Origin of the sequence: Mesorhizobium sp. M0802, assembly GCF_040320115.1 — a bacterium.
GTDB lineage: Bacteria > Pseudomonadota > Alphaproteobacteria > Rhizobiales > Rhizobiaceae > Mesorhizobium.
Map to the genome: position 1 here is coordinate 227,585 of NZ_JAMYOY010000003.1, position 56,951 is coordinate 284,535.

The following is a 56,951-nucleotide window of genomic DNA, read 5'->3' on the forward strand; positions in this document are numbered from 1 at the left end:
AAGGCCTGATCGCGCCCGAGCGGCTGCAGCTGGTCGGCCTGGTCTCGCTCGACAACCGGCCGTTCAATGGCGGCGCCCACCTCGTCGAGGAACTGGACGAAGCCAATCCGCACGATTCCATCGGCCATATCACCGCCTGCTGCTATTCGCCGGCGCTGGGCAAGCACATCGCGCTGGCCCTGGTCGAAGGCGGCAAGGCGCGCCATGGCACCCGCGCGTTTGTCTCCGATCCGCTGCGCAACCGGTTCGGGCCGGTCGAAATCGTCTCCAACCATTTCTACGACCCGGACGGGAGCCGCATGCATGGCTGAGCGCCAATCAACCGAACGCCAATCACCCGAGCGCCTCTCGCCGCTCGAGCCGGTGTTCCATCCGGGTTCGCACGGCAATTTCGAGCATGGCGTCGATGTCATCCTGACCGAAATCAGGCCAGGCTCGATCCTGCAACTGGCCGCATGGCCGGGCGCGGAAAAGCAGCTGATCGAGGCGATCGGCAAAGTCACCGGCCTCGCTTTGCCCGACGGTGCCGGCGGCGGTCTCGCCAAGTTCGGCAAGGCCGTGTTCGGTTTCGCGCCTGGAAAATTCACGGTCGTCGACGATGCCGAGGGCCTGGCGGCGCGTTTTGCCGGGGACGTAACCCCGGCAATCGGCACGATCACCGACCTGTCGCATGGCCGCACCGCAATCCGCATCGCCGGCCCTAAGGCCGAATGGGTGCTGGCGAAATTCTTCGCCATCGACTTTGCGCTGCCCGCCTTCCCCATAGGCTCCGGCCGTTCGACCACCCATCACGACGTCTTTGCGCAGATCCAGCGCACCGGCGCCGACCAGTTCGACATCTATGTCTTCCGCTCCTTCGCCCGCTCGTTCTGGAAGGCGCTCTGCCATGCCAGCGAGGAGGTCGGCTACGAGGTTCAGTAGGGCCGACAGCCGTTCTGGCCTCAAGGCCAGCAGGTTCTGCCGCTAGAGAATGCTCCAATGGAAGCCCATGGTGGGGAACGTGGCCCAACCGGCCCAGGGGATTAAAAAGCTCCCGTCTCAGAGTCGGCATCCTCGTTTGGTTCGAACATCCCCATGACCGCAGAACTATCCGCCGGCGCCACGGATCGCGCCGATGTGTCGGCCAGAGCCTTGCTCCTGCTGCCGCTGACGGTCGCCTGCGGCGTGTTCATGACCAGCCTCGACCAGAATGTCGTGGTCACCGCCCTGCCCGGTATCAGCGACAGCCTCGGCCGGCCGCCGAGCCAGCTCGGCCTGTTGATCACCGTCTATGTCGCCAGCCTGATCATCTCGATGCCGCTCGGCGGCTGGGCGGCCGACCGCTTCGGCTTGCGCAGCGTCTACTGCTTCGCCTTGCTGGTGTTCGCCGCGTCATCGGCGCTGTGCGGCCTGTCCAACGACATCTGGACGCTGGTCGGCGCCCGCGCGCTGCAAGGCTTCGGCGGCGCCTTGATGGGGACGCTCGGCCAGGTCGTCATCCTGTCGACCTTCCCGCGCAGCCGCACGCTGAAGATCAACATGTATATTTCGCTGGCCGGCCAGTCCGGACCGCTGGTCGGCCCGCTCGTCGGCGGCGCGCTGACGACTTATATCTCCTGGCGCTGGATCTTCTTCATCAACGTGCCGTTCGCGCTGGCGGCGGCCGTGCTTGCCGCCTCGCTGTTTCCGACCGTTACCAAACCGGTGCGCACGCCGTTCGATTTCCCGGGCTTCCTGCTGGTCGGCAGCGGCATGGTCCTGCTGGTCTTCGGCATGGATTCGCTTGCGGCCAAAGACGCCGCCGGCAGCACGATCGCGGCCGAGCTGACGCTGGCGATCGTCATCCTGACGCTTGCCTCCTTCCACTGCCTGCGCGCCCGCAACCCTTTGCTTGACCTGAAACTCCTGCACATCCGCACCTTTCGCATCTCCTTCCTCACCGGTGGTGGGCTGGACACGATCGGCCTGAGCTCGGTCGTTTTCCTTTTGCCGCTGATGTTCCAGCTCGGCTTCGGCATGAGCGCGGTGCAGGCGGGATCGCTGACTTTCGTTGCCGCAATCGGCTCGCTGATCATGCGTGTCTTCATGCCGCGCCTGCTCAACCGTTTCGGCTTTCGCCGCGTACTGGTCGTCAACACGCCGATCGTTGCTGCCATGGTAGCGGGCTTCGCCTTGATTGAGGCGACCACGCCGGTCTGGATTGTGCTAGCCTATATCTTCGCCTTCGGCGTTCTGCGCTCGGCGCAGTGGGCTTCGACCGGCAACCTCGCCTATTCCGACATCGCGCCCGACCAGCTCGCCCGCTTCAGCGCACTCTACTACATACTGTGGCAGTTGGGGGTGGCGATCAGCGTCGGCCTGGCGGCGGCGCTGTTGTCGTTCCTGGCTGGCGGCGGGCCGGCGGTGACCAACGATTTCCGCATCCTGTTCGTGGTCGAGGGCGTCATCACGCTGTGCGCGCTGATCGCCTATCTCAGACTGACACCGCAGGACGGCGCCCATGTCAGCGGCCATGGCGCGCAGATGAACGTGGAATAAGGCGCCGTTAGCCGAGCCCTATTCGCTGAACGTCACCCACTCTTCCAGCGGCACGCGGTCGGTGCGGAAGTCGTTTTCGGGCTTGGAGGTGTCCTCGAGGCCTAGCGCCATGCCGCAGACGACGATCTCCTCGTCGGGAATGTTGAGCACCGGCCGGATCTGCCGGTGATAGGGCGCGAAGGCGGCCTGCGGGCAGGTGTGCAGGCCCCTGCCTCGCGCCGCCACCATGATGTTCTGCAGGAACATTCCGTAGTCGATCCACGAGCCTTGGTTCAGCCGCCGGTCTATGGTGAAGATCATGCCGACCGGCGCGTCGAAGAAGACGAAGTTGCGGTCGTGCTGGGCGCGCATCTTGTCGACCTCGCGGCGACCGATGCCGAGTGCCCCGTAGAGCCCGAAACCGTTGGCGCGGCGGCGGGTGAGATACGGCTCGAAGAACTGGGTGGGGTAATAGCGATACTCGTCCCAATCGGCCTTTTCGGCGCGGATACCGGAATTCAGGATGGCATCGGTGATCTGCTGCTTGACCTCGCCCTTGACGACATAGACCCGCCAGGGCTGCATATTGGTGCCCGAAGGCGCGCGCGCGGCGACGCCAAGAATGGCTCGGATCGTCTCGTCATCGACCATGTCGGGCAGGAAGGCGCGCACTGAACGGCGCGAGATGATCGCCTCGTCGACAACAGCCGCGTTATGCGCTGCCAGGCCGTTTTTTTCCAGCATGGGCCGTCCCTTTGCGCACACTTCGAAAGCCGAACCGGCTATCGGAGAAGACCTTGCGCAGATTTCAATCCTTGGTCGCCGACCCGCATTCCCACACCCGCCGCTCGTGGCAGAGCCTTTGCATGAACCGCCAAAATGGCGCAAGCAAATCTTGTGTGTTCATGAAAATTCGCTTGATTTTTTCACGGACATGAGCTCTCATGAAATTCATTTCCAGATTTTCATCAAGTGAGCGTTTTGCCGCCAGCTATCCCCAAAACATTGCAGGGACCCGACGAGCGCCTGCTGGCGAGCGACATCCGTGCGCTGCGCAAGGCGCGCGGGCTGACGCTGGCTGAGATAGCGCTGAAGCTTGGTCGCTCCGTCGGCTGGGTCAGCCAGGTCGAGCGCGGCCTGTCTATCCCTTCGCTTGGCGACCTCAGGGCCTTCGCAGACCTGTTCGGCGTGCCACTCAGCCTGTTCTTCAGCCACGACGTGCCGATCGAAAAGGAGCGCGGCTTTGTCGTGCGCGCCGGCAGCCGGCGCACGCTTGGCACAAGCGAATCCGGCCTGGTGGAGGAGCTTCTGTCGCCCGATCTCGGCGGTAGTTTCGAGATGGTGCGTTCGATCTTCGCGCCGGGCGCCGAGATGAAGAGCGAGCAGCTGCGGCCGACCGAGGAAGCCGGCTACATCGCCTCTGGCATTTTCGAGATCGAGATCGCGGGCGTCTGGCACCGTCTTGTCGAAGGCGATTCCTTCCGCTTCGAGCGCAAGCCATACCGCTGGCGCAATCCCGGCAGCGAGCCGGCCGTGGTCATCTGGGTGGTTTCGCCGCCTGTTTATTGAATGCATCTCGCCCAAAGTGTGCAGCGGTTTTGGGACAACGACATGCATCAAGCAAAAAATAGAAGCGCAGCGCGCTTCAGGTTTGGGAGAAGAATATGGCCGGTTTGCCGACGACGGCACGCGTGGTGATCATCGGAGGCGGTGTCGTCGGCACCTCCTCGCTCTACCACCTTTGCAAGGCGGGCTGCACCGATTGCGTGCTGCTCGAAAAGAACGAGCTGACATCGGGCTCGACCTGGCATGCCGCCGGCAATGTGCCGACCTTCTCGTCGTCCTGGTCGCTGATGAACATGCAGCGCTATTCGACCGAGCTCTATCGCGGCTTGGCTGATGCCGTCGACTATCCCATGAACTACCACATTACCGGCTCGCTGCGGCTCGCCCACACCAAGGAGCGCATGCAGGAGTTCCAGCGCGCCAAGGGCATGGGCCGCTACCAGGGCATGGACATCGACATTGTCGGCCCCGATGAGATCAAGCGCCGCTATCCCTTCATCGAGACGCATGAATTGAAAGGCGCGCTCTATGATCCAAACGACGGCGACATCGACCCCGCGCAGCTGACGCAGGCACTTGCCAAGGGTGCGCGCGACATGGGGGCAAAGATCATCCGCTTCTGCCCGACCACGGGCGTGCGCCGTGAGAACGACGAATGGGTGGTTGTCACCCCGCAAGGCGAAATCCGCTGCGAGATCGTCGTCAATGCCGCCGGCTACCGTGCCGCCGAAGTCGGCAAAATGTTCGGCCGCGACGTCCCGATGATGGTGATGAGCCATCAGTACATCTTGTTCGAGGAGATACCCGAACTGGTGGCGTGGTCGAAGGAGCAGGGCAAGAAGCTGCCGCTGCTGCGCGACGTCGACACCTCCTACTATCTGCGCCAGGAAAAGAACGGCATGAATCTCGGCCCCTATGAGCGCAATTGCCGCGCGCATTGGGCGACCCACAACGACCCGATGCCGGAGGATTTTTCCTTCCAGCTCTTCCCCGACGATCTCGACCGTCTCGAGCACTACCTTGCCGATGCCGTAGCCCGCGTGCCGATTCTCGGCACTGCCGGCCTGTCCAAGGTGATCAACGGGCCGATCCCTTACGCGCCGGACGGCAATCCGCTGATCGGTCCGATGCCCGGCGTTCCCAACGCGTTCGAGGCCTGTGTCTTCACCTTCGGCATCGCCCAGGGCGGCGGCGCCGGCAAGGTGCTGGCCGAATGGGTTACGCAGGGCCAGACCGAATGGGACATGTGGTCTTGCGATCCGCGCCGTTTCACCAGCTTTGCGGCCGCCCCCGACTATAGCGTCGCCAAGGGCATGGAGATCTACGGCAACGAATACGCCATCCAGTTCCCGCGCCATGCCTGGCCGGCCGGGCGCGACCGCAAGCTGTCGCCGATCCACGATCGCATCAAGGCGCTCGGCGCCCAGTTCGACGCCTATAATGGCTGGGAGCGTGCCACCTGGTATGCGCAACCCGGTGACGACACGTCGGAAGAAGCAACACTCACCTTCCGCCGCGACGGGCCGTGGCAGCACCGCGTGCGCGAAGAATGCCTGGCGGTGCGCGACGCCGCCGGCATTCTGGACCTGCCCGGCTTCTCGCGCTTCAACCTCGAAGGTCCTGGCGCAGCCGAATGGCTGGCGCTGCAGGTCACCGGCCTGGTGCCCAAGCCCGGCCGCATCGGCCTCGCCTATTTCGCCGACGACAAGGGCCGCATCGTCACCGAGATGTCGGTGGTGCGCCATGGCGAAGAGCAGATGACGCTGATCACCGCGGCGGTAGCGCAGTGGCACGATTTCGAACGGCTGAAGTCGCGCCTGCCGAAGGACGCAGCTTTCACCCTCACTGACAGAACCGAAGACTATTCGACGCAAATCCTCGCCGGCCCCAGTTCGCGCAAGATCCTGGCCGAGGTCTGTGGCGCGGATCTCTCGCTGCCCTGGCTGACGCATCAGGAAACCACCATCGCCGGCCGCTGGGCGAAGCTGGTGCGGGTATCCTTCGCCGGCGAACTCGGCTGGGAAATCCACACCAAGGTGGGAGACACCGCCGCCATCTTCGACGCCGTCTGGACGGCGGGACAAAAACACGGTCTGAAACCGTTCGGCATGTACGCGCTGGATTCGCTGCGCCTCGAAAAGGGCTACCGGACCTGGAAGGGCGACCTGTCGACCGACTATACGGTCCTGCAGGGCGGGCTCGAGCGCTTCGTCAAATGGGACAAGCCCGACTTCCGCGGCAAGGCAGCCCTGCAGAACGAAAAGCAGCAAGGCGTGAAGAAGCGCTTCGTCACGCTGGTGGTCGAAAACCCAGGCGATTGCGACGCGCCGTCCGTGTCGACGCTCTGGCATGACGGCAAGATCGTCGGCGAGACGACGTCCGGCGGCTGGGGGCATCGCATCGACAAATCGATCGCGCTCGGCATGCTGCGCGCCGACCTGGCTGAACCCGATACCGCGATCGAGATTGAAATTTTTGGCGATCGTTTCAAGGCAGTCGTGCAGAAAGACGAGCCGCTGTGGGATCCGAAAAACGAAAGACTGAGAGCATGAAGAAAGTCATTCTCACCGATGGCGGCATGGGCCAGGAACTGGTCCGCAGCAGCAGCTCCGAGCCGACGCCGCTCTGGTCGGCCAGGGTGCTGATCGACGAGCCGGATCTGGTGCGTGACCTGCATGCCGAATTCATCCGGGCCGGCGCTCGCGTCATCACTATCAACACCTATTCGGCAACGCCGGAGCGGCTCGCGCGGGAAGGAGCAGAAGACCTCTTCAAGCCCTTGCAGAAGCGCGGCATCGAATTGGCAAGACAGGCACGCGACGAGGCAGGCGATGCAGCGATCGCCGGCTGCCTGTCACCGCTGTTCGGCAGCTATGCGCCGGCGCTGACCATATCGTTCGAGGAGACGCTGGACATCTATCGCCGCATCGTCGCCGAGCAGGCCGATGGCGTCGACCTGTTCCTGTGCGAGACCATGGCCTCAGCCGAGGAAGGCCGTGCGGCCGTTACCGCTGCGTCGGAAAGCGGCAAACCTGTCTGGGTCTTGGACGCTCGCCGATCACGGCGCGCCGCGGCTGCGCAGCGGCGAAACAATAGCGGCAGCGGCGGACGCCCTCGACGGCCTGACGGTTGCAGCGCGCCTGGTGAATTGCTGCCGGCCAGAAGCGATCGCCGCGGCACTGCCCGAATTGATTGCTCTCGGCGGCCCGGTCGGCGCCTATGCCAACGGCTTCACCTCTGTCGAAGCGCTCAAGCATGGCGGAACGGTCGAAGTGCTGCACGCCCGCCACGACCTTGATCCGGATGCCTATGCCGACCAGGCGCTCGGCTGGGTCGCCGCCGGCGCCACCATCGTCGGCGGATGCTGCGAAGTCGGCCCGGCCCACATCGCTGCCTTGCGCGACCAGCTCGAACAGGCCGGCCGCGAAATCTCGGGAGTATCCTGATGCCCAGACCGTCATCGCGCATTTCCGGCATCGTGCCTTCGGGCAAAGATGGCTGGGAGGTCCACACCGAGGCCTGGGCCCGCAAGGAGGCCGGCCAGGACATCATCATGCTGTCGGTCGGCGACCATGATTTCGATACGCCGAGCCAGACGATCGAAGCCTGCGTGACGGCGGTTCGCGGCAGCAACCATCACTACACCCCGCTTCCCGGCGTTCCGCGCCTGCGCAGGGCGATGGCGGCGGCCTCGACCGCTTGCACCGGGGTCGAGACGGCGCCTGACCAAGTCATCGCCACGCCGGGCGGCCAGGCCGCCCTTTACGCTGCCGTGCAGGCCGTTCTCGACCAGGGCGACCACGCCATCGTGGTGGCGCCCTACTACGCGACTTATCCCAACACGTTCAGCGCCGCCGGCGCCAGCTTCACCGTCGTCGAGACGCCGGCCGAAGACGGTTTCCAGCCGCACGCCGAGATGATCCGCGCTGCGCTCAAGCCCAACACGCGCGCCATTTTGATCAACACGCCGAACAACCCGACCGGCGCCGTCTATTCGCGTGAGCGTCTGGAAGAGCTGGCCGAGATCTGCCGCGAGCACGATCTTTGGCTGCTGTCGGACGAGGTCTACTGGACGCTAGGTGGCGGCGAGCACATCTCGCCGCGCGGCCTGCCCGGCATGGCGGAGCGCACGCTGGTCATCAATTCGATGTCCAAGAGCCATGGCATGACCGGCTGGCGCATGGGCTGGCTGACTGGCCCGGCGCAGATGATCACGCTGTTGACCAATCTCAATCTGGTGACGACCTACGGCCTGCCGGCCTTCATCTCGATCGCCTGCGCCGAGGCGCTGGAGAACCGCTATGGCGTGAAAGAGATCGCCGAACGCTATGCGGCGCGCCGCACCGTCCTGCTCGACGCCGTGCGCGGCATGAACAATGTCAGCGTGCACGGCTCGGAGGGCGGCATGTATGTCATGCTCGACATCTCCGCCGTCGAGCCCGACGACGAGAAATTCGCCTGGGCCTTTCTCGACCAGGAGAGTGTCGGCGTCATGCCGGGTTCCAGCTTCGGCAAGGCCGCTGCCGGCCACATCCGCATCAGCCTCTGCCAACCGGAACCGGTGCTTCAGGAAGCCGCAAAACGCCTGCGCCGCTTCGCATCCGGCTATCGCCGCGAGGCCGCATGACCAGAAGCATTCCCACCAAGGCCCGCGCGGTTATTATCGGCGGCGGTGTCTCCGGCTGTTCGGTCGCCTACCACCTGGCCAAGCTCGGCTGGACCGACATCGTGCTGCTGGAACGCAAGCAGCTGACCTCGGGCACGACCTGGCACGCCGCCGGCCTGATCGGCCAGCTGCGCGGCTCGCAGAACATGACGCGGCTGGCGAAATATTCGGCCGACCTCTACGTCAAGCTGGAGGCCGAAACCGAAGTCGGCACCGGCATGCGCCAGGTCGGCTCGATCACCGTGGCGCTGACTGAGGAGCGCAAGCACGAGATTTACCGGCAGGCCTCGCTCGCCCGCGCCTTCGATGTCGATGTGCGCGAGATTTCGCCTGGTGAAGTCAAGGAGATGTACCCGCATCTCAACGTGTCCGATGTGGTCGGCGCCGTGCATCTGCCGCTCGACGGCCAGTGCGATCCCGCCAACATCGCCATGGCGCTGGCCAAGGGCGCCCGCCAGCGTGGCGCCGCCATCGTCGAGAATGTGAAGGTCACCAAGGTCCACACCAAGGCCGGTCGCGTCACCGGTGTGTCGTGGGCGCAAGGCGAGGATCAGGGAACGATCGAGGCCGACATCGTCGTCAACTGCGCCGGCATGTGGGCGCGCGAGCTCGGGGCCCAGAACGGCGTCACCATCCCGCTGCATGCCTGCGAACATTTTTATCTCGTCACCGAGCCGATCCCCGGGCTCGGTCGTCTACCGGTGCTGCGCGTTCCCGATGAATGCGCCTACTACAAGGAAGACGCCGGCAAGATGATGCTCGGCGCCTTCGAGCCGGTGGCCAAGCCCTGGGGGATGGACGGCATAAGCGAGGATTTCTGCTTCGACCAGTTGCCGGAGGACATGGAGCATTTCGAGCCGATCCTCGAAATGGGCGTCAACCGCATGCCGATGCTGGCAACCGCCGGCATTCACACCTTCTTCAACGGCCCCGAAAGCTTTACCCCCGACGACCGCTACTATCTCGGCGAGGCCCCGGAACTCCGTGGCTACTGGATGGCGACCGGCTACAATTCCATCGGCATCGTCTCGTCCGGCGGCGCCGGCATGGCGCTGGCGCAGTGGATCAATGACGGCGAAGCGCCCTTCGACCTCTGGGAAGTCGACATCCGCCGCGCCCAGCCATTCCAGAAGAACCGTAGGTATCTCAAGGAGCGTGTCTCCGAAACACTCGGCCTGCTCTATGCGGATCACTTCCCCTACCGGCAGATGGCAACGTCCAGGAATGTCAGGCGCTCGCCTTTGCACGAGCATCTGAAGGCGCGCGGCGCCGTGTTCGGCGAAGTCGCCGGCTGGGAGCGCGCAAACTGGTTCGCCCGCGAGGGACAGGAGCGCGAATACCGCTATTCCTGGAAGCGGCAGAACTGGTTCGACAACCAGCGCGAGGAGCACCTGGCGGTCCGCAACAAGGTCGGCCTGTTCGACATGACCTCGTTCGGCAAGATCCGTGTCGAAGGCCGCGACGCCTGTGCCCTCCTGCAAAGGCTGTGCGCCAACGATATGGACGTGGCGCCGGGCAAGATCGTCTACACCCAGATGCTCAACCAGCGCGGCGGTATCGAAAGCGACCTAACGGTGTCGCGGCTATCTGAGACCGCCTACTTCCTCGTCGTGCCGGGCGCGACGCTGCAGCGCGATCTCGCCTGGCTGCGCCGGCATGTCGGCGACGAATTCGTCGTCATCACGGATGTCACAGCAGCTGAGGCGGTGCTCTGCCTGATGGGTCCGGATGCGCGAAAACTGATGCAGAAGGTCAGCCCTAATGATTTTTCTAATGAGAACAATCCGTTCGGCACCTTCCAGGAGATCGAGATCGGCATGGGCCTCGCCCGTGCCCACCGCGTCACCTATGTCGGCGAACTCGGCTGGGAACTTTATGTTTCGACCGACCAGGCGGCCCATGTCTTCGAGGCGATCGATGAAGCGGGGGCGGATGTCGGCCTGAAACTTTGCGGACTGCATACGCTGGATTCCTGTCGCATCGAAAAGGCGTTTCGGCATTTCGGCCATGACATCACCAACGAGGACAATGTGCTGGAGGCCGGCCTCGGCTTTGCGGTCAAAACCGCCAAGGGCGAGTTCATCGGCCGCGATGCGGTGCTGAAGAGAAAAGAAGCCGGCCTGTCGCGCCGGCTGGTGCAGTTCCGTTTGAAAGACTCTGAACCCCTGCTCTTCCACAACGAGGCGATCCTGCGCGACGGCAAGATCGTCGGCCCGATCACATCGGGGAATTACGGCCACCATCTCGGCGGCGCGATCGGACTGGGCTATGTGCCCTGCCAGGGCGAGAGCGAGGCGGATGTGCTGGCCTCGTCCTACGAGATCGAGATCGCCGGCGAGCGTTTTGCGGCGGAAGCATCGCTGAAGCCGATGTACGATCCCAAGGCGGAACGGACGAGGATGTAGCACTTTTACCCTCCCCTTGTGGGGAGGGTCGGCTCGCAGTCGGAGCGAAGCGGCGATTGCGAGACGGGGTGGGGGTGCGCCCTACGAGGCCCCCACCCCGCTTCGCAAAAGCCGCCTTGCGGCATTTGCTGCGCGACCCTCCCCACAAGGGGGAGGGTGAAGAAGCTCAAAACCGCTCCAGCTTCGCCCGCACCTTCCCCAGAAACGCCGCCCTCGTCCTTGGCGTCGAGGCGTCCATCAGGTAGTGCGCCAGGAAAAACGTCCGGCAGCGGCGGGCGCACAGCGCGCGCATACCGCGCAGCAAGGTCTTGCGGCCGGGCTGGCCGACGACGACGCTCCACCAGGTCGGCGCGCCGCAGGTGGTGATGACGCCGACCCTGGTGACATGTGTCATCAGCGACGTGATGCGCCCCTTGCCCAGCTTGAAGGCGACATCGGTCGCCCAGACCCGGTCGAGCCAGCCCTTCAGCATGGCCGGCAGCCCGTACCACCAGGTCGGATAGATGAACAGGATCGCCTCAGCCCAGGCGAGATGCTCGAAATGCGGTTTTAGGGCCGGATCCTCCGGCGCCCGCTCATTGTAGGCGCGTCGCTCTTCGCAGCCCATCACCGGATCGAATTTCTCCGCATAGAGGTCGAGCAGCCGCACCTCCCAGCCGCGTGCCTTCAGCACATCGACGGCGGCATCTCTGATGGCGGCGCAAAAGCTTTCGGGCACCGGATGGCAATAGACCACCAGCACGCGCATCAAAAAGTATCCATCCCGGCCGCGACCTTGGCCATGAAGGCCGCGCGGGTCTTCTCGGTCGACAGGTTCATCGAATAATGCGCGAGGTAGGACACCGAGGCGCCGGGCCTGATCGTCGCGCGCAGCATCCGCTTGACCAATCTGCGTGGCGGATCGCCCATCAGCATGGCGCGGAAGCGGCTGCCGCCATAGGTGGTGACGGCGGTCAGCTTGCGGATGTTGTGGAGCGACGGCTGCGCCTTGCCGTCGGCCAATTTGAACGACACGCCGGGCAGAAACACGCGGTCGAAAAAGCCTTTCAGGATGGCCGGGAAGCCGTAGTTCCAGACGGGATATGACAGCACCAGCGCCTCGGCCTTGAGCAGCCGCTCGACATAGGGCGCGGCCGGGTCCGCAGGGCTGCGTTGGTTATGATAATCCAGCCTCTCCCCGCGCGTCAGCCTGGGGTCGAAATCCTCGGCATAGAGATCGCAATCGTCGACCTCATGGCCGGCGGCCGTCAGCCGCTCGACGATCGTGCGGTGCAGACCTGCATTGAAGCTGGTCTCCACCGGGTGTGCGTAGAGGACGAGGACTTTCATGGGGAAATACTTGCGAGGTGGGCGCGAGGCACCCCCCTCTGCCCTGCCGGGCATCTCCCCCGCAAGGGGGGAGATCGGACTGCCGCATCGCTTTCACTAATTGTCAGCGTGTCAGATTGGCCGCGGCGTTCAGGCTGCCAATCTCCCCCCTTGCGGGGGGTGAGAAGTGGTCGGCGAAGCCGATGGGAAGCCAATTGCTTGGCTTTCCAAACGACGAACGCCCGAAGCGGCAGCGTAGGGCCTGTGCCGGCAGCACAGAGGGGGGTGCTCAAGCTCAAACCTCTGCTCATTCTGCTTTCTGCAAACCCTTGAACAAAAAAGTCCGGCCCGAGCGATAGTCGTAATCCGGATTTTCCCAGGCGATCATCTTGCCGGGATTGAGCAGGCCTTGCGGATCGGTCTCGCGCTTGAAGGCGAGCTGGATTTCATCCGTCTGCTTCATGCCGCCTTCCTCTAGCGTGTAGCGGTGCGGGTTGAAGATCGGGCAGCCATTCTCCTCATGCAGCCGGATGATTTCGTTGAGCCGCGCCTCGGTGGTGAATTTCACCAGCGGCAGGCCGAAGCAGGTGATGTTGCCGTCGAGGCGCACGAATTCGAGATGCGAAAAGACCTCGTTCGGAAACATCGCGTCCATCTTCTCCACCAGCGCCAGCTGGTTGGGAAACGGATAGAGCGATTGCAGATAGGTGATCGCGGGATCGACCCGTAGTGCCCTGAGCGTGGTGTGGTTCCACGCCAGTTCGAAGCCCGGCGGCAGGCCCTTTTTCTCTTCGTCCGTTGCCGTCGCCGCATTGAAGATGACTTCGCCGCCGGCGCGGCGGGTGAAGGCGAGGAACGCGTCTAGCCCATGCCGGGCAACCATGACGACGCAGATGCTTTGCCCGTCCCGGAAGAACTTCTGGTGGCGCTTGAAATAGAGCTGCGGCACGGGCGCGGCGATCGGCGTGATCAGCTTGGTCAGGATGCCGTCCTGGCGTGCCAGCGCGTTGCCGTAGCGGGCTGCCGGCATGAAAGCGTCGAAGCCGACGATCACGTCGGTCCATTCATAGGCTGCAGTCAGCGGCATCTCGACCTCGGTGATGATGCCGTTGGTGCCATAGGCGTGGGTGACCTTGTGCAGGTCCTCGCCGGCGAGTTCTAGCGCCTTCGGCTCCGCCTCCATAGTGACGACGCGCAGGCGCAGCACATTGCCGAAATCACGCAGACCGCCGAAATTGATCGAGCCAACGCCGCCCGAGCCGCCGGCGATGAAGCCGCCGATCGAGGCGGTGTTGTAGGTCGACGGCGACAGCCGCAGTTCCTGCCCGGAATGCGCGCGCGTCGCTCTGTCGATGTCGGCGAGGATCGCGCCCGGCCCGGTGACGACGCGGCCCGGCGCTATGGCCTTGATCTCGTTCATCTCGGCGAGGTTCAAAACCACGCCGCCCGACAGCGGCATCGCCTGGCCGTAATTGCCGGTGCCGCTGCCGCGCGGCGTCACCGGAACGCCATGACGGTGGCAAGCGGCAAGCACGCGGATCAGTTCGGCCTCGTTCCTGGGCGTCACGATCAGGTCGCCGGTGACGTGGTCGAGCTGCTGCTTCAGCACCGGGCTGTACCAGTAGAAGTCGCGGCTCTTCTGCTGGACGATGGCGGGATTGTCGTCGAGCTTTATCCCGTCGAGATCGCGTTTGAGCGCCGAAACATCCATCATTCCACCATCAGTTCGTCGAGCTCGGCATAGTCGGGCAATTGCCTGTCGATCGCTCGGCCGTTGCGCACGACGATGCGATCCGATTCGGGCCGCGACAGCAATTCCGTCCAGCTCCGCCCTTTGAAGACGATGAAATCGGCGCTGCCACCTGCTGCCAGTGTCCCGACACCGTCGAGCCGCATCACCTTGGCCGGCGTCGCCGCCACCGTCTGCGGCCAGTCGCCGACCGGATGATCGAAATGCAGGATGCGCGTCGCCATGCGGTAGACCTCCAGCATGTCGAGATCGCCATAGGCATAGAACGGATCGCGGGTGTTGTCGGAGGCGACCGCGACCGGGATGCCCCTCGCCTTCATCTCGTGCAGCAGCGTCACGCCGCGCCAGCGTGGCGTGGTCTGGTCGGCACGCCGGTCCTGCAGATAGAGATTGCACATTGGCAGCGACACCACCGCCAGCCGCGCCTTGGCCACCTTGTCGAGTGTATCGAGCACTTCGAGATCCGGCTGGCGCGCCAGCGAGCAGCAATGTCCCACCAGCATGTTGCCCTCAAAACCGTTCCACAGTGCCGCCTCGGCGATCTTCTTCAGCGATATCGCCGCGATGTCGTCGGTCTCGTCGGCGTGGAAATCGAGATCGAGCCCGTGCCTGTTCGCCTCGGCGAACACCTTGTCGAGAAGCTCTTCGAGATCCGGCACCATATAGGTGACGACGCCGAGCACGCCCTTGGCCGCAGCCACGCGCTTGGCCAGCCTCTCGAACCACTTTCTGTCGCGCACGCCTTCGATGCCGAGCAGGCAGGCTGCCTGCAATTCGATGCGGCCGCGCCATTTCTCCCGCATCGCCTCGAACACCGGCCAGGAGATTTCCTCCTGTGGCGGCACGCTGTCGAGATGCGTGCGCAGCGCCTTGGTGCCGTGCGCGTAGGCCGAGCGCAGCGAGAAATCCATGCGCCGCGCCACGTCCTCGGCGCTCCAGCGCGCTGCACGGTCGGCGCCGGTGGCATTGAGCGCGCCCATGAAACTGCCGTCGGGATTGGGTTTGCGCGGCCAGATATGGCCCTTGTCGATGTGGGTGTGGCAGTCGACGAAGCACGGCAGCACGATGCGGCCGGCAAGGTCGATGGCGGTGGCTGGCGCTTTTGATTTCTTGTGCGCGGCGATGGCTGAGGTCTTGCCATCGGCGACCGTTATGTCGGCCAGGGCGAAGCCGTCGCTGTCGTAAGTGGCGGCAAGGCCTGATGTCAGCGACCGGTGAAGGCGGACGTTTGTGAGATGGTACGAGCCAGAGGTCGGTATCAAGGACCGCCCCCCTCTGCCCTGCCGGGCATCTCCCCCTCAAGGGGGGAGATTGGCAGCTTTTCCGACAGCACCCGTCTTCCAACGTCGATAATTGGCGAAATCCCGGATGACGTCCAATCTCCCCCCTTGAGGGGGAGATGGCCGGCAGGCCAGAGGGGGGTGTTTCGCGCCAGCATCTCAATCACGTCACCCAACCCCCTACCGCTCCTGCTTCAGCGCGCTCTCGTGCCAGCGGCGCAGGATGAGATGCGATATCAGCGACAGCACCAGGAAGATCAATATGCCGGTGAGCGAGATCAGGATCAGCGCCGCGAACAGCCTTGGCGCGTTGAGGCGGTAGCCGGCCTCGATGATGCGCGACGCCAGCCCCGACGACTGCCCCTGCGCGCCCGCGACGAACTCAGCCACCACGGCGCCGATCAGCGACAGGCCGCCGGCTATCTTCAAGCCTCCTAGAAAATACGGCATGGCCGCCGGCAGTCTGAGATAGCGCAATTGCTGCCAGCGCGTCGCGCCGTTGAGCTTGAACATGTCGCGCAGATTGCGGTCGACCGAATTGAGGCCGAGCGTGGTGTTGGACAGGATCGGGAAGAACGCGACGATCCAGGCGCAAAGCAAAAGCTTCACCGTCTGGTTGTCCACATAGATGTTGATGAGCGGGAAGACCGCCACGATCGGCGTTACCTGCAGCACGATGGCGAAGGGAAAGAACGACATCTCCACCCATTTCGATTGCGCAAACAGCACCGCCAGTCCGACGCCGCCGACCACTGCAAGCAGCAGACTGAGGAAGGTTATGCGCAACGTGACCAGCAGCGCGGAGAACAGGAGCCCGGCATCGCTATAGAGCGTCCACAGCACCACGCCGGGACGCGGCAGAATATATTGCGGGATCGCGTTCCACACGCAAATGCGGTCCCACAGCCAGATCGCCAGGATCATGATCGCCAAAGGCAAGACCCACCGGCCGATCCGCTCCAGCCGCTCCTGGCGTACGCGGCCCGCCTCTTCCGCGTCGAGCGTTGCGGCATTCTGGTCAATGGCCGTCATGGTGCGGTCCGGCTGATGTGTTGATGGCGTTGACCAGGATGTCCGAGGCCTGGCGGCAGAGCGCGGCATAGTCGGGCGAAGTGCGGAAAACCTCGTCTCGCGGATAGGAGGCGTCGATGGCAAGCTCGGCATGGACGCGGCCCGGCCGCGCCGCCATGACGACGACTCGGTTGGACAGGAACACGCTTTCGAAGACGCTGTGGGTGACGAAGACGACGGTGAAGCGCTCGTCCTGCCACAGCTCCAGAAGGTCGTTGTTGAGCTTGAAGCGGGTGATCTCGTCGAGTGCGGCGAACGGCTCGTCCATCAGCAGAATGCGCGGCTTCGTCACCATGGCGCGTGCGATCGAGACGCGCATCTTCATCCCGCCGGAAAGCTCGCGCGGCACGGCGTTCTCGAAGCCGGTCAGGTGCACCCGCTCCAGCATCTCCGTCACCGCCGGCGCCGCCTTGGCGCGCGACACGCCTTTCAGCCTGAGCGGCAGCCAGACATTGTCGAAGACATTGGCCCAGGGCAGCAGCGTCGGTTCTTGGAAGACGAAGCCGATATTGGCGCGGTCGATCGAACCGCCCCAGTCGAGCTGACCGGATGTCGGCGTCGACAGGCCCGCGATCAGCCTCAACGCCGTTGACTTGCCGCAGCCGGACGGCCCGAGAAGGCTGACAAAATCGCCCTCGCGGATGGCGAGATCGACGTCGCTCAATGCAGTCACGCCATTGGAAAACACCTTGCCGACATGGCGCAGCGTCAGCAGCATCGGGCCTTCACCCGATGCCGTCATGGGCGCCTGCGCCATCTTTTCCAGCTTCACGACTACTTCTTCAGCTCGATCCCGACACCTTTGTTGATGAAGGCCAGCGTGTAGGCCTTCTTAATATCGATGCCCTCGGGCGTGACCTTGGCCTTGACCATCTTGTCATAGAAGCTCTTGATCCGGTCTTCGTTCATGGCGCCGATGCCGAGCTTTTCGGTGTCGCCGGAATCGGCCAGGCCGAACTTCTTCATCTGCTCGATCGAGAAGGCAATCTGCTCGTCGCTCATGTCGGGGTTGTCTTTCTTGATCATCTCGTTGGCGGCCTTGTTGTCGCCGTAGAGGTAGTTGTACCAGCCCTTGGCCGAGCCATCGACGAAGCACTGGACCACCTCCGGCCGCTTGTCGATCGTGTCCTGCATCACCTCGATCGTCGTCGAATAGGTGTCCCAGCCATAGTCGGCGAGCAGGAACTGGTTGGGCACGAAGCCGCCTTCCTTCTTGACCGCAAAAGGCTCCGAGGTGACGTAACCCTGCTGGATCGACTTCTTGTTGGCCAGGAATGGAGCGGTGTTGTAGGTGTAGGGCACGCGCTTGGCGGCATCGAAACCGAGTTCGATGACCATCCACTGGAAGAAGGTCTGGACGCCCTCGTCGCCGAGAATGTACTGGTCGGCGTTCTTCAAGTCCTCCCACTTGTCCAGCCCCTGCCCCGGGTGGGACATGATGACTTGAGGGTCCTTCTGGAAATCGGCGGCGACGACGCGCATCGGGATGCCCTGCTGGACGGCGTCGAAGGCCGACAGCAGATTGCCGCCCATGTAGAAATCGAGCTTGCCGGCCAGCAGCAGCGGCCGCCCGCTGACCTGCGGACCTCCCTGCGAAATCGTCACGTCGAGGCCACATGCAGCGTAGGTGCCGTCGGCGACGGCCTGGTAGTAGCCGCCATGCTCGGGCTCGGCCAGCCAGTTGGTGCCGAAGGTGACCTTCTCGTTTGCTGCCGCGCCGAACGTGCCGGCTCCAAGCAGCGCGACCGCAAGCGCTGAAATCTTCTGTTTTCCGTACATCGACACCACCCTTTGTTGGCTCCGGAGCGTCACGCGCCGGGCTCGACACCATTGATCCAAGAAGCAAGACACATGCCACCGCCCGGGCCGCCTGCTTGCGCGGCAGTCACTGCCAACACCGGACGGGTCATGCTGTGCGGGAGGCATCGTGCCTATTTTTTGGACGCCTGTCCACAATCGCCCTTGTGCCATGCACCACATCTTGAACGTACTATCGGTCACGTCTTAGGCTGGTCTCGCAGACAGGAGATTGCCATGTTCAGATACCTCGCGCCGAAGTCGATCAAGCCGCCTTTCGCCCGCTATAGCCACGGGGTCGAGGTGCCGCCAGGCAAGCGGCTGGTTCTGTGCTCCGGTCAGGTCGCCATCACGGCGGACGACCAGATCCCCGAGGATGGCGGCGCGCAGGCCGAGCTCTGCTTTCAAAACATAGCGGCGATTCTGGCTGAAGCCGGGCTGGGGCTAGGCGACATCGTGCGCATAAACGCCTACGTCACCGACCGCGCCTTTCTGCGGCCCTATATGGACGCCCGCGACCGCTTGTTTGCCAGCCCCGCGCCCGCCTCGACGCTGATGATCGTGTCAGGCTTTGCGCGGCCGGAGTTCAAGGTCGAGGTCGAGGCGATTGCGGCCGGGTGATCGACAGGCGACGTTTGGCGCGCTAGGTCTCCCTCACAGTCAAGAGGCATGACATGACCGTTGCAAACAGACGCGTGTGGTGGGGCGACTACCGGACCACCGAATACGCCGCGATCGATCCGGAGGCGACGATTGCCGTGCTGCCGGTGGCGGCGATCGAGCAGCACGGCCCGCATCTGCCTGTATCAACCGACACCTCGATCATGAACGGCATGCTGGAGACGGTCATCGCCCGCCTGCCCGGCGATCTCGACATCCGCATCCTGCCGGTCCAAACGGTCGGCAAGTCGAACGAGCATCTGCAGGCGCCGGGCACGCTCACCCTGCCGGCGGCCACCCTGGTCGATACCTGGACCGAGCTTGGCCTGTCCGTTGCCCGCGCAGGCGTAAGGAAACTGATCGTCGTCAACTCGCATGGCGGCAATGAAGAGATCATGGGCATCGTCACGCGCGAGCTGCGCGTGCATGAGAGGATGCTGGCGGTGAAGACCAGCTGGCAGCGCTTCGGCCGCCCCGCCGGCATGTACACCGAGCTTGAGGACCGCCATGGCATCCATGGCGGCGACGTCGAGACCTCGTTGATGCTGCATTTTCGCCCGGAGTTAGTCGACATGGCCAAGGCCGACAATTTCGCCTCCAAGGTCGCCCGCGCCGAAACCGAATTTGCGCTGCTGCGCCACACCGGAACGCACGCTTTCGCCTGGATCGCTGGGGATCTCAACCCCAACGGCGTGGTCGGCGATGCCAGCATTGCCACGGCCGAGAAAGGCCGACTGACGGCGGAGCATCAGGCCGACGGCTTCATCACCCTGTTGAAGGATGTGCGCAAGGCGAAGCTTGCCGACTGGCTGGCATAGCGGGCCGCCTTAGCCGTCGATCTTCAACACGAAAGGCGTACCCTCAAAAGCATCGGCGCCGCGTCCGATCGCCTCGATCGCTTCGATCATGCGGCCTTGTCGTGAGAGAAGAGCATCCGCGACGGCGATCAACCGTGGATTGGGTGTCGCCGAGGGCGAAAGCTTCCGCAATGTCTGCGCAAGTTCGACTTCGTCGCGCTTCGGGGCGAGCGCCGCCGCAATGATATAGGCCGAGGCGGTCGAGCGGCTGATGCCGGCATAGCAATGGACGACCATGGGTTTGGCGCGGTCCCATTTCCGGGCGAAATCGAGCAGATTGCGCACATGGCCTTCGCCGGGCATGGTCATGCCGTCCTGCGCCACCGCGATGTCGTGCATGACCAGATGCAGGTGGTTTTCCCTCGCGATTGAGGCCGGCCGCGTCACCTCGGTGCCGGCAGCGAGCAGCGACAGCACGCGCTCGGCGCCGCTTTTGGCCACCGTCTCCTCAAGCTTTGCCAGCGAACAGATATGGATCATGGCGCGATCTCCTTCGACCCATCGTCGCGCCGTGCGTGCCAGTCGGCAAGCGCCGATTCGAGCCGCTGCCATTCCTCCTGACTTCCAGGCAGCCCCGCGCGGAGCACCTGGGGACGCTCGGAAAAATGCCTGAGCAATATGCCGCGCTCACCGAGCGTCGAAAACAGCCCCGGTGCATCGGCAAGCCGGAGATAGCGAAACAGCGTCGTGCCGCCGGCGACAGCAACGCCAAAGCGCGAAAGCAGCGCATCGAGCCGCGCCGCATCCTGCGCCAGCCGCCGCCGCATGTCGGCCTGCCAGCCGCTGTCGGCAAGCGCGCGGATGCCGTATTCGAGCGCTGGGCCGGCGACCGCCCAAGGGCCGAATTGCGTTCCAAGCCTTTCGACCGTCGCTGCATCGGAAAGTGCGAAGCCGAGCCGCAGGCCGGCGAGACCGAAGAACTTGCCAAACGAGCGCAGCACGACGATGCCGCCCCGCCCGACATCGCCGGCCAGGCTTTCCGCGTGCGGGCCGACATCCATGAAGGCTTCGTCGACGACCAGCAGACCGCCTATGGCGCGCAATGTCTCGGCAAGCCGAAGCAGCCTTTCCCGCGACACGACTCGCCCGTCGGGATTGTTGGGATTGACGATGATGGCAATTTCGGCTCCGGCAAGCGCCTCGAAATCGTCGACCTCCGCCACCGCATGGCCGGCAATCGCGGCGGCCCTGGCATGCTCGGCATAGGTCGGCCCGAGCACCAGCGCCTTGCCGGGGCTGACCAGCGAGGCGACGCGCGGCAGCAGGATCTGCGTGCCCGGGGCGACCGCCACATTCTCGGCCGAAGGCGCGCCATAGGCGCCGGCCGCGACCCTGGCCAGCTCACGCAGGCGCGCGGCCTCCGGCAATCGTGACAGGGCGGTGGCGGGCAGCTCGAAAAGCGGGTAGGAGTGCGGATTGATACCTGTCGAGAGATCGACGAAAGGTTGTGGCGCGTGAGGGAAGAGCGCCCTCGCCCGGCCAAGGGATCCACCGTGATCCACCACAGTAATCGCTCCATCAGAAAGCTTCATGTCGATCCTGATCGCTTTCCTGTCGCTGGCCATCGAACGCATCCTGGGTTACCCGGACTGGCTGTTCCGTGCCGTCGGCCATCCCGTCACCTGGTTCGGCAGGCTGATAGCCTTTCTCGACCTCAGGCTCAACCGCGACACTGATTCCGACGCGCTGCGTCGCCGCCGCGGCGTGCAGGCGCTGCTGGTGATCGTGCTGGTGCCGGCGGCAATCGCACTCATCGTGCAAATCCTGCTCTGGCAGCTCTTTCCTGCCGGCATGATCATCACGGCAATCCTGGCCTCGTCGCTGCTGTCGCAAAAGAGCCTTACCGAACATGTCGAGGCGGTGGCCGATTCGCTGGATACCGGCGGGCTGGCGCTCGGCCGCATTGCGGTTGCGCGCATCGTCGGCCGCGATCCAGAGAAGCTCGACCATGCCGGCGTCAGCCGCGCCGCCATCGAAAGCCTGGCCGAGAATTTCTCCGACGGCATCGTTGCGCCCGCCTTCTGGACAGGTGTCTGCGGTCTGGCCGGCGGCGTCGCCTACAAGGCCGCCAACACCGCCGATTCGATGATCGGCCACCGCTCGCCGCGCCACGAGGCCTTCGGCCGCGCGGCGGCACTCTTCGACGACTGGATCAACCTGCCGGCGTCCCGGCTGACCGCGTTGCTGATCTTTGCCGCCGCCTTTCTCGTTGACGGCGCCGATCCCCGCAACGCCTGGCAAGCAATGCGGCGCGACGCCAAAAAGCACCGCTCACCCAATGCCGGTTGGCCGGAAGCAGCAATGGCCGGCGCACTCGGCCTGGCGCTCGCCGGCCCGCGCAGCTATGGCGGCGTTGTCGTCGACGATGCGTTCATGGGCGAAGGCGGTAGGCGCGAGGCGGAAAGCACCGACATCAGGCGGGCGCTGAAATTGTACCAGGTGGCGGACTATCTGCTGATTGGGCTGTTCGGGTTGCTGTCGGCGGTGCTTATCGCGGTGACGTTCTGAGAGCTTACCGTCGCCCTTCCTTTACCCTCCCCCTTGTGGGGAGGGTCGGCGCGAAGCGCCGGGGTGGGGGACAGCGCCCTACGAGAACCACCACCCCGATCCGCTTCGCGGATCGACCCTCCCCACAAAGGGGGAGGGTAAAAGAAGGGAGGATAGCCCTTAAAACTCGATCCCCTGCTGTGCCTTCACGCCGGCCGAAAAATGATGCTTGGTCACGCCCATCTCCGTCACCAGATCCGCCGCCTCGACCAGCGCCGGCTTGGCGTTGCGGCCGGTGACGACGACATGCAGACCTTCGCGCCGCGCTTTCAGCGCCGCCACCACTCGGTCGAGATCGAGATAGTCGTAGCGTAGCGCGATGTTCAGTTCGTCCAGCACGACGAGGCTGATCGAGGGATCGGCGATCAGCTCCAGCGCCTTGGCCCAGGCGGCTTCGGCCGCCGCAATGTCGCGCTTCAGATCCTGCGTCTCCCAAGTGAAACCCTCGCCCATCGTGTGCCAGACGACGCGGCCGCCAAACGCCGCGAAGGCATCCTTCTCGCCGGTGTGCCATTTGCCCTTGATGAACTGGACGATTCCGACGCGCTTGCCATAGCCGAGCATGCGTAGCGCCAGCCCGAAGGCAGCCGTGGTCTTGCCCTTGCCGGGTCCGGTGTTGACGATCAGCAGCCCCTTCTCGACCGTCTTTTCCGCGACCTCGGCGTCCTGCACCGCCTTGCGCTTGGCCATCTTGGCGCGATGGCGCTCTTCGTCTTTTGCGTCGATATCGGTCATCTCATTTCACCTTGAGCGGCAGCCCCGCCACCATCAGAAGCACCATATCAGCTACCACCGCGATCTGCTGGTTGAGCCTGCCGGCGGCATCGCGGAACCGGCGTGCCAGCGCATTGTCGGGCACAATGCCTTGTCCGACTTCGTTGGAGACCACGAACCACGGCCCGCGCGGCCGCGAAAGCACATCGGCCAGCCGCCGGCACTCCCCCTCTAGATCATGATCGGCCAGCATATAATTGGTCAGCCAAAGCGTCAGGCAGTCGACAAGCACCGGCTGGTTGTCCGGCAATGCCTCGAGCGCACCTGCAAGATCAAGCGGAGCATCGATGGTCGCCCATCCCTCGCCGCGGCGCGAGCGGTGTTGCGCGATGCGCTCGCGCATTTCGCCGTCATAGGCTTGCGCGGTGGCGATATAGGCCCATGGCGGCGGCAACGCCGTCGCCAAAGTTTCGGCATGCGCGCTCTTGCCGGAGCGCGCACCGCCGATGATGAAGGTCAAACTGCGATCAGGCAAAGCTGTCGCGCAGGCTGGTCGCGGTGCCGGTGAAGCGCGAGTGCACTATGCCGACAACTGCGCCGAGCACCAGCCAGAACACCAGATTGGTCAGCGTCACCGCCACCACGAACTGATGATGCAGGCCCTCCGGGATCGGCGTTACGAAACTGTCAGGCTGCGGCGCGCCGACAATATGCGGGGCGACGATCAGGACGACGGCGAGCACGGTCAGGGGCGCCGACGTGCGGAAGGTGATAAGGGCAAGGCCGATCGCGGTTGCCATCACCGTTGCCCACCACCAGATCTGGCGCTGTATGAGATCGGCCGCCGGCATTGCCGGCAGTTCCGGCGGCAGGCCGAGTCCCGGCGCCAGCGTGAACACGGCAAAGCCCGCCAGACCCCAGAACACGCCCTGGCGCCAGCTGCCGATGCCGCCGGCGAACTCGGAAACCGCCACCAGGACCAGCGCGAAGCCGATGCCGGTGACGATATTGGCGACGACACTGAAGGCGAAACGCTCGAGGCCGTCGGCCGGCGCCCAGCCTTCGTCCTCCGCCGGCGCGGCTGCTTCAGCCGGGGCTGCGCTGCTCACGGCATTTTCCGCCGGCGCGGCGGTGCTCATGGCATTGGTGTCCGCAGCGTTGGCGGTCGGCGCCGCGGCATGCTGATGCTCATGGCCGCCACCAGCCTTTTCGTAGACCTCCGCCTTGAGGATCAGCGGCACGGTGGCGTAGGCCTGCATGCAGGCGAGAGCGACACCGGCCACGAGCCCTGCGATCGCCGCGATGAACACGACGTTGCGAAACAGGTTCATGATGTCAGATCCTCGTCAGTGGCAGGGAAACGCCATCGAATGGCGATAGTCGTGCGCCGCATTGTGGACCGCATCGATATGCGAGAAACCGACAACGCCGACGACGAAAATGCCCAGAAACGCGCTAAGCACGAGCTGCATGAAGCGCGACTGCGAGGAGACGGAAGCGCCGAGAGAGACGGAAGCGGTATTCATATCTTGTCCTTTCGCCCTCCACCCGAGGGCATCGAAGTCAGTTCCCTGTCGCCGGCAGGTCTCCTGGCTCGCGGATCAGCGCCCTTCCCCACCTTCCCGAGGAAAAAATCCTCAGTGGCTTGGAGAGGACTACCGCACACAGTTGCGGGGGCAGCCACGGCATTGGGCAACAAGTCAGCCCTCACCGCATTCCCTCTTGGTCCCTAACGGAACCGACGACATGCATGACTATAGGCTGAAACGGCCGCATCCGGCAAACCAAATTCCGCCGGCCAACAGCGCGAATGCGCCATGCGGCGTTACGGGTTCAACGCGGTGATCCGCTCGGCAACCAGCCGCTGCAGCCGCCACAGATGGCGATCGTGAATGCCGCGCTCTTCAAGGTTTTTCACCGTGTTGTAGAGATAGTCGGCGCCCGACCCCCAGTGCCCGCAGGACGTGGCCAGCCTTTCGACGACCTTGCCCTCGTCGAGCGGGCCGGAATAGGTCAGGCCGTTGCGGTTGATGACGAAGGCCAATGCCCTGAGCGGTCCGGCCTCGCTTGCAAGCTTCAGCATGCGCGGCCGGTAGCTTGTCGGCTTCAGCGTGACTTCGCGCCGGAAAAGCCGGCCCAACTGCTCGCGCCGGTTATTGTCGGTCAGCCGAAAGGCGACGCCCTTGCATTGTCCGCCACGGTCCAGCGCCATCATCAGGCCGGGGCTGTCCTTGGTGCCGCGCCAGCGCGTCATGTTCATGCAAAAGGACCGATGCCAGCCGCGCGCCAAGGCAACGCGGTCCTCGACATAATCTATTTCCGGTTTCCAGATCAGCGATCCATAGCCGAACAGCCATAGCGGTTCGCTGTCCGGGAGTTCGACCTGCAATTCATCCAGCAGCGCGTCATAGTCGGCTTCATCGAGATGCATCGCGTCCGGATCCGGCCCGGGGTCCCTGATCTCGCGCCAGCAGCGCGCGACCAGCTCCGGCGTAAGCGACATCTGTCGTGCGGCCACGTTCCGAATCCCCCCAATTTCCGAATGTCCCATGTCCACGACATGATTATGCGCCGCGCCTGCAACCGGCAATGCGGCACTCTGATTGACAAACGATTTGCCGGGGTGTCGGCTGACGCTTCATAGGAAGCCAGCCATGCATCCCAACCCGAGCGAGCGCAACCCCTATAACGGCCTGAGCCGGGCCGAACCGACGCTACCGTCATCGGCCTATTGGGATAGCGAGGCTTACCAGCGCGATCTCGACGCCATCTGGTACAAAAGCTGGCTGCTCGTCTGCCGCGAGGCCGATCTTGCCCAGCCTTTGGCATTCAGGACATTCCGCGTCGGCACGCAGGCAATCGTCGTGCTGCGCGACGAGACCGGCGAGTTGCGCGCCTTCCACAACACGTGCCGGCATCGCGGCTCGCAGCTTTGCCAGGAAAGCGAGGGCCGGCTGAAAGCGCGGCTCATCACTTGCCCCTACCACGCCTGGTCCTACTCGCTGCGCGGCGATCTCGTGCGCGTTCCCTCGAAATCTCTGCCCGAAGGTTTCGACAAGGCCGATCATTCGCTCTACCGGGTGGCGCTGTCGGTGTGGCGCGGCTTTGTCTTTGTGAACCTTCAGCAGGCGACGGCCGGCTCCGCCGAGACCTCCTTCGATCCCGCATCCGGCGACCTCGCCAACTGGCCGCTGGAAACGCTGGTATCAGGCCATGTCCTGCGCAAGGTGATGAACTGCAACTGGAAAATCTTCTGGGAGAACTTCAACGAGTGCCTGCATTGCCCAGGCGTCCACAAGGACCTGTCTCGGCTGGTGCCGATATACGGCCGCGGCCTGATGAGCCGGCACGACGACCCCGACTGGGTCCGCCATGCCGACAATGACGCGCCGGAGTTTTCGGGTGGCCTGCGCGCCGGCGCCGAGACCTGGTCGCGCGACGGACATGCCCATGGCCCGGTCTTCCCGGGCCTGACGCCGGCCGAGCGTGCGGCCGGACAGACCTATGCCACCAGCCTGCCCTCGATGTTCATCGTCGGCCATGTCGATTATGTCAGGACGGTGCGACTGATGCCGCTCGGTCCCGAACAGACCGAACTCACCGCCGAGTGGCTGTTCGCGCCCGAGGCGCTTGCCGAGACCGACATCGACAATGTCGTCGCCTTCGGCACCCAGGTGCTGGAGGAGGATGCCGCGATCTGTGAGATCAATCAGAAAGGCCTGCGCTCGATGCGCCACCAGGCCGGCGTTCTGATGCCGGAGGAGTACGATCTGCACCGCTTCCACAACTGGGTGCGCGAGCGGCATGCAGCGCTTGAGGCAACCGCCTGATCGGCGACTAAAGCGACTTCGGCAAATAGCGCCAGGTGATAAAGCCGCAAACAGCGGCCAGAATGCCCAGCGTCACGAACACCGAGCCGAGGCCGAAAAACGCCAGCACCACCGAATAGACCAGCGGCGGCGTCAGCTCGGAAAAGTCGAGAGGTGCGGTAGACCGCGGCCATCTGCGCCCGCTCATAGGACCGCACCGAGCGCATGAAGGCGGTCGAGCCCAGTGCATCGAGCGCGATGGTGAAGAAGGCGCCGCAGAGCAGGAAAAAGCCCGTAAGCAGCGGCGCGGTAGTGCCGACCGCGCCCGCCGCAAGCAGCGTCGCCGACATCGCGAAATAGGCGAAGGTCATGGTGCGCCGGCCGCCGAAGCGTTTTCCCGCTTTGCCCCAGAAGATCGCCATGAACAACACCGCATTGCCGGCCGAAACCAGCAGGCCGCCGGCAAGCTTGCCCTCGCCGGTAATCACCATGAACAGCGGCCCGTAGACGAAGAACGTCGTCCAGAAGCATGACCGGCCGAAGGCGATCAGCCAGGCCAGCCTGAGCCTGGGTTGTGCTACGAAGCGGCCGATATTGGCCAGCGGATTGGCCGGCCGCGTCTTGCCGGGCCGGATCGACTGGTTGTCGCCCAGCCTGTAGGTCCAGAACAGCGCCAGCAAGGCCAACGCAAACACCGCCACCGCGCCATGCGCGGCATAGATGCCGTAGCGTGTGTAGAGGAAGATGCCGAGTGTCGGCCCGCCGGTCCAGGCCAGCATCGACCACGCCATGCGCAGCGATTCGGCCTGCATGAAATCGGTCTTGCGGATGTGGTCCATGATGTAGAGGTTGAGCGTGATCGACAGGGCGCTCGCCCCCATGACGCGGCACAGCATGCCTGCCAGTTGCCCGGCAAGCGTGTGGGTGACGAAGAACAGAGAGCCTATCGCCAGCAGGCAGGCGCCGGCGGTATAGACCCAGCGCCGGGCAAACCTGCGGATCAACATAGGCATGAACAAGGTCACCGACAGGCCGAGCAGCGCCACGATGGTGTAGAGGATCGAGACGATCTGCTCGTTGTGCAGAATCTCATAAGCCTGGATCGGGATGACGCTCGATACCGTGGCGCGGGCGAAGGATTCGACCGCATAGAGCGAGGCAAAGGTGCGCGCATCCGCCGGACGCAGGGCTGGCAGCCAGATCGGATGGCGCACATGGGTGGACATTTGATCCCCAAATCAGACTCGCAGCCCAAATCTGCGCTGGCGCTTCCTCCGCCGGTAACAGGAAACCGACCCCTTCCCGGCAAAAAGCGAATTCGGCCAAAGGCTTTCCGGCTCTGGCCTAAAGCGCCGCCCGATGCAGCCGCACGGCGCGACCCGGAGCGTAGAGGGCGGCCTTCTTTTGTCCGGTGCAACCGTGATAGTCGTCTTTGGGGCTGAATCAGATCGCGAGACCATGAGCATCCATACCGCACCCCCTGGAGATCAACTGAAGCGAGATCAACCGAAGCGCATCGTCGCCATCGATGTCGTACGCGGCATCGCGCTGATCGCCATGGCGAGCTACCACTTCACCTGGGATCTCGAAAATTTCCACTACACCGACCCCGGCCTCACCGCCGTCGGCTGGTGGAAGATCTATGCGCGCTGCATCGCCTCGACCTTCCTGTTCCTGGTCGGCGTCAGCCTGTTTCTCGCTCATGGCAGGCAGATCCGCTGGACCGGCTTCTGGAAACGTTTTGCCATGGTCGCCGTCGCGGCCGCCGCCATATCGGCGGTCACGTACTTCATCACGCCGGACAGCTTCATCTTCTTCGGCATCCTGCATCAGATCGCGCTGGCCAGCCTGCTCGGCCTTTTGTTCTTGCGGCTGCCGTCCTTGCTGACGCTTGTCGTGGCGGCGGTGGTGATCGCCGGGCCGATCTATTTCCGATCCGAAGCCTTCGATCATCCGGCGCTGTGGTGGGTCGGCCTGTCGGCGATCAACCCGCGCTCCAACGATTACGTGCCGCTGTTTCCCTGGTTCGGCGCCGTGCTTCTCGGCATCGCCGCGGCAAAGTTTGCGTCCACCACCGGCCTGCTGGCGCGGCTGGCCACGCTGGGATCGGGAAGCTGGACCAGGCCGCTCACCTTCATCGGCCGCCACAGCCTGGCTTTCTACCTGATTCACCAGCCGCTGCTGTTCGGCTGCGTCTGGCTGTTCTCGCAGATCGCGCCGGCGCCGGTCGAGACACGGGAAGTGGTCTTCCTCAAGGAATGCCAGGTATCCTGCGAACAGCAGCGCGACACGGAGTTCTGCACCAGCTATTGTGTGTGCATGCTGGACACGCTGCAAAGCGAAGCGGCATTCGACCGGCTCTACAATGGTGACCAGACCCCGGAGTTCAAAGCGCATCTCGGTGAACTCGCCGGCATCTGCACCGCAAGGACGGAGGAGAGTCCGATGACGCAGGGAGGGCAACAATGACCGACAAGCTAGCAAAACCCGGGCTGGCAAAACCCGATCTACCGAGACCACGGCTGATCCCGTGGCCGCCGCTGATCTACATCGCCGCCATCGCCATCAGCATCGTGCTCCGCCTGTTCTATCCCCTGCCCTGGATCGGCGACCTCTTGGGCGACCTTTTGTTTGCCGCCGGCTTTGTGGTGCTGTTTGCCGTCGCAGCCCTCTGGTTCACCGCTATCCGCACCATGATCCGGGCCAAAACGACGATGAACCCCAATGGCGTGCCGGAGCATCTGGTGACGTCTGGCCCGTTCGGCATCACGCGCAACCCGATGTATCTGGCCAACACGCTGCTTTTGATCGGCGTCGCCTTCGTCTCGGGGATCGTATGGTTCCTGCCGCTGGCCCTGATCGCGGCTTTTGCAACGCAGAAGGTCGCCATCGAGAGCGAGGAGAAGGTGCTGTTCGCCAAATTCGGCAAGAAGTACCGCGACTATGCGAAGCGGGTCAGGCGCTGGATCTGAGGCGGGTGTGATCGCTGGCAGGGTTCGCATGCCTTGGCGACTAGCCGAAACGCCCATCTCTTCGTCATCCACGGGCGAAGCAAGGAGCGTAGCGGCGCAGCGCAGACCCGAGGATCCATGCCGCGACGTACAGGCGTTGCCACGTCCAGAATTCTGCACCGCTGCACTCCACGGCCAATGTCACGGAATGGATTCTAGGGTCTCCGCGACGGAGCCTCGCTCCTGCTTCGCCCTAGAATGACGAAGTGTGGAAGGGCTCCGCTAATCGCGAACGTTTGCGACGGGCGCGCAAACGCTCGACGATCCGCTCAGGTATTTACCCCCAACTCCACCAGCCGCTCGACGCAAGACTCCTCCGCCTGGTCGAGCTCCGCCAGCGTCTCCTCGAGATCGCGGCGCTTCTGGCGCAAATCCTCGCGCTTTTCCTCGATGCGCTTGATCATCAGGTTGAGTTGACCGACCTCGCCGGGCGGTTCCTTGTACATCTGGATGATTTCGCGGATCTCGTTGATCGAGAAGCCGAGCCGTTTTCCGCGCATGATCTGACGGATCAGATGCCGGTCAGATGGGCGAAACAGCCTTGTGCGGCCCCGCCGGACCGGTTGCACCAGCCCCTCGTCCTCATAGAAGCGCAGCGTCCGCGTCGACACGTCGAATTCGCGGGTCAGTTCGGTGATTGAATAATATTCCCGCATCTTTGCTCCAAATGTCGGAACATCGGAAAACGCCCGGTCGCCCGGGATTTCCAACGCATTCCGATCAACCCCGTTCCAAGCCGGACTCGGCATGAAACCCCGCGCAAGCCTCGCACCACATTTACGTAAAAGTCAATTGAACCCGCAACGCCTCTTTCTCAAGGGATAGCGAACCACCAGGTGGCCAGCCCGAGGAAGGCAAAGAAGCCAACGACGTCGGTGACCGTAGTGACGAAAACCGCCGACGCCACCGCCGGGTCGATCTTGAACCGGTCGAGCAATAGCGGGATCAGGATACCGGCAAGGGCTGCCACGAACATATTGATGATCATCGCCGCCGCTATGATGCCGCCCAGATTGGGATCGCGGAACCAGACGGCCGCGACGATGCCGATCAGCACGGCGAAGATGATGCCGTTGATGGAACCCACGCCCATTTCGCGGCGGATGATGCGGCCGGCATTGTAGATGTCGAGATCCCTGGTCGCCAGCGCGCGCACGGTGACGGTCATGGTCTGCGAACCGGCATTGCCGCCCATGCCGGCCACGATCGGCATCAGCACGGCCAGTGCCACAATGTGCTCGATGGTGCGGTCGAACAGCCCGATCACCGAAGCCGCCAGGAACGCAGTCAGAAGATTGACGAGCAGCCAGGGCACGCGCGAGCGCGAGGTCGAAAGAATGCTGTCGGACAACTCTTCGTCGCCGACGCCGCCCATGCGCAGCAGATCTTCCTCGGCCTCCTGCTGGATGACGTCGACTACGTCGTCGATTGTCAGCACGCCGACCAGCCGCTCGTTCTCGTCGACGACGGCGGCGGACAGAAGATCGTATTGCTCGAAGTCCCGCGCCGCCTCTTCCTGGTCCATGGTGGCCGGAATGGCGTGCCTCGTCTCGTGCATCACGTCTCCGACCTTGGTCGTGCGCTTGGTGCGCAGGATCTGGTCGAGGTCGATGGCGCCGAGCAACTTGAAGCTTGGATCGATGACGAAGATCTGGCTGAAGCGCTCGGGCAGGTTCTTGTCTTCGCGCATGTAGTCGATGGTCTGGCCTATGGTCCAGAACGGCGGCACAGCGACAAATTCGGTCTGCATGCGGCGACCGGCGGTCTCTTCCGGGTAGTCGAGCGAGCGGCGCAGCCTGATCCGCTCGGTGAACGGCAGCTGCGACAGGATCTCGTCCTGGTCTTCCTTTTCAAGGTCTTCGAGAATGTAGACCGCGTCGTCGGAATCGAGGTCCTGCATGCCCTGGGCAATTTGCTCATTGGGCATTTTGTCGACGATATCGCGGCGGATCGCCTCGTCGACCTCGGTCAGCGACGAGAAGTCAAAATCGGCGCCGAGCAGTTCGACAAGGGCGCGACGCTGTTCGGGGTGCAGTGCCTCGAGCAGATCGCCAAGTTCCGACTGGTGCAGGTCGTCGACTTCGCGCTTCAGCGTCAGCGTATCGCGATCGGCGATCGCCGCCCCGATCTGGGCGAGGAATGATGACAGGACGGCGCCGTCCTCGCCATAGATGTCGGCGTGGGCATCGTCAGCGGCTTTGGCGCCGGTCTTCTGGTCGTCCTGGCGTTCCACCAGCGGCTCCCGCCATGGGAATTTCGGAAAAGGTGCCTGTCAGGTCTAGCGCGCAACGCACGGGAATATCAAACGAAATGCGCCCCGCCCTGCATATGGGCGAGAGTGATTTCATCAGGATATGACGCCGCCCAGGATTCAGGCGGCGCGACAGCACATGTCGCTGGGGAAAGAGCACCCGAGCACGGTTGGGGCAGAATTGTCATGATGCAGGTCCTGCCATCTGCCGGACCCGCCCAGGCCAGGAACCAGAACAGCCGGAAGCCCTTGAAGATCAGGTCACAGACGCAGAAGGCAATCGAGGAACGGCGCGTGCGCGTGGTCGTCGCCGAACGCAATCCGCTCGTCATATCGGCGCTGCGCGACATGCTGGACTGCGACGGGCGCTTCGATCTCAGGGCCTGCGTGCAAAGCGGCAGGCATTTTCTGGAATTGGCAGCCGAAGCGGAATTCGACGTCGCCGTTATCGGCTGGAAGCTCTCCGACATGGACGGCGCCGATGTGCTGGCCGAGGTTCACAGCCGCAAGCTCGGCGTGCGCATCGCGGTGTTTTCCAACGACCACGACATCGGCATCCTGAAGCAGTGCGTGCGGCTCGGCGCCCAGGGCTACTGCTTCCAGTTCGACGATCCGGCGATCATCTTCGAGACCATCCTGGCCGTCGCGCATGGCCGCATCTGCATCCCCTACATTGACATCAACAAGGTCAACGACACACCCTTGTCGCTGCTCACCGTGCGCGAGCGCGAACTGCTGGCGGTGCTGTCCGACGGCTGGACCAATTTGCAGATCGCGACGCGTACCGGGATTTCCGAGAACACGGTGAAGTATCACCTCAAGAATCTCTACGACAAGCTCGACGTCCGCAACCGGGCGATGGCCGTCGCGCTCTATGCGCGCGAGCGGCGTACCCAGAAGCAGCCGTTCGGGTAGGCAAGCGATGAGCCGCGGGTAGGTCACCCGGGTAGGCAGCCCCCACCCGCGCGCGGCAAGATGTTACCCCTTGAGGTGTTGTCGCCTTTAGCCGTCGAAACGAAACTCCCCATCACCGCTTTGCTGGATCAGGAGGAGTTCGCGACATGGCCGGTTTCACCCATCTTTTCATTCCCGGACCGACCAACATCCCCGAACAGGTCCGGCAGGCGATGAACCTGCCGATGGAGGACATGCGCGCCGCCTCCTTCCCCGATCTCACGCTACCGCTGTTCGAAGACATCAAGACGGTGTTCAAGAACGAGACCGGCCGCGTCTTCATCTACCCCTCCTCCGGCACCGGCGCCTGGGAAGCGGCGATGACCAATGTGCTCAGCCCCGGTGACCGCGTGCTGATGTCGCGCTTCGGCCAGTTCTCGCATCTGTGGGTCGACATGGCCGAACGGCTCGGCTTCGAGGTCGATGTCATCGACTGCGAATGGGGAACCGGCGTGCCGCTCGAGCTCTATGCCGAGCGGCTCAGGGCCGACAAGGCGCACCTCATCAAGGCAGTCTTCTGCACGCAGAACGAGACCGCGACCGGCGTGACCAGCGACGTCGCCGGCTGCCGCACCGCGCTCGATGACGCCAACCACCCTGCTTTGCTCTTCGTCGACGGCGTCTCGTCGATCGGCTCGATCGACTTTCGCCAGAAGGAATGGGGCGTCGATTGCGCGGTCAGCGGCTCGCAGAAGGGCTTCATGCTGCCCGCCGGCCTCGGTTTCCTCTCCGTCAGCAAGAAGGCGCTGGTGGCCTCGCGGAGCGCCACCCACCGCCGCTGCTTCTTCTCCTTCGAAGATATGATCCGCGCCAACGACGCCGGCTATTTCCCTTATACGCCGGCTACTCAGCTGCTGCGCGGCCTGCGCGCCTCGCTCGACCTGATCGCCGAGGAAGGGCTGGAAAACATCTTCGCCCGTCACCATCGCCTCGCCGAAGGCGTGCGTAAGGCGGTCGACGCCTGGGGCCTGAAGCTCTGCGCCAAGGCGCCGAAATGGCACTCCGATACGGTCAGCGCCATCCTGGTGCCGGACGGCGTCGACAGCGGCGATGTGGTCAAGCGCGCCTACCAGAAATACCAGACCGCGCTCGGCGGCGGCCTTAACAAGGTGATCGGCAAGGTCTTCCGCGTCGGCCATCTCGGCTGGCTGAACGAGGTGATGGTGCTGGCCTCGCTCTCGGCCGCCGAAATGGCGCTGCTCGACTGCGGCGTACGGCTGGCGCCCGGCTCCGGCGTCGGCGCCGCCATCCAGCACTTCCGCGCCTCGGCCGCCGTGCCGGTCGCCGAAGCCGCCTGAGGGAGCCAACGATGAGCCACACCATCAACCATCTGAAGAAACTCCGCCTGCAGCGCAGCGAACTGGCGGTTCCCGGCTCCAGTCCGGAAATGATCGACAAGGCGGCCAACAGCGCCGCCGACTTCATCTTCCTCGACATCGAGGACGCCGTCGCCCCGCCCGACAAGGAGCGCGCCCGCAAGAACATCATCCAGGCGCTCAACGACATCGACTGGCGCGCCAAGGGCAAGACCGTCTCGGTGCGCATCAACGGGCTCGACACCCATTACATGTACCGCGACGTGGTCGACGTCATGGAGCAGGCCGGCGACCGGCTGGACACCATTTTGGTGCCGAAGGTCGGCGTGCCGGCCGACCTCTACATGGTCGAGGCCATGGTCAACCAGATCGAGATGGCAAAGGGCTTCAGGACCCGCGTCGGCCTCGAAGCGCTGATCGAGACCGCGCTCGGCATGGCCAATGTCGAGGCGATTGCCGCGACACCCGGCCGGCTGGAAGCCATGCATTTCGGCGTCGCCGACTATGCGGCAAGCTGCAAGGCGCGCACGGTCAACATTGGCGGCCTCAACCCCGACTATCCCGGCGATCAGTGGCATTTCGCTCTGTCGCGCATGACCGTCGCCTGCCGCGCCTATGGCTTGCGCGCCATTGACGGGCCGTTCGGCGACTTCTCCGATCCGGAGGGCTACATCGCTGGCGCCAGGCGCGCGGCGGCGCTGGGCATCGAAGGCAAGTGGGCGATCCACCCCTCGCAGATCGCGCTTGCCAACGACGTCTTCTCTCCACCGGAAAAAGAGGTCACCCGCGCCCGGCGCATCCTCGAAGTGCTGAAGGAGGCGGAGGCGCAGGGCAAGGGCGCGGCCGCCCTCGACGGCAAGATGATCGACGCCGCGTCGGAACGCATGGCGCGCAATGTTCTGGTGGTCAACGAGGCAATCGAACGCGCCGGTCAATTCTCTAGTGAGCCGCGCGTCGCCACGCATTGACCGTTCAGGGAGGACAAAATGGACATCCACGAATATCAGGCCAAGGAACTGCTGGCACGCCACGGCGTGCATGTGCCGCGCGGCGGGCTGGCCTACAGCCCCGAGCAGGCGACCTACAGGGCCCGCGAGATCGGCGGCGCCAAATGGGTGCTGAAGGCGCAGGTGCATTCCGGCGCCCGCGGCAAGGCCGGCGGCATCAAGCTGTGCGCCAATGACGAGGAGATTTCCAGCGCGGCCGAGGGCATGCTCGGCCGCAAGCTGGTGACACAGCAGACCGACCCGCGCGGCAAGCTGATTTCGCGCCTGTATCTCGAGGAAGCCGTCGATATCGCGCAGGAGCTCTATGTCGGCTTCGTGCTCGACCGCAAGGAAGAGCGCGTCATGATCGTGGCGTCCGCTGCCGGCGGCATGGAGATCGAGGACATCGTCGAGAAGGCACCGAACTCCATCCTGCGCACATCGGTCGATCCCGGCGTCGGCATGCAGCGTTTCCAGGCGCGCGAGATCGCCTTCGGGCTCGGCCTCGACCACAATCTGATCGGCAAGGCGACCGAAACCATCTTCGCCTGCTATCAGGTGTTCCGCGACTACGACGCCTCGATGCTGGAGATCAATCCGCTGGTGGTGACCCGCGACGGCAATCTGATCGCGCTCGACGCCAAAATGTCGTTCGACGAGAACGCGTTGTTCCGCCGGCCGGAAATCTCCGAGCTGCGCGACAAAAGCCAGGAAGATCCGCGCGAAACTTTTGCCAGCGACCGTGGCCTCTCCTATGTCGGCCTCGACGGCAACATCGGCTGCATCATCAATGGCGCAGGGCTCGCCATGGCGACCATGGACATGATCAAGATCGCCGGCGGCGAACCGGCCAACTTCCTCGACATCGGTGGCGGCGCCTCGCCGGAGCGGGTGGCGAAATCCTTCCGCGCCGTGCTCGGCGACAAGAATGTCGAGACCATCCTGGTCAACATCTTTGCCGGCATCAACCGCTGCGACTGGGTCGCCGAAGGCGTCATCAAGGCGATCCGCGAGGTCGGCGTCAACGTGCCGCTGGTGGTCCGTCTCTCCGGCACCAGGGCCGAGGAAGGCCGCCGCATCCTGGCTGATTCCGGCGAGGCGGTGATCGTTGCCGGCACGCTTGCAGAAGCCGCCGAAAAAGCCGTCGCCGCATGGCGCTCGGCCACCAAGAAAAAAGCAGCCTAGAGCCGGATGATTTCAGGTCGAATCGACCTGAAATCTGAATCCGTCTCTAAAATCAAACAGATGGAGCATGATGTCGTCCGAAAACCGCTTCACACTTTTCGGCATCATGCTCTAGGGAGGTCGAGAAAATGGCAATCCTGCTCAACCGCAGCACCCGCGTCATCGTCCAGGGGTTCACCGGCAAGATCGGCAGCTTCCATGCCGACGACATGAAACGCTATGGCACCAAGCTGGTCGGCGGCGTCACCCCCGGCAAAGGCGGCCAGAAGCATCTCGGCCTGCCTGTCTTCAACACGGTCAAGGGCGCGGTGCGCGAGACCCGCGCCGAGGCCAGCATCGTCTTCGTGCCGCCGCCCTTTGCCGCCGATTCGATCATGGAAGCGGCGGACGCCGGCATTAAACTCTGCGTCTGCATCACCGACGGCATCCCGTCGCAGGACATGATGCAGGTCAAGCGCTACATGCTGCGCTACCGCTACGAGGACCGCATGCGGCTGATCGGGCCGAACTGCGCCGGCGTCATCACGCCCGGACAGGCGCTGATGGGCATCATGCCCGGCAGCATCTATCTGCCTGGCCGCGTCGGCATTGTCGGCCGCTCGGGAACCCTGGGCTACGAGGCGGCGTCGCAGATGAAGTCGCTCGGCATCGGCGTCTCGACCAGCGTCGGCATTGGCGGCGACCCGATCAACGGCTCCTCCTTCAAGGACATGCTGAAACTGTTCGAACAGGATGACGACACCGACGCGGTGGTGATGATCGGCGAGATCGGCGGACCGCAGGAAGCCGAAGCCGCGATCTGGGCGCGCGACAACATGAGGAAGCCGCTGATCGCCTACATCGCCGGCCTCTCCGCCCCCAAAGGCCGCCGCATGGGCCACGCCGGCGCCATCATCTCGGCCTTCGGCGAGTCCGCGCAGGAAAAGGTGGAGATCCTCAAGGACGCCGGGGTGATCATCGTGCCGACGCCGTCGTCGTTTGGTGAGGTGGTTGCAGAGACGCTATCACGTATGAAGAAGGCCGCCTGAACAGCGGCCTTCGCGTTCGACCGCGCCTCATGCCGCCTTGTCGGCTGTCGGCTTCGCGACCTTGGTGCGGGTGGCGCTGCGGCGGCCGTCGACGCTGACCGGAACGTCGCCGTCGACCGTGGCGCGACGCACCACCCGGTGCTGGTCGCCATAGTCGTTGACGGCGTAGTGCTGCGTCGCGCGGTTGTCCCAGATCGCCACATCGCCGGCCTTCCAGCGCCAGCGCACGGTGTTCTCCGGCGCGGTGACATAGGACTGGAAAACCTCGTAGAGCTTCGCCGAATCGCTTTTGGAAAGACCGATCAGCCGTTGCACGAAATTGCCGAGCAGCAGCGTGCGCTCGCCTGTTTCGGGATGGACGCGGACGACGGGATGCTCGGTCTCGTAGATCGTCGAGGTGAAGATTTCCTCGAAGTGCTTCTTTTCCGCAGCACTCGCACGCGGCCGCGCCGCGGCGTAATCGTAGGCGTTGCTGTGCACCGCCCAAAGATTGTCGGCCAGCAGCTTCAACGGCTCGGGCAGGTCCTGATAGGCGGCCGCGGTGTTCGACCAGATGGTGTCGCCGCCGGCCGGCGGTATGACGACGCCGCGAAGAACGGAGAATTTCGGATAGGCGTCGACGAAGGTGACATCGGTGTGCCATTGGTCGGCGCGACCGCCGCCACGGCTGGAATCGAGTTCGAGAATGGACGCCGTTCCCTTGACGGGACCTTGGGTCGGATGCGGGACGAGGTCGCCGAGACGCTGGGCAAAGCGCTCCTGCCCGGCATCGTCGAGATGCGCCTGGTCGCGGAAGAACACCACCTTGTGCCGCAACAGGATCTGGTTGATCGCCGCGACCGTCTGCTGCGGCAGATCGCCGGAGAGCCGTATGTTCCTGATCTCTGCGCCGACGCGTCCGGTAAGCGGGACGATATCGGCATCCGGGATGATCTGCTCTACGGGGGTAAGTCTGGTCATGGGAACCTCTGTCCTCTAAGGCCGCGGGGCTGCTGGCAATGCTCCGCCGTCTGCCGGCCGCATAGCGATCGGCGGAGCAACTCCCTCATCGGGAGCCGACTTGCTTGGCAACGAGAGCACTGATCTCAACTCAGGAGGCGAAGGCCGCCAAGGCTTGCGAGCAGTACCGAGATCCCATTCAAAGCGTAATTCTACAAATTCCATAGACATTTCTTTTCAAAGTTCGGCGGCCCTGAGAAAAATGCCTTCTGTCCAATTCGTTCGTGAGCGGCAGGCGGTGGAGCGCTGCGCGACGCGGCCCGCACCAGTAGTGACGCTGTCGTATCCCCTTCGATATTGGAGATGGCGGGTGAATTGCATGCCTGATATTGATGGCTTCCACGCATCACGCAGGCGCCGAGATGACAGACTCCGATAAGGCTGACGCTGTCGAGCAATTGCTCGATACGCCTGACCTCGCCACCGCGCTGGAAAGCGACCAGTTCAAGAAATTTCTCGACCAGATGCCGATCGCGATCGCCGTCTCGGAATTGATCGCGAAGGAACGTGTCGTCTACGCCAATCCCGAATTCGAGAAGCTCTCGGACCTCAAGGCGCCGAAGCTTGCGCGGGAAAACTGGGCGGCCCTTTCCGGCAGGGGGCTTCATCGGCAGAAGGACAGGCCGCTCGCCGAGGCTGTCGTTGAAGACACCGATTTCGTCGGCACATTTCGCCTCGAGCGCGGCGAGGACAAGCCGGCAATCGTCGACGTTTATTCCAACGTTATCGAGGACGACAACGGCAAGCTCTGCTTCCGGCTGGTGGCGCTTGTCGACGTCACGGCACACGGCGAGACCGAGGACGCGCGACCCGCGGAGGAGCTAATCCGGGAGAAGGACACCCTGTTGCGCGAACTGCAGCACCGGGTGAAGAACAATCTGCAGATGATCACCGCTTTGATCCGGATGGAAACCCGCAACGCCACCGAACCGGACCAGAAGCGTTTCGAAAGGCTTGCCGGCCGGGTAGACGCATTGGCAATCCTTTACCAGACCTTGTCGGCTGACCAGCAGAAGGATGAGGTGGATCTTGGTGTGTATCTTAGCCAGATCGCGTCCGCCGTCATGGCGTCGCACGCAGTCGAAGGTATCCGCCTTGACCTTAAGGTGGATACCTATCCGGTATCCATCAACGTTGCCATGCCGACAGGCCTGGTCGTCAATGAGTTGCTGACCAACGCTCTCAAACATGCATTCGTCGGTCGCGATGGCGGCACGATCACGCTGCACAGCGTCGTCAGCGGCGACGGTTGCCGGGTGACTGTCGCCGATGATGGGATCGGTCTGCCGACAGGTGAGACCTGGCCCAGGCCCGGCAAGCTCGGCTCCCTGATCGCGCGGTCGCTGACCGAAAATGCCAAAGCGCAATTCGACGTCAAGTCGAGTGCCGGCGAGGGAACCAGGGTCACCATCGTCTTCAAGCGATCGGCGGCGACGGACTGAGGCTATGCTACGACGCGCCGGCAAATCCCGGCCAGGCAGGTGCTTCGGGCGCTCGCGGGTGTGGCCTTAAGTCGCAAACGATTTGGCTGCAGAAGCGGGGCGCCGGGCTTCTTTGACGGTGCGATAAGCACCATATGTGGTCCACAGCCCTCCAAAACGAGAGAAGCTCGCTCCGGCGGGTCGCACCGCGGCCGTCAGCCGGCAATGGCTATGAACCAGGAAACTGAAAACCATCATGCATGAAAATATCAGACCAGCGTCTAGAGACGTCCCCCTCATTCAGCTAGGCCTCAACCAGTGCCGCTTCCCGGTGAGCGAAGACCGCTCGGTACCCGGTGGCTACCGTTTTTGTGCCGGGCCAACGTCGCCGGATCGCGTCTATTGCGATCACCACCACACCGTCGTGACGGCCGTTGACCCTCGTCGAGCCCGTCCGGGTCTCCATTTCCCTCAACGACGCGCCGCTTAGGTCAACCACATCCCCTGCCCCGCCACCGGCAAAGCCGGGGACTCAGGTGCAGGAGGCTGGCCGGTGCGAGCCAAGCGGCGTTCGCGTGCGGCTCTGCGACCTCTTGTTGCAACTCTGCTGCGGCCGGTTCAAGCGCCAAAGGCGATGATTTGGCGTCGACGGCCTGAGAAGCCGCAATGATTTCAATGGCCGAAAAATTATGGTGCGGTCGAGAAGACTCGAACTTCCACGGGTTGCCCCACAGCGACCTCAACGCTGCGCGTCTACCAATTCCGCCACGACCGCCCGTGGTAGGAGCCGGAACGAACCGGCTCGCGGCGTGTAGCAAATCGTTTCCTGCGAAACAAGGGCGCGGCGCGCAATAATCGCCGCGAATTGGCATATCGGCCTCTACAGCGCCGCGCGTCCTGTGGGACGCGCAAAGGACGCTGCAGCACTTTGATTTGGCGCATGATCCTTTCCGAAGATCGTTCCTATCTTCGGGGTCGTGCGCGAAGGCCGAAATGCGTGGCGAACTGGACGTTTCAGCCGGATACCGCCATATGAAGGGCAAATGCATTTGGCCCCAGAGCGCAAGGCGGTTTCGCCAAGCCGGCGTGCATCACGCGAAAAACGAAAAAGCCATGACCGAACGCAGCCAGATCGCCACGTCGTTCCTGCCCTTGCCGGGTTCGGCGCCGGTCGAATGGCGCATCGAGCCCGGCCTGACCGGCTACACCGATGCGCTGGCCCTGATGGAAGCGCGCGCCGAGGCGATCCGCGCGGGTGCAGCCGCCGAGATGGTCTGGCTGGTCGAGCATCCGCCGCTTTACACCGCCGGGACCAGCGCCCGCATCGAGGACCTGATCGACCCCGACCGTTTCCCGGTCTTTGCCGCCGGGCGCGGCGGCGAATACACCTATCACGGGCCGGGGCAGCGGGTTGCCTATGTCATGCTTGACCTGAAGCGCCGGCGTGAGGATGTGCGCGCCTTCGTCGCCTCGCTCGAGCAGTGGATCATCGGCACGCTTGCCGCCTTCAATGTACGCGGCGAACGCCGCGAGGACCGCGTCGGCGTCTGGGTGGTGCGGCCCGAGCGCCCGTCCCTGCCCGACGGCTCGCCGGCTGAAGACAAGATCGCGGCCATCGGCATCCGGCTGCGGCGCTGGGTGAGCTTTCATGGCATTGCCGTCAATGTCGAGCCGGATCTCAGCCATTTCAGCGGCATCGTGCCATGCGGCGTGCCGGATCACGGCGTCACCAGCCTCGTCGATCTCGGCCTGCCCGTAACCATGGCCGATTTCGACCTGGCGCTGAAATCCGCCTTCGAGGATGTTTTCGGGGCAGCGAAGTCAACTTCTACAGAACCGGCTCGCAAGGCCGGCTGAGTCTCGCCTCGACCAACGCTCAAAGCAACCGCGCCGAGGCCCACAACAGCCCGAAACCGTGAATGGCGAAGACGGCCAGCAGCGCGCCGGCCATGGCGAAACGATCGAAGATGCGGATCGGCTTCAATTCGTGGCGCGGTTTTACCCCGCTACCCACTGTCATCAGGCTGAGGATGGCAAAGACGGCGCCCGCCACCAGCAGAAAGCTTTGGGAAAAGCCGGCCAGCCAGCCAAGCCACAGCAAGGCCGAGAGCAGGGAAAACGAGGCGAGCGCCAGGGCGGCCGGCCCCGGGCAGATCTGGCGCAGCACCTGACCGCCGTCGAATTTCCACACCGGCACCAGATTGGCGATGTTGAACAATGCGGCAACGCCGGCGAGCGTCGCCAGAAGGGCCGCGGCGAGCCGATGTCCCTCGCCGGACGCGAGCCCGCTGGCGACGATCAGCAGCGGAACCAGGAACGCGGAAAAGCCGGCGCCCATCAGCGCCACGAAGGCGACCTCGAAGCGGCTGTCATAAGGCCGGCCACCAATGGCGATGCCGCCGAGCAGCGGGATAAAGATCATCCGCGCCTTGCGATGACCGGTCAGCCGGAAGGCCGCCATGTGGCCGAACTCATGCAGGGCGACCACCGAGGTCAGGATCGCGGCCAGCGCCAGGCCGCCGAGATTGAGCCCGAAGAACGGCCACAGGATGAAAGCCGAAAGAACGGCGAAACCGACCTGGCTCAGCGGATGCTCGAACCAACCGCCCTTGCGATATTGTCCGGTCCTCGCCCAGACCTCCAGCTTGCCGAGCTCGCGGCGCATGGCGAAGTAGCGGAACACCAGGAAGGCGACGCCGCGATAGCGATCGGTCTGGCTGAGCGTCACCCGCGTGCCGGCACCTTCCGAGGTGAGTTCGGTGGTCTCATAAAAATCCTTCCAGAACGACGCGTCGAGCGCGGTATCCTCGATGACCCGCATCGAAAAACGACTGCCTTCGACGACGTCCTCGAAGCGCGACCCGCGCTCGATCGGCTGGCCGTCGCGGCCTTCCCAGGACAGCACGATGCGGGTCGTGCCCTGCCCGTCCAGCGGCTGCGCCTTCAGTATCTCGCCGGACCAGCCGGCATCGCTGCCGAGCGGCCACAGCGCCTGCCAGAGGCGCTGCCGGTCCATTGCGACCACGCGGCTGAGCCTCACCGTGCGCAAACCGAGCGGCGCGGTCATCAAAAGGAAAATCAGTCCGAGATTACCGGCCACGAGAAGGGCCGTCACGATCGGCGACACCTGAGGTTTTTGCTCCCTGTCTTGGCGGGGCAGCCTAGCGTCATGGCGGCAAGAAAGGCTTAACGGCACAGCGCCTTCCTGCCCGCCTAAAACAGTGCGGCGAACCGCAGTTGCATCACATGGCGCCGATCCAGACAGCCATGGAAACCAGAAACGCACTCATGCACACCAACGAAACGACGTCCTGAACAAGATCGCTCATAACTCTCTCCTGTTGTTGATATGTTCGTATTTTGTTCTAACTTTGTTCGAAAGTCAACGAGCGGAAAGCGGCATGCCGACGAATCCTGACAGCCGGTTTGGGCAGGGTTAAGGAAAGGTTGACGGGGTGACGGCAGTGCTGACGCAGGGCGCATCGCATGCCTTTGCGATCGGGACACGCACCAATCACTTCGTCATCCTAGGGCGGAGCAAGGAGCGCAGCGACGCGGCGCAGACCCTAGGATGAGGAAGTTGGGGCCTACAGCGGAACGACCTTGCCATCCGCCAGCGTCACCCGGCGGTCCATGCGCGAGGCGAGTTCGTGATTGTGGGTCGCGATCAGCGCGGCAAGGCCGGACTGCTTGACCAGCGCGCCAAGCGCCTCGAAGACATAGGAGGCGGTGACCGGGTCGAGATTGCCGGTCGGCTCGTCGGCGAGCAGCAGCAAGGGCGCATTGGCGACCGCGCGGGCAATGGCGACGCGCTGCTGCTCGCCGCCGGACAGCTCCGACGGACGGTGCGACGCGCGCTTGCCGATCTGCATATAGTCGAGCAGCTGTGCTGCGCGCTCCGACGCCTCCTTGCGCGAAAGCCCTTTGATCAGCTGCGGCATCATGATGTTTTCCAGTGCCGAAAACTCCGGCAGCAGATGATGGAACTGATAGACGAAGCCGACATCGTTGCGGCGGATCGCCGTGCGTTCGTCGTCGGAGAGCCGTCCGCAGGCGCGGCCGGCCAGAATGACGTCACCGGCGTCGGGGCGCTCGAGCAGGCCCGCCGTGTGCAGCAGCGTCGACTTGCCGGTGCCCGACGGCGCCACCAGCGCCACCATCTCGCCGCGCTTCAGCGAAAAGTCGGCGCCGTTCAAAATGGTGAGCTTGCGCGGCCCCTGGACATAGTGCCGCTCGACGCTCTTCAGCTCGATAATGATCTCGGACTTCATTCGTATCTCAAGGCCTCGACCGGATCGAGCCGTGCGGCGCGCCATGCCGGAAACACCGTTGCCAGGAAGGACAGGCCGAGCGCCATCAGGATGACATAGGTGGTCTCGCGCGGGTCCATCTTTGCCGGCAGCTGGCTGAGGAAATAGAGCTCCGGGTTGAACAGCACCTTGCCGGTCATCCAGGAGAAGAACTGGCGGATGGATTCGATGTTGGTGCAGATGAGCACCCCGAGCAGCACGCCGGCCAGCGTGCCGGTGACGCCGATCGCAGCACCCGTCATCAGGAAGATGCGCAGGATGGCGCCGCGCGAGGCGCCCATTGTGCGCAGGATGGCGATATCGTGGCCCTTGTCCTTCACCAGCATGATCAGGCCGGAGATGATGTTGAGCGCCGCCACCAGCACGATCAGCGTCAGGATCATGAACATGACGTTGCGCTCGACCTGCAGTGCTGAAAAGAACGTCTCGTTGCGCTGGCGCCAGTCGACCATGTCGATCGGCCGTTGCGCCGCCGCATCCACCAGCGGTTTCAGCGCGTCGACATTATCGGGATTGTCGACATAGATCTCGATCGTCTGCGCCCTGCCGTCCATGTTGAAATAGAGCTGCGCTTCGGAAAACGGCATGTAGACGATGGAGCTGTCATATTCCGACATGCCGACCTCGAAGATCGCCGCCACCTTGTAGCCCTTCAGCCGCGGCGTCGTGCCCATCGGCGTCACATCGCCGTCCGGCGAGATCAGCGTGATGGTGTCGCCGAGCACAAGGCCGAGATTCTCCGCCATGCGCTTGCCGATAGCGACGCCCTCGCCGGAGTCGAAGCCGTCAAGCGTGCCTTGCTTGACGTTCTGGGCGACGATGGCGATCTTGCCGAGGTCTTCGGCCCTGATACCGCGCACCAGCGCGCCCATGCCGCCGCCGACATTGCCTTGCGCCAGCACCTGGCCGTCGATCAGCGGTATCGCGTATTTGACGCCGGCCACGCCGTTGATGCGGGCGGCGACCTGCGCATAGTCCTCAAGCGGCGAATCCAGCGGCTGCACGATCAGATGGCCGTTGACGCCGAGGATGCGGGTCAGAAGTTCGGCTCGAAACCCGTTCATGACAGCCATGACGACGATCAGCGTGGCGACGCCCAGCATGACGCCGAGGAAGGAGATCGAGGCGATGACCGAGATCACCGTCTCCTTGCGGCGCGACCGCAAATAACGCCAGGCGACCATGCGTTCGAACATGGAGAACGGGCCGGCGACCGGAGACTTGGTGACCGGAGACTTGGCGACCGGAGACTTGCCAACCGGAGACTGGGCTACCGAAGACTTCGCTGCCGCGGCTTCGCTCATACGGTTGCACCGAAGCGTTTCCTGGCCTCCGCGACCGGCAGCGTCTCGCGCTCGCCGGTCCGGCGGTTCTTGATCTCGATCTCGCCGGCGGCCACGCCGCGCGGCCCGACGATCACCTGCCAGGGCAGGCCGATCAGGTCTGCGGTGGCGAACTTGCCGCCCGGCCGCTGGTCGGTGTCATCGTAAAGCACATCCTTGCCGGCGCTGGTGAAGGCGGCGTAGAGCTCGCCGCAGACGCGGTCGCACTCGGCGTCGCCGGCCTTCATGTTGATCAGGCCGATGTCGAACGGCGTCACCGCTTCCGGCCAGATGATGCCGTTATCGTCATGGCTGGCCTCGATGATCGCTGCGACCAGCCGCGACGGACCGATACCGTAGGAGCCGCCGGAAACGAAATGATCCTTGCCGTCGGGCCCGGTCACCTTGGCGCCCATGGGCTTGGAATATTTGTCGCCGAAATGAAAGATGTGGCCGACCTCGATGCCGCGCGCCGAGACCCGGTCGGCCTCGCCAAGCTTGTCCCAGGCCGCCTCGTCATGCATCTCGTCGGTGGCGGCGTAAGGCATCGTCCACGTCTTCACGATGTCGGCGATCTCGCCGTCATTGCCGAAGTCGGTTTTCTCGCCGGGCACCTGCAGCGACAGATATTCGCGGTCGCAATAGACCTGGCTCTCGCCGGTGTCGGCCAGGATGATGAATTCATGGCTGAGATCGCCGCCGATCGGCCCGGTGTCGGCCCGCATCGGAATGGCCTGCAGCCCCATGCGCGTGAACGTTCGGAGATAGGATACGAACATGCGGTTATAGGCGGCCTTCGCGCCCTCGAAATCGAGGTCGAAGGAATAGGCATCCTTCATCAGGAATTCGCGCGAGCGCATGACGCCGAAGCGCGGCCGCACCTCGTCGCGGAACTTCCACTGGATGTGGTAGAGGTTTAGCGGCAAGTCCTTGTACGACTTGACGTAGGCGCGCACGATCTCGGTGACCACTTCCTCATTGGTCGGACCGTAGAGCATGTCGCGGTCCTGCCGGTCCTTGATGCGCAACATCTCCTTGCCGTAATCGTCATAGCGGCCGCTTTCGCGCCACAGATCGGCCGACTGGATGGTCGGCATCAGGATTTCCAGAGCGCCGGCGCGGTTCTGCTCCTCGCGGATGATGCGGCAGACCTTGTCCAGCACCAGTTTGCCCAGCGGCAGCCAGGAAAAGCTGCCCTGCCCCTGCTGGCGGATCATGCCGGCACGCAGCATCAGCCGGTGCGAGACGATCTCGGCCTCGCGCGGATTTTCTTTCAGGATGGGCAGGAAAAACTGCGACAAACGCATGGACAGGTCCGTGAGAGAGGAGGCTGCGCCGGAATCGGCGCGGCTGGCTTGCTTGCCCCGGCTTCATAGCTATTTCGTGACGGAATGGAAACCCGACCGGCCGTATCGGCCCGAAATCGCAAAAATCGATTCTTCTTCCAAAGACCTTCGCACCGAAAACGATAATGCTTCTGACGCAAAGTGATCGCCTGACTGCAAAGTCCTCACACACGCTTTGCGCGTCCGGGCGACGCGGCACACCTGACCAGATTAAGGCGGCAGCCCCGGTGTTGTTCGTTTCGCAAGCAAAGCCTGCCGCACTATTGTGCACTGCAGCACAGATTGCCCGATTGCGGGCAAAATTCTGCGTGACAATTTCATCAGGGTTAGGCTAGTGTGCCCCGATAACCGAGAGGGTAGAGAAAAATCTGCTCTCCTACGCGGTCAAAGTCTTGGGAGGATGCGATCTAGGCGCGGTTACCCGCTGCCGCCGGAAACCGGAAAACAGATCGGAACGCGTTTAAATTGCAAGGCCTTGTGCCTTGCATTTTTTTTGCCCGATCATCTGGTTAGATCAACCTGTTCCCAAATCACGTGAGCTTGCGTCAGCCTGACACCAAGGCGTGATTCTAATGCGGGTGGGCCATGCCTGACCGCCGATTGCGCATCGCAAGCTGGTGAGACAAAACCTGAGTTTGGCGCTCCGAAACAGGCACAAACATCCCAGCCGATCTGCCGGCGTGAAAGTGTTTAGTTAGCCGGTGCCTGGCTGGCTTCGGGGATGATGTGCGGGACTTCGTCGAGGCTGTAGCCCAGCCCGTGCGTCAGGCTGTAGAAAACCCCCATGACGACAGCCGTGACGATGGTGGTGCGGATCACGGCGCGCAGCATATGCGGCCCGCGCGGCGCACTCGCAACCGTGCCCAGCGTCACGTCCTGGTCGTCATCCTGCGTCTTGACGCTGAACGGCAGCACGATGAACAGCATCAGCCACCAGGTGATGAAGAACAGCGCGGCAAACGAAATCCAGCTCATGCCTGCTCCAGTTCGACCAGCGTGCCGAAGAAATCCTTGGGATGCAGGAACAGCACCGGCTTGCCGTGGGCGCCGGTTTTGGGATTGCCGTCGCCCAGCACGCGGGCGCCGCTCGCTTTGAGGTGATCGCGCGCGGCAAGGATGTCGTCGACCTCGTAGCAGACATGATGCATGCCACCCGAGGGGTTCTTGTCCAGAAAGGCCGCGATCGGCGACCCCTCGCCCAGCGGCTCCAGGAGTTCGATCTTGGTGTTGCCGACATCGACGAACACCACGGTAACGCCATGCTCGGGCAGCGCTTGCGGCGCGGTGACCTTCGCGCCAAGCGTATCGCGATAGGCCGCAATCGCCGCGGCCAGGTCCGGCACGGCAAGCGCTATATGGTTCAGGCGTCCGAGCATGAAGTGCTCCACAAGTTAAGAGAGTAGGGAATGGGCAGTAGGCAGTAGTGATACATCTGCATTTTTCTCCACTGCCTACCGCCTACTGCCTATTCCCTCACCTCGTCACAAACACCGTCACCAGCGGCTTCTTGCCCCAGGCCTCGTTGGCGGCGCCGCGCACGGCGCGGCGCACCGCTTCCTGCACCAGATCGAGGTCCTTGCGGCGCTGGCGAGGGATCGAGTCGACCGCGCCGACGGCCGCGTCGAGCATCAGATCTTCCATGTTTTCGCCACGGGCATCGGCCTCGGCGACGCCGATGGCGACCAGATCGGGATCGCCGGCGAGCTCATATTTGTCGTCGAGCACGACATTGACCGCGACATGGCCGGCAAAGGATAGCTTGCGCCGGTCGCGTATGCCCATCGCCTGGTCGGTGCCGATCAGCCTGCCGTCCTTGTAGATGCGGCCGAACGGCACCTGGTCGATGATCGTGGCCGGACCCGGCGCCAGCCGCAGCATGTCGCCGTCGCGCACTTGCGCCACCTGGCCGATGCCCGACGTCGACATCAGCGACCCCTGCGCCACCAGATGCGCGGCTTCGCCGTGCACGGGAACGCCGATCTGCGGCCGCACCCATTCATACATCCTGCGCAATTCGCTGCGGCGGGGATGGCCGGAGACATGCACAAGCGCGTCGCCATCCTCGATGATCTTGATGCCGAGGTCGATGAGGCGGTTCTTGATCTCGAGGATCGCCTTCTCGTTGCCGGGAATGGTGCGTGAGGAAAACACCACCGTGTCGCCGGCCGTCAGCGACACCGATTTCATCTCGTCGCGCGAAAGTTTTGCCAGTGCCGCCAGCGCCTCGCCCTGGCTGCCGGTGCAGATGATGACGAGGTTCTCGCGCGGGATGAAGCCGAAATCCTCTTCGGCGATGAACTCCGGCAGCCCGTCCATGTAGCCGAGCTCGCCGGCGACATCGATGACCCGCTTCAGCGAGCGGCCCAGCACCAGGCACTGGCGGCCGGCATCGCGCGCCGCCTTGGCGATCGAGACGATGCGCCCGACATTGGAAGAGAAGGTGGTGACGGCGACACGGCCGACAGCGCTCTGGATGACGCCCCTGAGGCCTTCGCCCACCGCCACTTCCGACGGCGATTCGCCTTCGCGCAGCGCATTGGTGGAATCGCAGACCAGCGCCAGAACGCCCTTGTCGCCATAGGCGCGAAACCGCGCCTCGTCGGTTTTCGGACCGATCGTCGGTTCCGGATCGATCTTCCAGTCGCCGGTATGGATGACGGTGCCGGCCGGCGAGGTGATCGCCAGCGACATCGGCTCGGGGATCGAGTGCGCCACCGGAATGGCCTCGATCGAGAACGGGCCGACAGTGAATGTTTCGCCTGCCCGGTAGATCGTCACCGGAATTTTCTTCGGCGCGCCCTGCTCGCCCTGGCGCTTGGCGTCCAGCAGTCCGGCGCTGAACGGTGTCATCCACACCGGCGCCTTCAGCTTCGGCCAGATGTCGAGCAGCGCCCCGTAATGGTCTTCATGCGCGTGGGTGATGATGATGCCGCGCAGGCCGGCGAGGTTCTCCTCGATGAAGCGCGTATCGGGCAGGATCAGGTCGACGCCAGGATGCGCCGCATCGGGAAAAGTCACGCCGACATCGACGACGATCCACTCGCGCGCGCTAGGCGGCCCATAGCCGTAAAGGGCGAAGTTCATGCCGATCTCGCCGACGCCGCCGAGCGGCACGAAGACGAGTTCGGCGTTTTGCGCTTTCGCCATCAATTTTCCCTTCCCGGCCCTTGCGGCCAGCCCCTAAATCTTTGCCGACGCGACGGCGCCGAAATGCACGTCGCCGGCGGCTACCGTCACGACCGACCCCTCATCATCGCGGATCACGAAACGGCAGTCCGCGTCAATGGTTTCGAAGGTACCGCGCACCACATTCCCGTCAATCCTGACAGCAACCTCGCCGCCAAGCCCCGCCGCGCGCGATAGCCAGCGACGCCGGATGGCGTCGAGCCCGCGTCCGTCATCCCACAGCCGGGCATTGTCGGTCCAGGCATCAGACAGCGCCAAGAACAGCGTTTCGGCGTCGCATGTCGCGCCCAGCGCCTGAAGCGATGTCGCCGGATACGGCAAATCCGGCGGATGCGCCACCACATTGACGCCGATGCCCACCGCCACCGCGAAACGGCCGCCATCGAGAATGGCCGATTCCAGCAGGATGCCGGCCAGCTTGGCGCCGGAGGCCAGCACATCGTTCGGCCATTTCAGCTCGAAGCGATTCTGCCCCTGGCTGGCGCCGTCGAGGCCGATAGCGATCCTGCCCTTCGGCACCACGGCGTCGAGCGCATCGGCCAGCGACAGGCCGGCGACGAAGCCCAGCGTCGCCGCCAGACGCAACTCACCGCCGGTGATGACCAGCAATGTCGCCGCCAGATTGCCCTCGGGCGATACCCAGGCCCTGCCGCGGCGGCCACGGCCGCTTTCCTGCTTCTTGGAAACGACCCACAATTTGCCGGGATCGCCTGCCCTTGCATGGTCCAGCGCCAGCGTGTTGGTGGAACCCACACTGTCATGCGCCTCGAGCCGGAACCCTTCCGTCTCAGAGGTTGGAGCCAGCCGAAATGCCATCCGGTCAGAAAAATGTCTTGGCGGCGGCTTCGGCGTAGGTCGCGATCGGACCGCCGATCAACACATAGAACAGCACGAAAGCGCCGGAGATGCCAAGCACGAGGCGCAGTTCGCTCGCCATCGGCACGAAGCCGCCGGCCGGTTCGTCGAACCACATGATCTTGATGATGCGCAGATAGTAGAACGCGCCCACTACGGAGGCCAGCACGCCGATGATCGCCAGCGCATAGAGGTTGGCGTTGATGGCGGCGAGGAACACGTACCATTTCCCCCAGAAACCGGCGAGCGGCGGGATGCCGGCCAGCGAGAACATCAGGATGGTCAGGATCGTCGCCATGATCGGATTGGTCGACGACAGACCGGCGAGATCGCTGATCTGCTCGACATTGCCTTCCTTGCGCCGCATGGCGAGGATGAAGGCGAAGGTGCCGAGCGTCATGACCAGATAGATCAGCATGTAGATGGCGACGCCGCGCACGCCGGCCTGGCTGTTGGCGGCAAGGCCGACCAGCGCGTAGCCCATATGGCCGATCGAGGAGTACGCCATCAGCCGCTTGATGTTGGTCTGGCCGATGGCGGCAAAGGAGCCGAGCGCCATCGAGGCGATCGAGATGAAGACGATGATCTGCTGCCAGTCGGAAGCGATCGGCTTGAAGGCGCCCATGGTGACGCGCACGATCAGCGCCATCGCCGCCATTTTGGGGGCAGCCGCCAGGAAAGCGGTGACCGGCGTCGGTGCGCCCTCGTAGACATCGGGCGTCCACATATGGAACGGCACCGCCGAAATCTTGAAGGCAAGGCCGGCCAAAACGAAGACCAGGCCGACGACGAGGCCGAGCTGGCGCTCACCGCTGCCAAGCGCCGAGGCGATTTCCTGGAAGCCGACATTGCCGGTGTAGCCGTAAATGAGGCTGATGCCGTAAAGCAGCATGCCCGACGACAGCGCGCCAAGCACAAAATACTTCAAACCGGCCTCGGTCGAACGCAGATTGTCGCGATTGATCGCCGCCAGCACGTAAATCGCCAGCGACTGCAGCTCGAGGCCGAGATAGAGCCCGATCATGCCGTTGGCCGAGATCATCAGCATCATGCCGAGCGTGCAGAGCAGGATCAGCACCGGGTATTCGAACTTGTCGAAATGCTCCTGCCTGGCGAAGCGCATCGACATCACCAGCGTCACCGCCGAACCGATCAGCGACAGCACCTTCATGAAGCGGGAGAACGGATCCTGGATGAAGGCGTTGCCATAGGCTGCGCCCTGCCCCGTGGGAAAGATCAGCCATAGGCCTGCGATCACCAGCACGGCGACGGCAAGGCCGGTCACCAGAATGGCCGTGTTGGCGCGCGAATAGGCGCCGACCATCAACAGCGCCAGCGCGCCGATGGCGAGGATCAGCTCCGGCGTCGAGAGCGAAAGGCTGGAATAAAGGTCCGGCGTCATGGTTCGCAAAACCTCTGGTCAGTTCGCCGCCGCGGTCTGCGCGGCGCCGATGGATGCGGTGACATTGGTGACGAGCGCCTTGACCGACTGGGCCGTGGCATCGAAGACGGGAGCGGGATAGACGCCGAAGAAGATGACCAGCACGACCAGCGGGTAGATGATCGCCTTCTCGCGCGTCGACAGATCGAGCAGGCCCTTCAGGCTTTCCTTGGTCAGCGCGCCGAAGATGACCCGGCGGTAGAGCCAGAGCGCGTAGGCCGCCGACAGGATGACGCCGGTGGCGGCGAAGAAAGCCACCCAGGTGTTGACCCGGAACACGCCGAGCATGGTCAGGAACTCGCCGACGAAGCCTGACGTGCCCGGCAAGCCGACATTGGCCATGGTGAAGATCAGGAACACCGTGGCGTATTTCGGCATGTTGTTGACCAAGCCGCCATAGGCGTCGATCTCGCGTGTGTGCATGCGGTCGTAAATGACGCCGACGCACAGGAACAGCGCGCCCGAGACGAGGCCGTGGCTCAGCATCTGGAAGATCGCGCCCTGCACGCCTTCCTGGTTCATGGCGAAGATGCCCATGGTGACGAAGCCCATATGGGCGACGGAGGAATAGGCGATGAGCTTCTTCATGTCCTCCTGCATCAGCGCCACCAGCGAGGTGTAGATGATGGCGACGACCGACAGCGTGAACACCAGCGGTGCGAACATTTCCGACGCCAGCGGGAACATCGGCAGGGAGAAGCGCAGGAAGCCGTACCCGCCCATTTTCAACAGTATGCCCGCCAGGATCACCGAGCCCGCCGTCGGCGCTTCGACGTGCGCATCGGGCAGCCAGGTGTGCACCGGCCACATTGGCATCTTCACCGCGAAGGAGGCGAAGAAGGCTAGAAATAGCCATGTCTGCATGTGGGCCGGGAAGTTGTGCGTCAACAGCGTCGGGATGTCGGTGGTGCCCGCCTGGAAGAACATCGCCATGATGGCGAGCAGCATCAGCACCGAGCCGGCCAGCGTGTAGAGGAAGAACTTGAACGAGGCATAGACGCGGCGCTTGCCGCCCCAGACGCCGATGATGATGAACATCGGGATCAGGCCGGCCTCGAAGAAGACGTAGAACAGCACGATGTCGAGCGCGCAGAACACGCCGATCATCAGCGTTTCCAAGAGCAGGAAGGCAATCATGTAGGCCTTGACGCGCTTGTCGATCGCTTCCCACGACGCCAGGATGCAGAGCGGCATCAGGAACGTCGTCAGGATGACGAACAGCATCGAAATGCCGTCGACCCCCATATGGTAGGAGATGCCGGAATCCAGCCAGGCAAATTTCTCGACGAACTGGAAGCCGGCTTGCGAATTGTCGAAGCCGGTCCAGATGAACAGCGAGATGATGAAGGTGGCCGCTGTCGTCGTGAACGCGATGGCGCGGATGTTGCGACGCGCATTCGGGCTGTCATCCCTGATGAACAGGATCAGCAGCACACCTACGAGCGGCAGGAAGGTGACCAGCGAGAGGATTGGCCAGGCGGTCATCAGAGCATCATCCAGGTGACGAGTGCGGCCACGCCGATCAGCATGGCGAAGGCATAGTGATAGAGATAGCCGGTCTGCAGCTTGACGACGCGGTCGGTGACGTCGACGACGCGCGCCGAAATGCCGTCAGGACCGAGCCCGTCGATGATGGTGCCGTCGCCGGTCTTCCACAAGAACCTGCCCAGCGCCTTTGCCGGCCGCACGAACAGGACGTCGTAGAGCTCGTCAAAGTACCATTTGTTGAGCAGGAAGGCATAGAGCAGCCGATGGTTGGCGGCGACGCTCCGGGGCAGTTCCGGCGAGCGGATGTAGAACTTCCAGGCGACGGCAAAGCCGATGATCATGGCGACGAACGGTGCCAGCTCGACCCACAGCGGCAATTCATGGATCTCGTGCAGGATGTGGTTGTCCGGCAGCGTGAACAGCGACGCCTTCCAGAATTCGGCATAGGCTTCGCCGATGAAGGCGCCATGAAAGATAACGCCGGCAAACAGCGCGCCCGCGGCCAGGATGAACAGCGGCACCAGCATCACCGGCGGCGATTCATGGACATGGTGCATGACGTCGTGGCTCGCCCGCGGCTCGCCGTGGAAGGTCATGAAGATCAGCCGCCAGGAGTAGAAGGAGGTGAAGCAGGCGGCGATGACCAGCAGGACAAAAGCGAGGCCGGCGACCGAATTGTGGCCGGCAAAGGCAGCCTCGATGATGGCATCCTTGGAGAAGAAGCCGGCGGTGCCGATGACGGTCACCGGAATGCCGACGCCGGTCAGCGCCAGCGTGCCGATCACCATCATCCAGTAGGTCTTCGGAATGAGCTTCCGCAGGCCGCCCATCTTGCGCATGTCCTGCTCGTCGGAGACGGCATGGATGACCGAGCCCGAGCCCAGGAACAGCAGCGCCTTGAAGAAGGCGTGCGTGAACAGATGGAAAATCGCCGCGCCATAGGCGCCGACGCCGAGCGCCACGAACATGTAGCCGAGCTGCGAGCAGGTCGAATAGGCGATGACGCGCTTGATGTCGTTCTGGACCAGGCCGACGGTCGCCGCGAAGAAGGCGGTGAAGGCGCCGATGAAGGTCACCACGGTCAGCGCCGAATGCGACAGTTCGAACAGCGGCGACAGCCGCGCCAGCATGAACACGCCGGCCGTGACCATGGTGGCGGCATGGATCAGTGCCGAGACCGGGGTCGGGCCCTCCATCGCGTCCGGCAGCCAGGTGTGCAGCGGCACCTGCGCCGACTTGCCCATGGCGCCCATGAACAGCAGCAGGCAGACGATGGTCATGGCCGCCTGCTTGTCCAGTGCATAGCCGAGGAAGGTCAGCACGGCGGCGCCTTGTGGTGCGCCTTCAGCCGGAATGAACGTCGCGGCATTGGCGAAGATGGTGCCGAGATTGACCGAGCCGAACAAAACGAAGACGCCGAAAATGCCGAGCGCAAAGCCGAAATCGCCGACGCGGTTGACGACGAAGGCCTTGATGGCAGCGGCATTGGCCGACGGCTTCTTGTACCAGAAGCCGATCAGCAAATAGGACGCGAGACCCACCCCTTCCCAGCCGAAGAACATCTGCACCAGATTGTCCGCCGTCACCAGCATCAGCATGGCGAAGGTGAACAGCGACAGATAGGCGAAGAAGCGCGGCCGGTTCGGATCGTGGTGCATGTAGCCGATCGAATAGATGTGGACCAGCGCCGACACCGTGTTGACCACCACCAGCATGACCACCGTCAGCGTATCGATCCTGAGCGCCCAGGACGCGTCCAAGCCGCCGGATTGGATCCAGCGCAGTACCGGCACGGTGAACACCTCGCCTTCGCCGAAGCCGACGGAGAAGAAGGCGACCCAGGACAGCACGGCCGAGATCACCAGGAAGCCCGAGGTGATATATTCCGATGCCTTGGCGCCGAGCGCATTGCCGAACAGGCCGACAATCAGGAAGCCGAGCAGCGGAAGGAAGACGATCGCTTGATACATGTTAGCCCCGTCAACCCTTCATCTGGTTCACGTCTTCGACCGCGATCGAGCCGCGGTTGCGGAAGAAGACGACGAGAATGGCAAGACCGATGGCCGCTTCGGCGGCCGCGACCGTCAGCACGAACAGGGCAAACACCTGGCCGACGAGATCGCCCAATGCCGCCGAGAAGGCGACGAAATTGATGTTGACCGCCAAAAGGATCAGCTCGATCGACATCAGGATGACGATGATGTTCCTGCGGTTCAGGAAGATGCCGAACACGCCGAGCGTGAACAGGATCGCCGATACGGTCAGGTAATGTGCGATGCCGACGACCATCTCAGAGCCCCTCGCCCGACTTGACCTTGCGGATTTCCATGCCTGTCGCCGGCGTGCGGCCGACCTGGGCTGCGATCGACTGCCGCTTGATCCCTTCCTTGTGGCGCAGCGTCAGGACGATGGCGCCGATCATGGCGACCAGCAGGATGAGGCCCGAAATCTGGAAGTAGTAGAGGTAGTCGGTATAGAGGATGTCGCCGAGTGCTGCGGTGTTTGTCCGCGCGGCAAGATCCGGGATGGGTTTGGAGACCGTCGAGGCCAGTTGCGGCGCGAAGGTGTAGCCGCCGAGCACCACGATCAGCTCGGCCGCCAGGATCAGCCCGACCAGCGCGCCGATCGGCGCATATTGCAGGGCGCCTTCCTTCATCTCGGCGAAGTCGACATCGAGCATCATGACGACGAACAGGAACAGCACCATGACCGCGCCGACATAGACGACAAGCAGGATCATCGCCAGGAACTCGGCGCCGGTCAGCATGAACAGGCCGGCGGCGTTGAAGAAGGTCAGGATCAGGAACAGCACGGAATGCACGGGGTTGCGCGACGAAATGACCATGAAGGCCGACGCCACCGCGACAAAGGCGAAGAGGTAGAAAAAGGCCGCCTCTAGTCCACTCAGCATTGGGGATCCCCCGGG

General features: G+C 63.7%; 52 protein-coding genes, 1 tRNA gene, 2 pseudogenes and 1 riboswitch (1 of these 56 cut by a window edge). Of the genes and pseudogenes, 22 read left to right on the forward strand and 33 right to left on the reverse strand.

Annotated features, from left to right (window positions below; genetic code table 11):
* The 3 genes from NKI10_RS06985 to NKI10_RS06995 form a co-directional block, all read left to right on the forward strand.
* Positions 1-311: the 3' end of a sarcosine oxidase subunit alpha gene (locus tag NKI10_RS06985; protein ID WP_352859296.1), read on the forward strand. The gene continues 2,683 nt to the left of window position 1, outside the view; only the last 311 of its 2,994 coding nucleotides appear in the window; its start codon lies beyond the left edge, outside the window; it ends in the stop codon at positions 309-311.
* Entirely contained in the window at positions 304-921 is a 618-nt protein-coding gene (locus tag NKI10_RS06990; RefSeq protein ID WP_352859298.1) for a sarcosine oxidase subunit gamma, read from the forward strand. Before NKI10_RS06985 ends, NKI10_RS06990 begins: the two co-directional genes overlap by 8 nt.
* A gap of 153 nt (positions 922-1,074) precedes the next feature.
* Complete coding sequence (locus NKI10_RS06995) at positions 1,075-2,517, forward strand: MFS transporter (protein WP_352859300.1); 1,443 nt, start codon at positions 1,075-1,077, stop codon at positions 2,515-2,517.
* 18 nt (positions 2,518-2,535) lie between these two features.
* Here the strand turns inward: NKI10_RS06995 and NKI10_RS07000 are convergent, their stop codons facing one another.
* Positions 2,536-3,240, reverse strand: a complete 705-nt coding sequence (locus NKI10_RS07000; RefSeq protein WP_023700347.1) for a nitroreductase — start codon at positions 3,238-3,240, stop codon at positions 2,536-2,538.
* Between the two features lie 282 nt (positions 3,241-3,522).
* On the opposite strand from NKI10_RS07000, the gene NKI10_RS07005 reads away from it, so the two are divergent.
* From NKI10_RS07005 to NKI10_RS07025, 5 genes and pseudogenes are all read left to right on the forward strand, one after another.
* Complete coding sequence (locus NKI10_RS07005) at positions 3,523-4,065, forward strand: helix-turn-helix domain-containing protein (protein ID WP_352545386.1); 543 nt, start codon at positions 3,523-3,525, stop codon at positions 4,063-4,065.
* 95 nt (positions 4,066-4,160) lie between these two features.
* A complete protein-coding gene (locus NKI10_RS07010; RefSeq protein WP_352859302.1) occupies positions 4,161-6,614 on the forward strand; it encodes a GcvT family protein in 2,454 nt (817 codons plus the stop codon).
* Positions 6,611-7,508: pseudogene (locus NKI10_RS07015) on the forward strand (homocysteine S-methyltransferase family protein). The gene NKI10_RS07010 and the pseudogene NKI10_RS07015 overlap by 4 nt, the downstream one beginning before the upstream one ends.
* Complete coding sequence (locus NKI10_RS07020; RefSeq protein WP_352765416.1) at positions 7,508-8,689, forward strand: pyridoxal phosphate-dependent aminotransferase; 1,182 nt, start codon at positions 7,508-7,510, stop codon at positions 8,687-8,689. Before NKI10_RS07015 ends, NKI10_RS07020 begins: the two are co-directional and overlap by 1 nt.
* A complete protein-coding gene (locus tag NKI10_RS07025) occupies positions 8,686-11,133 on the forward strand; it encodes a GcvT family protein (protein ID WP_352859305.1) in 2,448 nt (815 codons plus the stop codon). Before NKI10_RS07020 ends, NKI10_RS07025 begins: the two co-directional genes overlap by 4 nt.
* 166 nt (positions 11,134-11,299) lie before the next feature.
* On the opposite strand, the gene NKI10_RS07030 is transcribed toward NKI10_RS07025, so the two are convergent.
* The 7 genes from NKI10_RS07030 to NKI10_RS07060 all read right to left on the reverse strand — a co-directional run bounded on the left by NKI10_RS07030 (position 11,300) and on the right by NKI10_RS07060 (position 18,321).
* Positions 11,300-11,881, reverse strand: a complete 582-nt coding sequence (locus NKI10_RS07030; protein WP_352859307.1) for an NAD(P)H-dependent oxidoreductase — start codon at positions 11,879-11,881, stop codon at positions 11,300-11,302.
* A complete protein-coding gene (locus tag NKI10_RS07035; protein WP_352859309.1) occupies positions 11,881-12,462 on the reverse strand; it encodes an NAD(P)H-dependent oxidoreductase in 582 nt (193 codons plus the stop codon). Before NKI10_RS07035 ends, NKI10_RS07030 begins: the two co-directional genes overlap by 1 nt.
* A gap of 286 nt (positions 12,463-12,748) precedes the next feature.
* Positions 12,749-14,152, reverse strand: coding sequence for an FAD-binding oxidoreductase (locus NKI10_RS07040; protein WP_031196359.1), 1,404 nt, complete (start codon positions 14,150-14,152; stop codon positions 12,749-12,751).
* A complete protein-coding gene (locus NKI10_RS07045) occupies positions 14,152-15,453 on the reverse strand; it encodes a cytosine deaminase (protein ID WP_352859311.1) in 1,302 nt (433 codons plus the stop codon). Before NKI10_RS07045 ends, NKI10_RS07040 begins: the two co-directional genes overlap by 1 nt.
* A gap of 198 nt (positions 15,454-15,651) precedes the next feature.
* Positions 15,652-16,503: an ABC transporter permease gene (locus NKI10_RS07050; protein WP_023753453.1), complete on the reverse strand. Its 852-nt coding sequence runs from the start codon at positions 16,501-16,503 to the stop codon at positions 15,652-15,654.
* Positions 16,490-17,314 (reverse strand): ABC transporter ATP-binding protein, encoded by an 825-nt coding sequence (locus NKI10_RS07055; RefSeq protein ID WP_023685233.1) that lies wholly within the window; start codon positions 17,312-17,314, stop codon positions 16,490-16,492. The genes NKI10_RS07050 and NKI10_RS07055 overlap by 14 nt, the downstream gene beginning before the upstream one ends.
* 2 nt (positions 17,315-17,316) lie before the next feature.
* Entirely contained in the window at positions 17,317-18,321 is a 1,005-nt protein-coding gene (locus NKI10_RS07060) for an ABC transporter substrate-binding protein (protein ID WP_023670774.1), read from the reverse strand.
* 255 nt (positions 18,322-18,576) lie between these two features.
* On the opposite strand from NKI10_RS07060, the gene NKI10_RS07065 reads away from it, so the two are divergent.
* On the forward strand, positions 18,577-18,960 hold the full coding sequence (locus tag NKI10_RS07065) for a RidA family protein (protein WP_352859314.1): 384 nt from the start codon (positions 18,577-18,579) through the stop codon (positions 18,958-18,960).
* Between the two features lie 53 nt (positions 18,961-19,013).
* Positions 19,014-19,817: a creatininase family protein gene (locus NKI10_RS07070; RefSeq protein WP_352859316.1), complete on the forward strand. Its 804-nt coding sequence runs from the start codon at positions 19,014-19,016 to the stop codon at positions 19,815-19,817.
* A gap of 9 nt (positions 19,818-19,826) precedes the next feature.
* Here the strand turns inward: NKI10_RS07070 and NKI10_RS07075 are convergent, their stop codons facing one another.
* Positions 19,827-20,336 (reverse strand): tyrosine phosphatase family protein, encoded by a 510-nt coding sequence (locus tag NKI10_RS07075; RefSeq protein ID WP_023690280.1) that lies wholly within the window; start codon positions 20,334-20,336, stop codon positions 19,827-19,829.
* Entirely contained in the window at positions 20,333-21,388 is a 1,056-nt protein-coding gene (cobD, locus tag NKI10_RS07080; RefSeq protein WP_352859451.1) for a threonine-phosphate decarboxylase CobD, read from the reverse strand. The genes NKI10_RS07075 and cobD overlap by 4 nt, the downstream gene beginning before the upstream one ends.
* Here cobD and cbiB point away from each other — a divergent pair.
* On the forward strand, positions 21,387-22,364 hold the full coding sequence (gene cbiB, locus NKI10_RS07085; protein ID WP_352859318.1) for an adenosylcobinamide-phosphate synthase CbiB: 978 nt from the start codon (positions 21,387-21,389) through the stop codon (positions 22,362-22,364). The genes cobD and cbiB overlap by 2 nt on opposite strands.
* A 159-nt stretch (positions 22,365-22,523) precedes the next feature.
* On the opposite strand, the gene cobO is transcribed toward cbiB, so the two are convergent.
* The 5 genes from cobO to NKI10_RS07110 all read right to left on the reverse strand — a co-directional run bounded on the left by cobO (position 22,524) and on the right by NKI10_RS07110 (position 25,635).
* Positions 22,524-23,138, reverse strand: a complete 615-nt coding sequence (gene cobO, locus NKI10_RS07090; protein WP_023731212.1) for a cob(I)yrinic acid a,c-diamide adenosyltransferase — start codon at positions 23,136-23,138, stop codon at positions 22,524-22,526.
* A gap of 1 nt (position 23,139) precedes the next feature.
* Positions 23,140-23,652 (reverse strand): bifunctional adenosylcobinamide kinase/adenosylcobinamide-phosphate guanylyltransferase, encoded by a 513-nt coding sequence (gene cobU, locus NKI10_RS07095; RefSeq protein WP_352859320.1) that lies wholly within the window; start codon positions 23,650-23,652, stop codon positions 23,140-23,142.
* Positions 23,645-24,448, reverse strand: a complete 804-nt coding sequence (locus NKI10_RS07100) for a CbtA family protein (RefSeq protein ID WP_352859322.1) — start codon at positions 24,446-24,448, stop codon at positions 23,645-23,647. Before NKI10_RS07100 ends, cobU begins: the two co-directional genes overlap by 8 nt.
* Positions 24,449-24,463: 15 nt before the next feature.
* Complete coding sequence (locus NKI10_RS07105; protein WP_023670784.1) at positions 24,464-24,643, reverse strand: CbtB domain-containing protein; 180 nt, start codon at positions 24,641-24,643, stop codon at positions 24,464-24,466.
* Between the two features lie 36 nt (positions 24,644-24,679).
* A riboswitch (cobalamin riboswitch) is annotated at positions 24,680-24,875 on the reverse strand.
* 67 nt (positions 24,876-24,942) lie between these two features.
* Positions 24,943-25,635, reverse strand: coding sequence for a gamma-glutamylcyclotransferase (locus tag NKI10_RS07110; protein WP_031196360.1), 693 nt, complete (start codon positions 25,633-25,635; stop codon positions 24,943-24,945).
* Positions 25,636-25,771: 136 nt separating this feature from the next.
* On the opposite strand from NKI10_RS07110, the gene NKI10_RS07115 reads away from it, so the two are divergent.
* Positions 25,772-26,947, forward strand: coding sequence for an aromatic ring-hydroxylating oxygenase subunit alpha (locus NKI10_RS07115; protein WP_352859324.1), 1,176 nt, complete (start codon positions 25,772-25,774; stop codon positions 26,945-26,947).
* Between the two features lie 7 nt (positions 26,948-26,954).
* Here NKI10_RS07115 and NKI10_RS07120 read toward each other — a convergent pair.
* Positions 26,955-28,152 (reverse strand): annotated as a pseudogene (locus NKI10_RS07120) (MFS transporter).
* A 232-nt stretch (positions 28,153-28,384) separates the two neighbouring features.
* Between NKI10_RS07120 and NKI10_RS07125 the strand changes: the two are divergent.
* The gene (locus NKI10_RS07125; protein ID WP_352859326.1) at positions 28,385-29,395 is read left to right on the forward strand and encodes an acetyltransferase domain-containing protein; all 1,011 of its coding nucleotides are present in this window, start codon (positions 28,385-28,387) and stop codon (positions 29,393-29,395) included.
* Complete coding sequence (locus NKI10_RS07130) at positions 29,392-29,898, forward strand: methyltransferase family protein (RefSeq protein WP_352859328.1); 507 nt, start codon at positions 29,392-29,394, stop codon at positions 29,896-29,898. The genes NKI10_RS07125 and NKI10_RS07130 overlap by 4 nt, the downstream gene beginning before the upstream one ends.
* A 308-nt stretch (positions 29,899-30,206) precedes the next feature.
* Here NKI10_RS07130 and NKI10_RS07135 read toward each other — a convergent pair whose 3' ends face one another.
* Together NKI10_RS07135 and mgtE are read right to left on the reverse strand one after the other, a co-directional pair.
* Positions 30,207-30,593, reverse strand: coding sequence for a MerR family transcriptional regulator (locus NKI10_RS07135; protein WP_023685221.1), 387 nt, complete (start codon positions 30,591-30,593; stop codon positions 30,207-30,209).
* Between the two features lie 158 nt (positions 30,594-30,751).
* Complete coding sequence (mgtE, locus tag NKI10_RS07140) at positions 30,752-32,170, reverse strand: magnesium transporter (protein ID WP_352859330.1); 1,419 nt, start codon at positions 32,168-32,170, stop codon at positions 30,752-30,754.
* A 312-nt stretch (positions 32,171-32,482) separates the two neighbouring features.
* On the opposite strand from mgtE, the gene NKI10_RS07145 reads away from it, so the two are divergent.
* The 5 genes from NKI10_RS07145 to sucD all read left to right on the forward strand — a co-directional run bounded on the left by NKI10_RS07145 (position 32,483) and on the right by sucD (position 37,657).
* Positions 32,483-33,103, forward strand: a complete 621-nt coding sequence (locus NKI10_RS07145) for a response regulator transcription factor (protein ID WP_032910960.1) — start codon at positions 32,483-32,485, stop codon at positions 33,101-33,103.
* Positions 33,104-33,249: 146 nt separating this feature from the next.
* Entirely contained in the window at positions 33,250-34,440 is a 1,191-nt protein-coding gene (locus NKI10_RS07150; protein WP_352859332.1) for an aminotransferase class V-fold PLP-dependent enzyme, read from the forward strand.
* A gap of 11 nt (positions 34,441-34,451) precedes the next feature.
* On the forward strand, positions 34,452-35,426 hold the full coding sequence (locus NKI10_RS07155; RefSeq protein WP_023690973.1) for an HpcH/HpaI aldolase/citrate lyase family protein: 975 nt from the start codon (positions 34,452-34,454) through the stop codon (positions 35,424-35,426).
* Between the two features lie 18 nt (positions 35,427-35,444).
* Positions 35,445-36,629: a malate--CoA ligase subunit beta gene (locus NKI10_RS07160; protein WP_023739131.1), complete on the forward strand. Its 1,185-nt coding sequence runs from the start codon at positions 35,445-35,447 to the stop codon at positions 36,627-36,629.
* A 128-nt stretch (positions 36,630-36,757) separates the two neighbouring features.
* A complete protein-coding gene (gene sucD, locus NKI10_RS07165; RefSeq protein WP_023827344.1) occupies positions 36,758-37,657 on the forward strand; it encodes a succinate--CoA ligase subunit alpha in 900 nt (299 codons plus the stop codon).
* Positions 37,658-37,684: 27 nt separating this feature from the next.
* Here sucD and NKI10_RS07170 read toward each other — a convergent pair whose 3' ends face one another.
* Positions 37,685-38,617 carry a TauD/TfdA dioxygenase family protein gene (locus tag NKI10_RS07170; protein WP_352859336.1) on the reverse strand — a complete coding sequence of 311 codons (933 nt, stop codon included), beginning with the start codon at positions 38,615-38,617 and terminating at the stop codon, positions 37,685-37,687.
* A gap of 401 nt (positions 38,618-39,018) precedes the next feature.
* Here NKI10_RS07170 and NKI10_RS07175 point away from each other — a divergent pair, with 401 nt between their 5' ends.
* Positions 39,019-40,098 carry a sensor histidine kinase gene (locus NKI10_RS07175; protein WP_023685214.1) on the forward strand — a complete coding sequence of 360 codons (1,080 nt, stop codon included), beginning with the start codon at positions 39,019-39,021 and terminating at the stop codon, positions 40,096-40,098.
* A 235-nt stretch (positions 40,099-40,333) separates the two neighbouring features.
* Entirely contained in the window at positions 40,334-40,567 is a 234-nt protein-coding gene (locus NKI10_RS07180) for a GcrA family cell cycle regulator (protein WP_081726779.1), read from the forward strand.
* A gap of 200 nt (positions 40,568-40,767) precedes the next feature.
* Here the strand turns inward: NKI10_RS07180 and NKI10_RS07185 are convergent.
* Positions 40,768-40,852 (reverse strand) — tRNA-Leu (locus NKI10_RS07185).
* A gap of 338 nt (positions 40,853-41,190) precedes the next feature.
* Here NKI10_RS07185 and lipB point away from each other — a divergent pair.
* Positions 41,191-41,934 carry a lipoyl(octanoyl) transferase LipB gene (gene lipB / locus NKI10_RS07190; protein WP_352859338.1) on the forward strand — a complete coding sequence of 248 codons (744 nt, stop codon included), beginning with the start codon at positions 41,191-41,193 and terminating at the stop codon, positions 41,932-41,934.
* Positions 41,935-41,953: 19 nt separating this feature from the next.
* Here the strand turns inward: lipB and NKI10_RS07195 are convergent, their stop codons facing one another.
* The 13 genes from NKI10_RS07195 to NKI10_RS07255 all read right to left on the reverse strand — a co-directional run bounded on the left by NKI10_RS07195 (position 41,954) and on the right by NKI10_RS07255 (position 56,936).
* A complete protein-coding gene (locus tag NKI10_RS07195; RefSeq protein WP_352859340.1) occupies positions 41,954-43,204 on the reverse strand; it encodes a site-2 protease family protein in 1,251 nt (416 codons plus the stop codon).
* A gap of 460 nt (positions 43,205-43,664) precedes the next feature.
* On the reverse strand, positions 43,665-44,348 hold the full coding sequence (locus NKI10_RS07200) for an ABC transporter ATP-binding protein (protein ID WP_023685211.1): 684 nt from the start codon (positions 44,346-44,348) through the stop codon (positions 43,665-43,667).
* Entirely contained in the window at positions 44,345-45,583 is a 1,239-nt protein-coding gene (locus NKI10_RS07205; protein WP_031197678.1) for a lipoprotein-releasing ABC transporter permease subunit, read from the reverse strand. Before NKI10_RS07205 ends, NKI10_RS07200 begins: the two co-directional genes overlap by 4 nt.
* 104 nt (positions 45,584-45,687) lie before the next feature.
* Positions 45,688-47,016: a proline--tRNA ligase gene (gene proS, locus NKI10_RS07210; protein WP_023714314.1), complete on the reverse strand. Its 1,329-nt coding sequence runs from the start codon at positions 47,014-47,016 to the stop codon at positions 45,688-45,690.
* 729 nt (positions 47,017-47,745) lie between these two features.
* Positions 47,746-48,030, reverse strand: a complete 285-nt coding sequence (locus NKI10_RS07215) for a DUF1467 family protein (RefSeq protein WP_023670803.1) — start codon at positions 48,028-48,030, stop codon at positions 47,746-47,748.
* Positions 48,027-48,431: a methylmalonyl-CoA epimerase gene (gene mce, locus NKI10_RS07220; protein WP_023698333.1), complete on the reverse strand. Its 405-nt coding sequence runs from the start codon at positions 48,429-48,431 to the stop codon at positions 48,027-48,029. Before mce ends, NKI10_RS07215 begins: the two co-directional genes overlap by 4 nt.
* Before the next feature lie 97 nt (positions 48,432-48,528).
* Complete coding sequence (locus tag NKI10_RS07225) at positions 48,529-50,202, reverse strand: ribonuclease J (protein ID WP_023690300.1); 1,674 nt, start codon at positions 50,200-50,202, stop codon at positions 48,529-48,531.
* A gap of 33 nt (positions 50,203-50,235) precedes the next feature.
* Positions 50,236-51,057, reverse strand: coding sequence for a biotin--[acetyl-CoA-carboxylase] ligase (locus NKI10_RS07230; RefSeq protein WP_023709242.1), 822 nt, complete (start codon positions 51,055-51,057; stop codon positions 50,236-50,238).
* A 4-nt stretch (positions 51,058-51,061) separates the two neighbouring features.
* Positions 51,062-52,498, reverse strand: coding sequence for an NADH-quinone oxidoreductase subunit NuoN (nuoN, locus tag NKI10_RS07235; RefSeq protein WP_023690301.1), 1,437 nt, complete (start codon positions 52,496-52,498; stop codon positions 51,062-51,064).
* Positions 52,499-52,516: 18 nt separating this feature from the next.
* Complete coding sequence (locus NKI10_RS07240) at positions 52,517-54,022, reverse strand: NADH-quinone oxidoreductase subunit M (RefSeq protein WP_023670808.1); 1,506 nt, start codon at positions 54,020-54,022, stop codon at positions 52,517-52,519.
* Positions 54,022-55,995: an NADH-quinone oxidoreductase subunit L gene (gene nuoL, locus NKI10_RS07245; RefSeq protein WP_023833862.1), complete on the reverse strand. Its 1,974-nt coding sequence runs from the start codon at positions 55,993-55,995 to the stop codon at positions 54,022-54,024. The genes NKI10_RS07240 and nuoL overlap by 1 nt, the downstream gene beginning before the upstream one ends.
* 10 nt (positions 55,996-56,005) lie before the next feature.
* Positions 56,006-56,314 carry an NADH-quinone oxidoreductase subunit NuoK gene (gene nuoK, locus NKI10_RS07250; RefSeq protein ID WP_023670810.1) on the reverse strand — a complete coding sequence of 103 codons (309 nt, stop codon included), beginning with the start codon at positions 56,312-56,314 and terminating at the stop codon, positions 56,006-56,008.
* Between the two features lies 1 nt (position 56,315).
* On the reverse strand, positions 56,316-56,936 hold the full coding sequence (locus tag NKI10_RS07255; RefSeq protein ID WP_023670812.1) for an NADH-quinone oxidoreductase subunit J: 621 nt from the start codon (positions 56,934-56,936) through the stop codon (positions 56,316-56,318).
* Positions 56,937-56,951 lie beyond the last annotated feature (15 nt).

Coding starts and splice junctions, on each gene's coding strand:
- NKI10_RS07035 (WP_352859309.1), bottom strand. CDS start 12,462: ATGAAAGTCCTCGTCCTCTACGCACACCCGGTGGAGACCAGCTTCAAT.
- NKI10_RS07170 (WP_352859336.1), bottom strand. CDS start 38,617: ATGACCAGACTTACCCCCGTAGAGCAGATCATCCCGGATGCCGATATC.
- NKI10_RS07115 (WP_352859324.1), top strand. CDS start 25,772: ATGCATCCCAACCCGAGCGAGCGCAACCCCTATAACGGCCTGAGCCGG.
- NKI10_RS07155 (WP_023690973.1), top strand. CDS start 34,452: ATGAGCCACACCATCAACCATCTGAAGAAACTCCGCCTGCAGCGCAGC.
- NKI10_RS07215 (WP_023670803.1), bottom strand. CDS start 48,030: ATGAGCTGGATTTCGTTTGCCGCGCTGTTCTTCATCACCTGGTGGCTG.
- cobD (WP_352859451.1), bottom strand. CDS start 21,388: ATGAAGCTTTCTGATGGAGCGATTACTGTGGTGGATCACGGTGGATCC.
- NKI10_RS07180 (WP_081726779.1), top strand. CDS start 40,334: ATGCATGAAAATATCAGACCAGCGTCTAGAGACGTCCCCCTCATTCAG.
- NKI10_RS07010 (WP_352859302.1), top strand. CDS start 4,161: ATGGCCGGTTTGCCGACGACGGCACGCGTGGTGATCATCGGAGGCGGT.
- NKI10_RS07105 (WP_023670784.1), bottom strand. CDS start 24,643: ATGAATACCGCTTCCGTCTCTCTCGGCGCTTCCGTCTCCTCGCAGTCG.
- NKI10_RS07000 (WP_023700347.1), bottom strand. CDS start 3,240: ATGCTGGAAAAAAACGGCCTGGCAGCGCATAACGCGGCTGTTGTCGAC.
- cbiB (WP_352859318.1), top strand. CDS start 21,387: ATGTCGATCCTGATCGCTTTCCTGTCGCTGGCCATCGAACGCATCCTG.
- NKI10_RS07030 (WP_352859307.1), bottom strand. CDS start 11,881: ATGCGCGTGCTGGTGGTCTATTGCCATCCGGTGCCCGAAAGCTTTTGC.
- cobO (WP_023731212.1), bottom strand. CDS start 23,138: ATGACCGATATCGACGCAAAAGACGAAGAGCGCCATCGCGCCAAGATG.
- nuoK (WP_023670810.1), bottom strand. CDS start 56,314: ATGGTCGTCGGCATCGCACATTACCTGACCGTATCGGCGATCCTGTTC.
- nuoN (WP_023690301.1), bottom strand. CDS start 52,498: ATGACGCCGGACCTTTATTCCAGCCTTTCGCTCTCGACGCCGGAGCTG.
- NKI10_RS07160 (WP_023739131.1), top strand. CDS start 35,445: ATGGACATCCACGAATATCAGGCCAAGGAACTGCTGGCACGCCACGGC.
- NKI10_RS07240 (WP_023670808.1), bottom strand. CDS start 54,022: ATGACCGCCTGGCCAATCCTCTCGCTGGTCACCTTCCTGCCGCTCGTA.
- NKI10_RS07255 (WP_023670812.1), bottom strand. CDS start 56,936: ATGCTGAGTGGACTAGAGGCGGCCTTTTTCTACCTCTTCGCCTTTGTC.
- NKI10_RS07125 (WP_352859326.1), top strand. CDS start 28,385: ATGAGCATCCATACCGCACCCCCTGGAGATCAACTGAAGCGAGATCAA.
- NKI10_RS07230 (WP_023709242.1), bottom strand. CDS start 51,057: ATGGCATTTCGGCTGGCTCCAACCTCTGAGACGGAAGGGTTCCGGCTC.
- NKI10_RS07225 (WP_023690300.1), bottom strand. CDS start 50,202: ATGGCGAAAGCGCAAAACGCCGAACTCGTCTTCGTGCCGCTCGGCGGC.
- lipB (WP_352859338.1), top strand. CDS start 41,191: ATGACCGAACGCAGCCAGATCGCCACGTCGTTCCTGCCCTTGCCGGGT.
- NKI10_RS07020 (WP_352765416.1), top strand. CDS start 7,508: ATGCCCAGACCGTCATCGCGCATTTCCGGCATCGTGCCTTCGGGCAAA.
- NKI10_RS07175 (WP_023685214.1), top strand. CDS start 39,019: ATGACAGACTCCGATAAGGCTGACGCTGTCGAGCAATTGCTCGATACG.
- NKI10_RS07075 (WP_023690280.1), bottom strand. CDS start 20,336: ATGATCCATATCTGTTCGCTGGCAAAGCTTGAGGAGACGGTGGCCAAA.
- NKI10_RS06990 (WP_352859298.1), top strand. CDS start 304: ATGGCTGAGCGCCAATCAACCGAACGCCAATCACCCGAGCGCCTCTCG.
- NKI10_RS07065 (WP_352859314.1), top strand. CDS start 18,577: ATGTTCAGATACCTCGCGCCGAAGTCGATCAAGCCGCCTTTCGCCCGC.
- NKI10_RS07135 (WP_023685221.1), bottom strand. CDS start 30,593: ATGCGGGAATATTATTCAATCACCGAACTGACCCGCGAATTCGACGTG.
- NKI10_RS07130 (WP_352859328.1), top strand. CDS start 29,392: ATGACCGACAAGCTAGCAAAACCCGGGCTGGCAAAACCCGATCTACCG.
- NKI10_RS07205 (WP_031197678.1), bottom strand. CDS start 45,583: ATGTTCGAACGCATGGTCGCCTGGCGTTATTTGCGGTCGCGCCGCAAG.
- NKI10_RS07050 (WP_023753453.1), bottom strand. CDS start 16,503: ATGACGGCCATTGACCAGAATGCCGCAACGCTCGACGCGGAAGAGGCG.
- mce (WP_023698333.1), bottom strand. CDS start 48,431: ATGCTCGGACGCCTGAACCATATAGCGCTTGCCGTGCCGGACCTGGCC.
- nuoL (WP_023833862.1), bottom strand. CDS start 55,995: ATGTATCAAGCGATCGTCTTCCTTCCGCTGCTCGGCTTCCTGATTGTC.
- NKI10_RS07040 (WP_031196359.1), bottom strand. CDS start 14,152: ATGGATGTTTCGGCGCTCAAACGCGATCTCGACGGGATAAAGCTCGAC.
- proS (WP_023714314.1), bottom strand. CDS start 47,016: ATGCGTTTGTCGCAGTTTTTCCTGCCCATCCTGAAAGAAAATCCGCGC.
- NKI10_RS07100 (WP_352859322.1), bottom strand. CDS start 24,448: ATGAACCTGTTTCGCAACGTCGTGTTCATCGCGGCGATCGCAGGGCTC.
- sucD (WP_023827344.1), top strand. CDS start 36,758: ATGGCAATCCTGCTCAACCGCAGCACCCGCGTCATCGTCCAGGGGTTC.
- NKI10_RS07200 (WP_023685211.1), bottom strand. CDS start 44,348: ATGAAGTCCGAGATCATTATCGAGCTGAAGAGCGTCGAGCGGCACTAT.
- NKI10_RS07025 (WP_352859305.1), top strand. CDS start 8,686: ATGACCAGAAGCATTCCCACCAAGGCCCGCGCGGTTATTATCGGCGGC.
- NKI10_RS06995 (WP_352859300.1), top strand. CDS start 1,075: ATGACCGCAGAACTATCCGCCGGCGCCACGGATCGCGCCGATGTGTCG.
- NKI10_RS07060 (WP_023670774.1), bottom strand. CDS start 18,321: ATGTACGGAAAACAGAAGATTTCAGCGCTTGCGGTCGCGCTGCTTGGA.
- NKI10_RS07070 (WP_352859316.1), top strand. CDS start 19,014: ATGACCGTTGCAAACAGACGCGTGTGGTGGGGCGACTACCGGACCACC.
- NKI10_RS07150 (WP_352859332.1), top strand. CDS start 33,250: ATGGCCGGTTTCACCCATCTTTTCATTCCCGGACCGACCAACATCCCC.